The 57,281-nt window shown below is 66.3% G+C and carries 56 protein-coding genes (2 of these 56 only partly in view); 25 read left to right on the top strand and 31 right to left on the bottom strand.

Annotation, left to right across the window (positions count from 1 at the left end; all coding sequences use genetic code 11):
• The 5 genes from JOF56_RS55230 to JOF56_RS55210 all read right to left on the bottom strand — a co-directional run.
• A protein-coding gene (locus JOF56_RS55230; protein ID WP_209647516.1) for a hypothetical protein crosses the window boundary here: on the bottom strand, positions 1–250 show its start. Its footprint begins 1,211 nt before the window's first position; only the first 250 of its 1,461 coding nucleotides appear in the window; the start codon lies at positions 248–250; the stop codon falls past the left edge of the window.
• Between the two features lie 6 nt (positions 251–256).
• The gene (locus JOF56_RS55225) at positions 257–862 is read right to left on the bottom strand and encodes a DUF3558 family protein (RefSeq protein WP_209647515.1); all 606 of its coding nucleotides are present in this window, start codon (positions 860–862) and stop codon (positions 257–259) included.
• A complete protein-coding gene (locus JOF56_RS55220; protein ID WP_307855718.1) occupies positions 841–1,248 on the bottom strand; it encodes a hypothetical protein in 408 nt (135 codons plus the stop codon). Before JOF56_RS55220 ends, JOF56_RS55225 begins: the two co-directional genes overlap by 22 nt.
• A gap of 132 nt (positions 1,249–1,380) precedes the next feature.
• On the bottom strand, positions 1,381–2,370 hold the full coding sequence (locus JOF56_RS55215) for an LLM class flavin-dependent oxidoreductase (RefSeq protein WP_209647514.1): 990 nt from the start codon (positions 2,368–2,370) through the stop codon (positions 1,381–1,383).
• Positions 2,371–2,376: 6 nt separating this feature from the next.
• Positions 2,377–5,412, bottom strand: coding sequence for an AfsR/SARP family transcriptional regulator (locus tag JOF56_RS55210; RefSeq protein ID WP_209647513.1), 3,036 nt, complete (start codon positions 5,410–5,412; stop codon positions 2,377–2,379).
• A 99-nt stretch (positions 5,413–5,511) separates the two neighbouring features.
• Between JOF56_RS55210 and JOF56_RS55205 the strand changes: the two genes are divergently transcribed.
• On the top strand, positions 5,512–6,042 hold the full coding sequence (locus tag JOF56_RS55205; protein WP_209647512.1) for an NADPH-dependent FMN reductase: 531 nt from the start codon (positions 5,512–5,514) through the stop codon (positions 6,040–6,042).
• A 2-nt stretch (positions 6,043–6,044) separates the two neighbouring features.
• Here the strand turns inward: JOF56_RS55205 and JOF56_RS55200 are convergent, their stop codons facing one another.
• Entirely contained in the window at positions 6,045–7,121 is a 1,077-nt protein-coding gene (locus JOF56_RS55200) for an ATP-dependent DNA ligase (protein ID WP_307855717.1), read from the bottom strand.
• Between the two features lies 1 nt (position 7,122).
• The gene (locus tag JOF56_RS55195; RefSeq protein ID WP_307855716.1) at positions 7,123–7,860 is read right to left on the bottom strand and encodes a pyrimidine reductase family protein; all 738 of its coding nucleotides are present in this window, start codon (positions 7,858–7,860) and stop codon (positions 7,123–7,125) included.
• 24 nt (positions 7,861–7,884) lie between these two features.
• On the opposite strand from JOF56_RS55195, the gene zapE reads away from it, so the two are divergent.
• Together zapE and JOF56_RS55185 are read left to right on the top strand one after the other, a co-directional pair.
• Entirely contained in the window at positions 7,885–8,904 is a 1,020-nt protein-coding gene (gene zapE / locus JOF56_RS55190; RefSeq protein WP_209647510.1) for a cell division protein ZapE, read from the top strand.
• A gap of 453 nt (positions 8,905–9,357) precedes the next feature.
• Positions 9,358–10,362: an ABC transporter substrate-binding protein gene (locus JOF56_RS55185; protein WP_209647509.1), complete on the top strand. Its 1,005-nt coding sequence runs from the start codon at positions 9,358–9,360 to the stop codon at positions 10,360–10,362.
• On the opposite strand, the gene JOF56_RS55180 is transcribed toward JOF56_RS55185, so the two are convergent.
• Positions 10,359–10,574 (bottom strand): hypothetical protein, encoded by a 216-nt coding sequence (locus tag JOF56_RS55180; RefSeq protein WP_209647508.1) that lies wholly within the window; start codon positions 10,572–10,574, stop codon positions 10,359–10,361. The genes JOF56_RS55185 and JOF56_RS55180 overlap by 4 nt on opposite strands.
• 59 nt (positions 10,575–10,633) lie before the next feature.
• The gene (locus JOF56_RS55175; protein ID WP_209647507.1) at positions 10,634–11,317 is read right to left on the bottom strand and encodes a phosphatase PAP2 family protein; all 684 of its coding nucleotides are present in this window, start codon (positions 11,315–11,317) and stop codon (positions 10,634–10,636) included.
• 69 nt (positions 11,318–11,386) lie between these two features.
• Here JOF56_RS55175 and JOF56_RS55170 point away from each other — a divergent pair, with 69 nt between their 5' ends.
• Genes JOF56_RS55170 through JOF56_RS55150 form a run of 5 tightly spaced genes read left to right on the top strand, consistent with a single transcriptional unit; the run spans position 11,387 to position 16,324 of the window.
• A complete protein-coding gene (locus JOF56_RS55170) occupies positions 11,387–13,006 on the top strand; it encodes an ABC-F family ATP-binding cassette domain-containing protein (RefSeq protein ID WP_209647506.1) in 1,620 nt (539 codons plus the stop codon).
• Positions 13,003–14,529, top strand: coding sequence for a phytoene desaturase family protein (locus tag JOF56_RS55165; RefSeq protein ID WP_209647505.1), 1,527 nt, complete (start codon positions 13,003–13,005; stop codon positions 14,527–14,529). The genes JOF56_RS55170 and JOF56_RS55165 overlap by 4 nt, the downstream gene beginning before the upstream one ends.
• A gap of 43 nt (positions 14,530–14,572) precedes the next feature.
• Complete coding sequence (locus JOF56_RS55160; protein WP_209647504.1) at positions 14,573–15,259, top strand: ceramidase domain-containing protein; 687 nt, start codon at positions 14,573–14,575, stop codon at positions 15,257–15,259.
• A gap of 37 nt (positions 15,260–15,296) precedes the next feature.
• Positions 15,297–16,151, top strand: a complete 855-nt coding sequence (locus tag JOF56_RS55155; protein WP_307855715.1) for a helix-turn-helix domain-containing protein — start codon at positions 15,297–15,299, stop codon at positions 16,149–16,151.
• Positions 16,133–16,324: a DUF397 domain-containing protein gene (locus JOF56_RS55150; protein ID WP_209647503.1), complete on the top strand. Its 192-nt coding sequence runs from the start codon at positions 16,133–16,135 to the stop codon at positions 16,322–16,324. Before JOF56_RS55155 ends, JOF56_RS55150 begins: the two co-directional genes overlap by 19 nt.
• 154 nt (positions 16,325–16,478) lie before the next feature.
• Here JOF56_RS55150 and JOF56_RS55145 read toward each other — a convergent pair whose 3' ends face one another.
• Both JOF56_RS55145 and rocD read right to left on the bottom strand, forming a co-directional pair.
• The gene (locus JOF56_RS55145; protein ID WP_209647502.1) at positions 16,479–17,216 is read right to left on the bottom strand and encodes a hypothetical protein; all 738 of its coding nucleotides are present in this window, start codon (positions 17,214–17,216) and stop codon (positions 16,479–16,481) included.
• Positions 17,217–17,316: 100 nt separating this feature from the next.
• Positions 17,317–18,534, bottom strand: a complete 1,218-nt coding sequence (gene rocD / locus JOF56_RS55140; RefSeq protein WP_209647501.1) for an ornithine--oxo-acid transaminase — start codon at positions 18,532–18,534, stop codon at positions 17,317–17,319.
• A 140-nt stretch (positions 18,535–18,674) separates the two neighbouring features.
• On the opposite strand from rocD, the gene JOF56_RS55135 reads away from it, so the two are divergent.
• Complete coding sequence (locus JOF56_RS55135) at positions 18,675–19,508, top strand: PPK2 family polyphosphate kinase (RefSeq protein WP_209647500.1); 834 nt, start codon at positions 18,675–18,677, stop codon at positions 19,506–19,508.
• Between the two features lie 51 nt (positions 19,509–19,559).
• On the opposite strand, the gene JOF56_RS55130 is transcribed toward JOF56_RS55135, so the two are convergent.
• Both JOF56_RS55130 and JOF56_RS61085 read right to left on the bottom strand, forming a co-directional pair.
• Positions 19,560–20,066: a hypothetical protein gene (locus JOF56_RS55130; RefSeq protein ID WP_209647499.1), complete on the bottom strand. Its 507-nt coding sequence runs from the start codon at positions 20,064–20,066 to the stop codon at positions 19,560–19,562.
• A complete protein-coding gene (locus tag JOF56_RS61085) occupies positions 20,067–20,309 on the bottom strand; it encodes a type II toxin-antitoxin system TacA family antitoxin (protein ID WP_372448414.1) in 243 nt (80 codons plus the stop codon). It abuts the gene before it with no gap.
• A gap of 277 nt (positions 20,310–20,586) precedes the next feature.
• On the opposite strand from JOF56_RS61085, the gene JOF56_RS55120 reads away from it, so the two are divergent.
• Positions 20,587–21,096, top strand: coding sequence for a hypothetical protein (locus JOF56_RS55120; RefSeq protein WP_209647497.1), 510 nt, complete (start codon positions 20,587–20,589; stop codon positions 21,094–21,096).
• Here JOF56_RS55120 and JOF56_RS55115 read toward each other — a convergent pair.
• A complete protein-coding gene (locus tag JOF56_RS55115) occupies positions 21,084–24,179 on the bottom strand; it encodes an ATP-binding protein (protein WP_209647496.1) in 3,096 nt (1,031 codons plus the stop codon). The genes JOF56_RS55120 and JOF56_RS55115 overlap by 13 nt on opposite strands.
• A gap of 136 nt (positions 24,180–24,315) precedes the next feature.
• Between JOF56_RS55115 and JOF56_RS55110 the strand changes: the two genes are divergently transcribed.
• The gene (locus tag JOF56_RS55110) at positions 24,316–24,834 is read left to right on the top strand and encodes a hypothetical protein (protein WP_209647495.1); all 519 of its coding nucleotides are present in this window, start codon (positions 24,316–24,318) and stop codon (positions 24,832–24,834) included.
• Here JOF56_RS55110 and JOF56_RS55105 read toward each other — a convergent pair whose 3' ends face one another.
• The 6 genes from JOF56_RS55105 to JOF56_RS55080 all read right to left on the bottom strand — a co-directional run bounded on the left by JOF56_RS55105 (position 24,835) and on the right by JOF56_RS55080 (position 31,886).
• Positions 24,835–25,824: a TIGR03842 family LLM class F420-dependent oxidoreductase gene (locus JOF56_RS55105; protein ID WP_209647494.1), complete on the bottom strand. Its 990-nt coding sequence runs from the start codon at positions 25,822–25,824 to the stop codon at positions 24,835–24,837.
• 9 nt (positions 25,825–25,833) lie between these two features.
• A complete protein-coding gene (hydA, locus tag JOF56_RS55100; protein ID WP_209647493.1) occupies positions 25,834–27,222 on the bottom strand; it encodes a dihydropyrimidinase in 1,389 nt (462 codons plus the stop codon).
• Complete coding sequence (locus tag JOF56_RS55095) at positions 27,222–28,064, bottom strand: nitrilase-related carbon-nitrogen hydrolase (protein WP_209647492.1); 843 nt, start codon at positions 28,062–28,064, stop codon at positions 27,222–27,224. The genes hydA and JOF56_RS55095 overlap by 1 nt, the downstream gene beginning before the upstream one ends.
• Complete coding sequence (locus tag JOF56_RS55090) at positions 28,015–29,568, bottom strand: NCS1 family nucleobase:cation symporter-1 (protein ID WP_209647491.1); 1,554 nt, start codon at positions 29,566–29,568, stop codon at positions 28,015–28,017. The genes JOF56_RS55095 and JOF56_RS55090 overlap by 50 nt, the downstream gene beginning before the upstream one ends.
• Before the next feature lie 228 nt (positions 29,569–29,796).
• Positions 29,797–30,210 (bottom strand): SSI family serine proteinase inhibitor, encoded by a 414-nt coding sequence (locus JOF56_RS55085; protein WP_209647490.1) that lies wholly within the window; start codon positions 30,208–30,210, stop codon positions 29,797–29,799.
• A gap of 50 nt (positions 30,211–30,260) precedes the next feature.
• A complete protein-coding gene (locus tag JOF56_RS55080) occupies positions 30,261–31,886 on the bottom strand; it encodes a PucR family transcriptional regulator (RefSeq protein ID WP_209647489.1) in 1,626 nt (541 codons plus the stop codon).
• A 126-nt stretch (positions 31,887–32,012) separates the two neighbouring features.
• Between JOF56_RS55080 and JOF56_RS55075 the strand changes: the two genes are divergently transcribed.
• Together JOF56_RS55075 and JOF56_RS55070 are read left to right on the top strand one after the other, a co-directional pair.
• Positions 32,013–33,317 carry an aspartate aminotransferase family protein gene (locus tag JOF56_RS55075; RefSeq protein WP_209649070.1) on the top strand — a complete coding sequence of 435 codons (1,305 nt, stop codon included), beginning with the start codon at positions 32,013–32,015 and terminating at the stop codon, positions 33,315–33,317.
• Positions 33,314–34,807, top strand: coding sequence for a CoA-acylating methylmalonate-semialdehyde dehydrogenase (locus JOF56_RS55070; protein ID WP_209647488.1), 1,494 nt, complete (start codon positions 33,314–33,316; stop codon positions 34,805–34,807). The genes JOF56_RS55075 and JOF56_RS55070 overlap by 4 nt, the downstream gene beginning before the upstream one ends.
• Here JOF56_RS55070 and JOF56_RS55065 read toward each other — a convergent pair.
• The 3 genes from JOF56_RS55065 to JOF56_RS55055 form a co-directional block, all read right to left on the bottom strand.
• Positions 34,804–35,922: a M50 family metallopeptidase gene (locus JOF56_RS55065; protein WP_209647487.1), complete on the bottom strand. Its 1,119-nt coding sequence runs from the start codon at positions 35,920–35,922 to the stop codon at positions 34,804–34,806. The genes JOF56_RS55070 and JOF56_RS55065 overlap by 4 nt on opposite strands.
• Before the next feature lie 88 nt (positions 35,923–36,010).
• Complete coding sequence (locus tag JOF56_RS55060) at positions 36,011–37,411, bottom strand: glycoside hydrolase family 16 protein (protein ID WP_372448348.1); 1,401 nt, start codon at positions 37,409–37,411, stop codon at positions 36,011–36,013.
• A gap of 532 nt (positions 37,412–37,943) precedes the next feature.
• Entirely contained in the window at positions 37,944–38,909 is a 966-nt protein-coding gene (locus tag JOF56_RS55055) for a S1C family serine protease (protein ID WP_245378804.1), read from the bottom strand.
• A gap of 79 nt (positions 38,910–38,988) precedes the next feature.
• On the opposite strand from JOF56_RS55055, the gene JOF56_RS55050 reads away from it, so the two are divergent.
• The 9 genes from JOF56_RS55050 to JOF56_RS55015 all read left to right on the top strand — a co-directional run bounded on the left by JOF56_RS55050 (position 38,989) and on the right by JOF56_RS55015 (position 48,385).
• Positions 38,989–41,076, top strand: coding sequence for a S9 family peptidase (locus JOF56_RS55050; RefSeq protein ID WP_307855714.1), 2,088 nt, complete (start codon positions 38,989–38,991; stop codon positions 41,074–41,076).
• A gap of 26 nt (positions 41,077–41,102) precedes the next feature.
• A complete protein-coding gene (locus JOF56_RS55045; protein ID WP_209647486.1) occupies positions 41,103–42,053 on the top strand; it encodes an LLM class F420-dependent oxidoreductase in 951 nt (316 codons plus the stop codon).
• Positions 42,050–42,934, top strand: coding sequence for a pyridoxal-dependent decarboxylase (locus JOF56_RS55040; protein WP_209647485.1), 885 nt, complete (start codon positions 42,050–42,052; stop codon positions 42,932–42,934). The genes JOF56_RS55045 and JOF56_RS55040 overlap by 4 nt, the downstream gene beginning before the upstream one ends.
• A 78-nt stretch (positions 42,935–43,012) precedes the next feature.
• Entirely contained in the window at positions 43,013–43,138 is a 126-nt protein-coding gene (locus tag JOF56_RS59925; protein ID WP_255356715.1) for a hypothetical protein, read from the top strand.
• Positions 43,139–44,335 (top strand): cupin domain-containing protein, encoded by a 1,197-nt coding sequence (locus JOF56_RS55035; RefSeq protein WP_209647484.1) that lies wholly within the window; start codon positions 43,139–43,141, stop codon positions 44,333–44,335.
• Between the two features lie 87 nt (positions 44,336–44,422).
• The gene (locus tag JOF56_RS55030) at positions 44,423–45,376 is read left to right on the top strand and encodes a ferredoxin family protein (RefSeq protein ID WP_245378803.1); all 954 of its coding nucleotides are present in this window, start codon (positions 44,423–44,425) and stop codon (positions 45,374–45,376) included.
• A 98-nt stretch (positions 45,377–45,474) separates the two neighbouring features.
• Positions 45,475–46,626, top strand: a complete 1,152-nt coding sequence (locus JOF56_RS55025; RefSeq protein WP_209647482.1) for an acyl-CoA dehydrogenase family protein — start codon at positions 45,475–45,477, stop codon at positions 46,624–46,626.
• Positions 46,623–47,780: an acyl-CoA dehydrogenase family protein gene (locus tag JOF56_RS55020; RefSeq protein WP_209647481.1), complete on the top strand. Its 1,158-nt coding sequence runs from the start codon at positions 46,623–46,625 to the stop codon at positions 47,778–47,780. Before JOF56_RS55025 ends, JOF56_RS55020 begins: the two co-directional genes overlap by 4 nt.
• A gap of 8 nt (positions 47,781–47,788) precedes the next feature.
• Entirely contained in the window at positions 47,789–48,385 is a 597-nt protein-coding gene (locus JOF56_RS55015; RefSeq protein ID WP_209647480.1) for a TetR/AcrR family transcriptional regulator, read from the top strand.
• Positions 48,386–48,426: 41 nt separating this feature from the next.
• On the opposite strand, the gene JOF56_RS55010 is transcribed toward JOF56_RS55015, so the two are convergent.
• From JOF56_RS55010 to JOF56_RS54980, 7 genes are all read right to left on the bottom strand, one after another.
• Positions 48,427–48,645, bottom strand: a complete 219-nt coding sequence (locus JOF56_RS55010; RefSeq protein ID WP_209647479.1) for a S1 RNA-binding domain-containing protein — start codon at positions 48,643–48,645, stop codon at positions 48,427–48,429.
• Between the two features lie 152 nt (positions 48,646–48,797).
• Positions 48,798–49,109: a helix-turn-helix domain-containing protein gene (locus JOF56_RS55005; RefSeq protein ID WP_209647478.1), complete on the bottom strand. Its 312-nt coding sequence runs from the start codon at positions 49,107–49,109 to the stop codon at positions 48,798–48,800.
• Positions 49,110–49,148: 39 nt separating this feature from the next.
• Positions 49,149–49,472: a hypothetical protein gene (locus JOF56_RS55000; protein ID WP_209647477.1), complete on the bottom strand. Its 324-nt coding sequence runs from the start codon at positions 49,470–49,472 to the stop codon at positions 49,149–49,151.
• 29 nt (positions 49,473–49,501) lie between these two features.
• Positions 49,502–49,702 carry a hypothetical protein gene (locus tag JOF56_RS54995; protein ID WP_209647476.1) on the bottom strand — a complete coding sequence of 67 codons (201 nt, stop codon included), beginning with the start codon at positions 49,700–49,702 and terminating at the stop codon, positions 49,502–49,504.
• Positions 49,703–49,867: 165 nt separating this feature from the next.
• Positions 49,868–50,308 carry an NAD-dependent epimerase/dehydratase family protein gene (locus tag JOF56_RS61080; protein WP_372448347.1) on the bottom strand — a complete coding sequence of 147 codons (441 nt, stop codon included), beginning with the start codon at positions 50,306–50,308 and terminating at the stop codon, positions 49,868–49,870.
• 78 nt (positions 50,309–50,386) lie between these two features.
• A complete protein-coding gene (locus JOF56_RS54985; RefSeq protein WP_209647474.1) occupies positions 50,387–51,787 on the bottom strand; it encodes a cytochrome P450 in 1,401 nt (466 codons plus the stop codon).
• A gap of 23 nt (positions 51,788–51,810) precedes the next feature.
• Positions 51,811–52,977: a TetR/AcrR family transcriptional regulator gene (locus JOF56_RS54980; protein WP_307855713.1), complete on the bottom strand. Its 1,167-nt coding sequence runs from the start codon at positions 52,975–52,977 to the stop codon at positions 51,811–51,813.
• 131 nt (positions 52,978–53,108) lie between these two features.
• On the opposite strand from JOF56_RS54980, the gene JOF56_RS54975 reads away from it, so the two are divergent.
• The 3 genes from JOF56_RS54975 to JOF56_RS54965 all read left to right on the top strand — a co-directional run bounded on the left by JOF56_RS54975 (position 53,109) and on the right by JOF56_RS54965 (position 56,988).
• Entirely contained in the window at positions 53,109–54,323 is a 1,215-nt protein-coding gene (locus JOF56_RS54975) for an acetyl-CoA C-acetyltransferase (protein WP_209647472.1), read from the top strand.
• A 15-nt stretch (positions 54,324–54,338) separates the two neighbouring features.
• Positions 54,339–56,501, top strand: coding sequence for a 3-hydroxyacyl-CoA dehydrogenase NAD-binding domain-containing protein (locus tag JOF56_RS54970; protein ID WP_209647471.1), 2,163 nt, complete (start codon positions 54,339–54,341; stop codon positions 56,499–56,501).
• A gap of 184 nt (positions 56,502–56,685) precedes the next feature.
• Complete coding sequence (locus JOF56_RS54965; RefSeq protein WP_209647470.1) at positions 56,686–56,988, top strand: WhiB family transcriptional regulator; 303 nt, start codon at positions 56,686–56,688, stop codon at positions 56,986–56,988.
• On the opposite strand, the gene JOF56_RS54960 is transcribed toward JOF56_RS54965, so the two are convergent.
• A protein-coding gene (locus JOF56_RS54960; protein ID WP_209647469.1) for a PadR family transcriptional regulator crosses the window boundary here: on the bottom strand, positions 56,985–57,281 show its 3' portion. 234 nt of this gene lie beyond the right edge of the window; 297 of the gene's 531 nt are visible here — the last part of the coding sequence; its start codon lies off the right edge, out of view; it ends in the stop codon at positions 56,985–56,987. The genes JOF56_RS54965 and JOF56_RS54960 overlap by 4 nt on opposite strands.

Genomic DNA, 57,281 nt, shown 5'->3' with positions numbered 1-57,281 from the left:
GCAACTCGGAATGCGAACAGGCCTGATAGTTCGAACACCGCAAAGCCGGCCCAGGCCTGACTTCCACACCCTCCCGCAAGGCGCGCGCCTGATCCGCCATCTGATTGTCGACCCGCTCCCCAGCAGTGTGATCACGCGTGATCGTGGCGAAGATCTTCGCCCACGTCCCCTTGTTCTCGATCTCGCGGTCCACATCGTGCTCAACCTGCTGCTGCACCTCGCCGCGAGTATCCGACGTCCTCGGCGCCATGACGACTCAGCTCCCACCCGGCAATCTGGGCTCAACCAACTGAGCCACCTTCAGTGCTGTTTCACAGGACTTTTGAGCATCCCCGTGCGCTGCTGCGGAGGTGTCCACGCGTGAAGTTTCAGTGATCGCCATGCTGATCGCACACGAGTCGACACCGCCGAATGACTGGACTGCCTCATGCCGGCCGATTTTGGGGATTTGCTGGATCTGCCCACTGGCCACGACGTCCTTGATCCCGCGAATATCGAAAATCGCCACGTCCATGGTGAAGGAGCCGGCAGATGTCCACACGCATCGGCGCGATGTGCCGGAACTCGAATCCTCGCGGTTGCCCTGAGCCACGTTGAGCGAAGCAGTGTCGGCAGGGGTGAGCAGGTTGCAGGGGTCGATGTCCGTGGTCAGGCTGCTCGTGCCGTTGCCGGTGCTCTTGGCACCGGTAGTCGTGCTGCCGCCACCGCCAGGCAGGGTCGGCCGAGCGGCGGAGGACGTCGCGTCGGTGGCACTTGGCGAGCCATTTGTTTCACTGGAACATGACACTGAGCCCATTGTGAGGAGAGCCACCAGGAGGATCGTGTGATGGATGGTTCTCTTCATTGCGGCCCACCCTTGCACAGCGTCGATTCGTTCGCTTCTTCGGTGGCTTGATAGTTCGCCATGGCGGTCCGAATTCCCTGCTCCGCCTTGGTCAGCGATTCCCGGAACTGCCGGAGAACAGTCAGGAAACCCTGCTTGTCGGTCGCGACTTGCTGAACATAAGGCTTCATGATCTGTGCGGCATGGCTGGTTCCCAACGGCAGTTCCTGTTCCAGGTACCGCAGGTCGCCACTCTGGCCATCCACCCAGTCCTGCATTCTGCCGATCGCGCCGAGCAGGGCTTTGCCGCCGACGGCGTTCACCTCGAAGCTGCCGTCGGCGGCCATGCTGGCGAAGTTCGCCATGCTTTCGCCGATGGAGGCCCATGTGATCTCGCCACTGTCGCCGTCGTTGTCGATGTACACGTGGCCCCCTCGTCGAAGCCTCCCGGGGGCACGGTATCAAGGAGTGATCGGCCCAATCCTCACTGTGAGCGGATTTGGGTCAATTCGGTTCCAATTGGCACTGGGATCACTCGATCGGGCGATCTAATCGATCTAGTGGATGCCGCGGATCTTGGAGATGAGTTCGTAGGAACGTTGCCTGTCGGTGGCGTTGTGGACCATGGTGACGATCATCAGTTCGTCGGCCTCGGTTTCGGCGAGCAGTTTTTCCATGCCGCGTTCGACGGTTTCGGGGCTGCCGATGATTTGGGAGGCGAGGCGGTCGTCGACGATCTGGCGCTCCAATGGTGAGTACGGATAGGCGGCCGCTTCCTCTGGGGTGGCGATCAGGCCTGGGCGGCCGGAACGGAGTTTGAGGAAGGACAGTGCGCCTGGGCCGGCCAGGTATTGGGCCTGTTCGTCGGTTTCGGCGCAGATCACGGAGGCGGCGACCATGGCGTACGGCTTTTCCAGCGAGGCTGACGGGCGGAAGTTCTGGCGGTACAGGGCCAAGGCGGGCAACGTGTTCTGCGCGCTGAAGTGGTGGGCGAAGGCGAAGGGCATGCCGAGCATGCCGGAAAGCTGTGCGCTGTAACCACTTGAGCCCAAGAGCCAGATCGGGGGCTGGTTTCCGGCGGCGGGGATGGCCGCGATGCCTTGTGGGTCAACCGAAAAGTACGAGATGAGTTCGCTGAGCTGCTCGGGGAAGTCGTCGGCGGACAACGGCGCGGGGGAGCGGCGCAGGGCCTGCGCGGTCCGCGGGTCGGTGCCGGGTGCGCGGCCGAGACCGAGGTCGATTCGGCCGGGGTGCAAGGCTTCGAGCATGCCGAACTGCTCGGCGACCACCAGTGGGGCATGGTTGGGCAGCATTACGCCGCCTGAGCCGACCCGGATGCGGGACGTGGCGGCGGCGATGTGCGCGATCAGCACCGGCGGGGACGAGCTGGCGATGCCGGGCATGTTGTGGTGTTCGGCCACCCAGAACCGCGTGTAGCCCAGGTCCTCGGTGCGGCGGGCCAGGTCGATCGTGTCCTGCAGGGCTTGTGCCGACGTCGCGCCTTCGCCGACGGTGGCGAGGTCGAGCACGGAGTAAGGGATGGCCATACCGGGCTAAACGGCGGGTGGCTCCGCTTTATTCCCGGTGCCGAGCGCGGCACGTATCGAAGCTGTGATTCGGTCCACATCGCCGCGTTCGGCCGCGGGCAGCGGGAAGCCGACAGACTCGCGCGCCGCGGCAGCTGCGTCGAGCAGTTGCGCGGCACGAGTGTGGTCTCCGGTCAGGACATGCACGCCTGCCAAACCTTCCATCGCGTGCGCAATCGCTCGTGGGTCGCCGGTTGCCTGAGCGGTCGAGAGTGCTTCGCTGTGCAAGGCCAGTGCCGTGGACGCGTCACCTCGCTGCTCGGCGTTGAAGCCGAGTTCGGTCAGCCCGAAAGCGATGCCGGGTGCGTAGTTGATCCGGCGCTCCCACTCCAGCAGCAAACGGAGCAGCTCTTCCGCGGCTTCGAACCGGCCTTGCCGACGGGCCAGCATCGCCAGACCGCCTCGGGCGAGGTTGATGCCTGCTTCGTAGGAATGCGCCTCGGCCACGCGCAGTGCCCGTTCGAGGAATTCGCTGGCTGCCGCGTGATCCTCGACGAGCAGGGCGTGCCGGCCCATCCGGGACAGCTGTTGCGCGACGAACGGCCAGAGCTCCAACTCTTCGGCCAGGTGCAACGCCTCACGTTGCACCTGGCCGGACGTCTGCTGGTCCCCGGCGATCTCGGCCAGCTGTCCGAGGATCTCCGTGGTCTGGATCCGCCCCCACCGGTCACCCAGTTCGCCGAACAACTCCATGGCCGCGGTGGCGTCCCGCCTGGCCGCGGCGAGGTCACCGCGCATCAGTGCGATAGCGGCGAGCGTGCCCAGTCCAGCGGCGAGTCCCCATTGGTCGCCGAGTGACCGGAACACCGGCAGGGCTTGGGAAATCATCCGCGCCGCGGCGTCCGGTGAGCCGGAACGCCCGACGAAACCGAGCAACCACTGCGCACGAGCCAGCGCCGCCGGATCGTCGTGCAGACCGAGGACAGCGTGCTCCAAAGGCGCGTTCTCGCTGCCCTTCAGGAAAGCGATCACGATCTGCCAAGTCTGTGCGACGGCTCGCTCAGCGGCGGGCGCGTCGATCGACAAGACGTTCGTGATGGCCCGATGCGCTTCCTGGTACCTGCCTCGCAGGAACCAGTACCAGGACAAAGCATTGACCAGCCGCAGCCCGAGTCCGGCGGCGTTCTCACGGACCACTGTGGCCAGTGCGGCACGGAAGTTGCCTGCCTCCGCGTCGAGTCTCTCCAGCCACAGCCGCTGATCATGCCCACGCAACTGGCCATCGGCTTGTTCGGCGAGTTCCACGTAGTAACAGGCATGCGCGTGCCGCACGTCGGCCTCCTCGCCCGCCTCAACCAGGCGCTCACGGCAATAGGCGGCGACGGTCTCCAGCAGCCGATAGCGGACGCCTGCAGCGCTCTCGGTCGTGATCACGAGCGAGCGGTCCACCAGACGAGCCAACAAGTCGAGCACGTCACCCGCTCCGGCGCAGACGGCCTCAGCCGAGCTGAGAGTGCAGCCTTCGGCGTGCACCGCCAACCGTCGCAGCACCGCGCGTTCGTTGGGGGACAACAGATCCCAGCTCCAGTCGATCATCGCACGGAGCGTCTGCTGGCGTGCGGGCGCGGTCCGGTGCCCGCTGGTCAACACCCGGAATCTGTCCTCCAGCCGGAACGCGAGGTCGTGTACGCCCAGGACACGGACCCGAGTGGCGGCGATTTCGAGTGCCAACGGAAGGCCGTCAAGCCGTCGGCAGATGGCGGCGATGGCGAGCGCATTGTCGGGCGTGATCGTGAAGCTCGGCGTGAGCGCGGCGGCACGTGCGGCAAACAGTTGCACCGCTGGAGACTGATGAATGTCATCCTCGGGCAGGGCCAGCGGCGCGACTGGGCAGAGCTGTTCTCCTGCGATACCAAGCGGTTCACGACTTGTGGCAAGCACGGTCAAGGCGGGCGCGGACCTCAGCAGCAGCTCGGTCAGCTCGGCCACAGGTTCGATCAGATGCTCGCAGTTGTCCAGCACGAGCAGCATTTGCTTGGGCCGTAAGGCTTCCGCGAGCTGCTCAGCGGATCCGGCGTCGCCTGGCGACGTGGCGTCGTCGCGGATGCCGAGTGCCGAGCTCACGAGCTCCGCCAGCGAGTCGGGCGTCGCGCCGACGCGGTCGAACCCAGCCAGCTCGACCATGCGTGCGTTGTCCCGGTGACGCGCGGACTCAAGCGCGAGTTGGGTTTTGCCCACACCGCCAACGCCGGTGAGTGTCACCAACCGGGCTGTGCCAAGCAGGCGATGCACCTCGGCGACCGCCTCCGCCCGGCCGATCAGGTCGGCCACGGGCGCGGCCAGGTTCGATCCAACCGGCCCGCCGAGCGCTGAATCCTGACGCAGGATCGCCTGGTACAACCGGGCGAGGTCCGGACTGGGATCCACCCCGAGCTCCTCGGAGAGCCGTTCGCTGAGCACGCGGTAGTGCTCCAGCGCCTCGGCTTGCCTGCCAGATCGGTACAACGCTCGCATCAACGCGCCGGATAGCCGCTCCCGCAACGGGTTCTGCTCCACCAACCGGGCCAGCTCACCAACGAGCGCGCTGTGCTGGCCGAGCTCAAGCTGTGCTTCAGCATGATCCTCGAACGCGGACAGCCGTAGCTCGTTCAGTTGCATGATCGCCTCACGGGCGAACGGCTCGTCGGCGAAGTCCGCGAAGGCAGGCCCACGCCAGAGTTTCAGTGCCTCCGAAGGACGTTTGTCAGCGATCAGACGGGCGAACATGTCAGCGTCGACCGCCTCCGGACCGACTGCCAGCACATAGCCCGACGGCCGGGAGACGACAAGCTCCCGGCCACCCAGTGCTTTGCGCAGTTGCGACACCTTGACCTGCAACGCGCCCGGAGCGTTACGCGGTGGGTCGTCTCCCCACAGTTCGTCGATCAGCTTGTCCGCGGAGACCGGTTCACCACGGTGTACGAGCAGGACAGCCAGCAGGGCACGCACCTTGACCCCAGGGACGGTGACAGGTGCCCCGGCCTCAGTCCGCACCGTGAGCGGACCGAGCACATCGAACCGCATTTCCGCAGCCTATCCGTGCGGCGGTAAGCGGATGGGAAGAACACCGTAAGCGGTGTTCCGCACGGTGAGTGCATCACCGAGAGCGAGAGGACATCGATCATGAAGATTCTGGCGATCTCCGGCAGCCTGCGCGCCGGTTCGTACAGCACCCAGCTGCTGCGCACGGCGGCTGGACTGACCGATATCCAGCTGTGGACCGGGCTGGCCGGCGTGCCACCGTTCAGCGAGGACCACGAGGACGAGCCGCCGCAGGCTGTGCAGGCCATGAAGGCTGAGGTGTCGAGTGCGGACGCCCTGCTGATCGCCACTCCGGAGTACAACGCCTCGATCCCAGGTCAGTTGAAGAACGCACTGGACTGGCTGTCACGCCCGCACCGCGAATGCGCCCTGACCGGGAAGCCGGTCGCGGTCGTGGGAGTGAGCCCGAGCGACTACGGCGCCGACTGGTCCCAGCAGGACCTGCGCAAGGTGCTGGGCGTCTGCGGGGCGCAGGTTGTCGAGCGACGCCTGTGCGTTCCACGCGCCGACACGGCTTTCGACGCGACCGGGCAGTTGCGTGACCCAGCAGTCCAGGTGACGCTCACTCTCCTGCTGGACGACCTCAGCGCAATGGCCCGGGTGCCGGTCTGATCTCAGTCCCGGGTCCGGACCTCGCCTTTCAGCACAGCGTCGAGGTCGTAGCGGGCAGGTTCGTCGAGCTGGGTGTAGTCGCACGATGAAGGCTCACGGTCGGGCCGCCACCGCTGGAACTGGGCGGTGTGCCGGAACCGGCCGGGATAGCCGCCTTCGGTGTGTTCGTACGACACCTCGACGACCCGTTCGAGGCGCAGCGGCACCCAACTGGCCTGGGCGCTGCGCCACCGGTTGATCTCGCCTGGCACGCGGGTGCCCTCCGCGATCTCACCGAGCCACGGGTGCCCCTCGGCGCCGCCTTCCATCAGCGAGGCCAGTTCGGAGGCGAGCTCCACACGCCGTTCCTTGGGAAACGACCCCACGACACCAACGCTGTGCAGAGTGCCGTTGTGGTCGTGCAGCCCGAGTAGCAACGACCCGACCGATGTGCCTGGTTCAGTGTCCTTGTACCAGCGCAGGCCTGCGACAACACAGTCCGCGGTCCTGGAGTGCTTGAACTTCAGCATGGTCCGTTTGTCCGGTGTGTACGGACCGTCCGCAGGTTTGCCGATCACGCCGTCCAGGCCTGCGCCTTCGAACAACGTGAACCACTGCCGTGCGACGTCCGCATCCCGAGTGGCCGGGGTGAGACTGACCGCGTCGGTGCCGGACACCAGATCCACCAGCAGGTCACGGCGTTTGGCGCCTGGCTCGTCGAGAACCGGCCCGGACGGCAGTTGCAGCACGTCGAAGGCCACGAACGTGGCGGGCGTCGTCTCGGCGAGCATGTTCACGCGGCTTACAGCCGGGTGGATGCGTTCGGACAAGGCGTCGAAGTCCAGCCGTCCGTTGCGGCCGACGACCAGTTCGCCGTCCAGCACGACACCGGACGGCAGGCCCGCTGTCAGCCGCTCGACCATTTCGGGGAAGTACCTGTTCAGCGGCTTGGACGAGCGGGACTGCAGCACCACTTCGTCGCCGTCGCGGAACACCAGGCAGCGGAACCCGTCCCATTTCGGCTCGAAGATCAACTCCGAGCCGTCCGGGATGCTGCCCGCCGGTTTGGCGAGCATCGGTTTGACCGGGGGAGTCAGCACTTCAGCGACGATAGGTCAGCATCAGGAAGTCGTCATCCCGCAACGCCGCCACCATGCGCATCCGGCGTGCCTCGGCAAGCACCGGACCGTTGGCGATACGGCCCGCGTCGCCTGCGGTGAGCAACGGCGACATCGTCAGGCACAGCTGGTCGACCAGATCGGTCGCGATCATGCCGCCGAACAGCCGCGGCCCGCCCTCACAGTTGACCCGGTACAGCCCGCGCTGGCCCAGCGCGGCGAGTGCCGCGGTCAGGTCGACGTGCTCGTCGCCGGCCACCACCACGTCCGCACCGGCCTTGGCCAGCTCGTCCCGGCCGGGCGCGGCCTCGCAGGTCAGCACGATCGGCGGCACGATGGCGTCGCTGATCAGCAGTGAATCCGGGGTGATCGAGCACTTGCCGGTGACCACGGCGACCGGCGGCAGTGGCGCGAGTCCGAGCCGTGCCCGGCGCTCGGCGCGCACCTCGTTGTGTTTGAGGCCACGGTAGCGCTCGATCAGCGCGGTCGTGGCGCCGACGAGGATGACATCAGCGAGGTCACGCTGGATGTGGAAGACCTTCTGGTCACCCGGGCCGGACAGACCCGACGAGCGCCCGGCCACCGTGACTGCGCCGTCCAGGCTGGTCACGAAGTTGACCTGGACCCAGGGCCGGTCGAGCTGGGCCGGGTAGGCGTAGATCTCCTCGAGCGCTTGGTCGGTCAGTTCGCCAGGGTCGGGGTCCGGCCAGAGGGTCTGCACGGGTGCAATGAGAACATGCCCGGCATGTCCGCTCCACGCCTGGTAGACCGCCATCCGGAGATCGCGGCGCAGGAGCTGGTGGCCGCCCTCACACCGCCGCCGAGGTTCGCCGAAGTCCGGTTCGACACGTACGTGCCCAACCCGGACGAGCCGTCGCAGGCAGCGGCGGTCGCAGCCGGACGGGCGTTCGCCGCGCGGGTCGGCGCGGAGCGGAACACCGGGTTCTTCGGGCGGATGTTCGGCAAGAAGGCCCCGGCCGAACCGCTGGGGCTCTACCTGGACGGCGGGTTCGGGGTCGGCAAGACGCACCTGCTGGCGTCGATCTGGCATGCCGTTCCGTCGACAGCCAAGGCGTACGGCACGTTTGTGGAGATCACGCACCTTGTCGGCGCGCTCGGCTTCGCGGAGGCCGTACGCCGGTTGTCCGAGCATCGCCTGCTGGCCATCGACGAGTTCGAGCTGGACGACCCAGGCGATACGACACTCGTCTCCAGGCTGCTGACCGAGCTGACCGACGCGGGCGTGCACGTGGCCACGACCTCGAACACCCTGCCGGACAAGCTGGGGGAGGGCCGCTTCGCCGCCGACGACTTCATCCGCGAGATCCGGTCGCTCTCAGCGCGGTTCACCGTGGTGCGGGTGGACGGCCCGGACTACCGGCACAGGGGCCTGCCGGACGCGCCCGATCCCATGTCGGACGCTGAGATCGACGCCCACGCCGCCACCATTCCGGGGGCCACAGTGGACGACTTCACGGACCTGTGTGCGCACTTGGCGAAGCTGCACCCGTCGCGGTACGGCAAGCTCGTCGCGGGTGTTCCGGCCGTGCACATCAAGGGCCTGACCGCCGTGCCGGACGAGAACGTGGCTCTGCGCGTGGTCGCGCTGGCCGACCGGCTGTACGACCGCGCTGTGCCGGTGGCCGTGTCCGGCAAGCCGCTGTCGGCCTTGTTCACCGAGCAGATGCTGCGGGGCGGGTACCGCAAGAAGTACCTGCGGTCGATCAGCCGGCTGACCGCGCTGGCCCGCGACGCCTCGCGGTAGGTACGGCCAAAGACGCGGTTGCTGGTAAAGGTTCAATAAAAACGGCACGTCAGAGGCCTCGGCCCGGCCGGGTGGACAATTGTTACGTGGCGGTAGAACTACCTACTTCACAGTTCCTGTGCTGTGGTTTTCGTCGCATTCCACAATTGATCACAGATATGTTCTCAGCGTGTTCGATCGGTTACGCGCCCAAGCGGGCCAGTTGATCTATTTCGTCATGTACCATTTAAATGGTAATTTTCCAACGAAGATCATCTTATGGCGCTGACATGCGAAGATCGGTTTCTGTTGCTTCCGTCGGTGATACTGTGTTAGTACCTACGGGCCAGCATGAGTGGACTGCATGGGCCCGATCGATAGTAGGTTACGGCGAGTTAGCCTGTCGTTTAAGGTGCCGACCACACACGCAGTGGTGCGTATTCGAGGGGGCAGAAGAAAATTGAGGAACGAGTGTTGAGACGCCCTGTGGAAACGCTCCGGGAATCGGGGTCGCTGAGCCGCCGCACGTTGCTTGCGGGGATGGCAGGTATGGGCGCGTTCGCGTTGGGCGCGTGTAGTGACAACGCGGGATCCTCGATCGGCACACCCGAGGTTCCGGAGATCCGGCTGGGTGTTCTCAAAGTCACTGACACCGCTCCGCTGTTCGTCGCCGAGCGTGAGGGCATCTTCGCCAAGTACGGCCTGAAGCCCAGGTTCGTCACCATGGAGCTGACCGGTGACCAGCGGCCTGACCTGGAGAACGGCCAGGCCGACGTGACCTTCGACAGCTGGGTGACGATCTTTCTCAACATCGCCGACAACGCCGACTGGGTGGTGCTCGGCGAGGCCTACCAGGCCGGCCCGCGGACCACCGGGCTGGTCACCAACTCCGCTGTGACGTCGCTGAAGACTGTCAACAACCTCAGGGGCAAGCGGATCGGCGTCAACAACCTCAAAGGTCTCGGCGTGCTGCTGACCAACAGCGTGCTGGCCACCAACAACATGAAGCCCACCGACGTGATCTACGAGGAGATCCCGTTCGACGACCTGGCCGGTGCCGTTGCCGGTGGCCGGGTCTCGGCGGCGTGGATGGTGGAGCCCTACCTGACGCGTTCGCAGCTTGACAACGGCTGTGTGCTGTTCGCGGACACGGCGTCCGGACCGACTGCCGACTTCCCGCAGTCCGGCTACGCCTGTGCTCGCAGCTTCGCGCGCAAGAACCCGAACACGGTTCGCGCGTTCCAGGCCGCGCTGGCCGAGGCGCAGCAGCGGGCGCTGGACCGTTCCTCGGTCGAGAACGTCCTGCCGGAGTACATCTCGGTCAGCCGCAACGTCGCCCAGCTGATGAGCCTGGGCGCGTTCCCCAGCTCGACCCTGGCCATCCGGCCGCAGCGCGTCGCCGACCTGATGCTCGAGCAGCAGTTCCTCAAGACCAGGCTGAACGTCACCGAGCGGATGGCCGCCACCTCGACGCCTTAGTTCTTGCGGTTGGCGTTGACCAGAGTCCACACCGAGACGGGCTTGCGCGTCTCGGTGTCGGCCACGACCGGCTTCACAGCGGGTTTCGCGGGGGCGACGGGTTTCGCGGGCGCCCGCTCGGTCTGGGCCCGCGGTTTGGGCGGACTGTCAGGCACGGAACGTCGTGAGCTGAGTTCGAGGCGGAGTTGGTCGTAGATCGGTGTGTCGGTCACCGCCGTCCTTCCGTCGCCGTGGTCGATGACGTCACATTACGCGCGGTGTGCATACGCGCTCACAGCGCCACCCCGGAAGTAGCCGTTCGCTCGCGTTCTGCCGTCATCCGCGTCCGCCGGGACGCCGCCCAGTCGATCGCCAGCGCGACCAGAAGCACGGTCCCCGCAGCCGTGCATGCCCCTCCGACGGTGTCGGTGACGTAGTGGTACTTCATGCCGATCAACGCGGTCGCGCCCACGACGGTCATGACAGTCGCGCTGACGATCACGAGCGTGGCCAACGACTTCCGCCACGGCGGCCCCACCGTGCTGACCACCGCGATCACAAGCACCGTCAGCACCGCGACGAGCCCGCTTGTGTGACCGCTGGGGAAGGCCAGCGAGCCGTTGTTGATGGTGCGGTCGAACAATGGCTTGAGCACGCCACTGGTGAGCGTGACCGTGGCGAGCGGACCGACGACCGCGAGAATGGCCAGCCGTGGCCGGCGCCGGGCCACCGCGACCATCACGATCAGGCCGATCACGACGACCAGAAGGACCGGCTCGGTGGGTACCAGCATCGCGCGCAGCAACTCGTCCTCACCGACGAACTGCTTGTACACCGCCCAGTAGACCGTCTGGTCGAACGCCGTGCCCACCCGCTGTCCGCCCAGCAACAGGCCCATTGTGACGGCGATCAGCAGACAGATGACCGCCATCGCGACGGTCGAACGGACCAGTCCGGTCGGCACTAGTCTCCTCACGGGCACACCTCCACTATGCCGAGGTAAACCGTTCGCGATCAAACACGCACAGCGGGCACCATTCGCCAAATGGGATTCCTCGAGGCGAGCGCGCTCGCGTACCGGCTGCCCGACGGGCGTGAACTCTTCCGTGACGTCGGGTTCCGTGCGAGCGCGGGCACGGTCGTCGCGCTTGTCGGAGCCAACGGTGTCGGGAAGACCACACTGCTGCGAATCCTCGGTGGCGAGCTTGCGCCAGCTGACGGCGGCGTACGCGTCGAGGGCGGTCTCGCCGTCATGCCGCAGTTCGTAGGGTCGGTACGGGACGACCGCACAGTGCGCGATTTGCTCCTGGCCGCAGCGCCGTTGGCGTTGCGTGCTGCGGCGACCGAGCTGGACGACGTCGAGCTGGTGCTCATGGAGGACGACAGCGACGCGGTGCAGATGCGGTACGCGGAAGCGCTTGCCGCGTGGGGTGAGGCAGGCGGCTACGACGCCGAAGTCCTGTGGGACACGGTCACCGTGGCGGCGTTGGGCGTGCCGTATGACCGTGCGAAGTACCGCGGCGTGAAGACGCTGTCGGGCGGTGAGCAGAAGCGGCTTGTACTCGAGGCGTTGCTGCGTGGGCCTGAACAGGTGCTGCTGCTCGACGAGCCGGACAACTACCTGGACGTACCCGGCAAACTCTGGCTGGAACAGCAGCTTTCCGACTCGGGCAAGGCCGTGCTGCTGGTCAGTCACGACCGTGAACTGATGGCCAGCGCGGCGACGCACGTCGTCACGGTCGAGGCGGGGACAGCGTGGGTGCACAGTGGCAGCTTCGGCACGTGGCACGACGCCCGGGAAGCCCGCTGGGAGAAGATCGCTGACCAGCGCAAACGCTGGGACGAGAAGCATGAGCAGCTTCGTCAGCTCGTGATCACCCTGCGGCAGCAGGCCGCGTACAACGACGGGATGGCGTCGCGCTACCAGGCGGCTCAGACGAGGCTGCGCAAGTTCGAGGAATCGGGACCGCCGCCGTTGCCGCCCAAGCAGGAGCGGCTCAAGCCCCGGCTGTCCGGAGGGCGCACCGGCATCCGGGCGATCACGTGCACCGAGCTTGAGCTGACGGGTCTGATGAAACCGTTCGACCTGGAGATCTTCTTCGCCGACCGGGTCGCGGTGCTCGGCTCGAACGGCTCCGGCAAGAGCCACTTCCTGCGGCTGCTCGCCGGTGAGGACGTGGCCCATACCGGCGTGTGCAAGCTGGGTGCACGGGTGGTGCCGGGCCTGTTCGCCCAGACGCACCAGCATCCGGAGTGGGTCGGCCGCACCCTCGTGGACATCCTGTGGCATGGCGACGCCGGACGGCCAGGCATCGACCGTGACCAGGCGATATCCGCGTTGTCCCGGTACGGCCTCGCGGCCGCCAACGACCAGCGGTTCGAGACGTTGTCCGGCGGTCAGCAGGCCCGGCTGCAGGTGCTGTTGCTGGAGCTGTCCGGCGCGACGCTGCTGCTGCTCGACGAGCCCACCGACAACCTGGACCTGAACTCCGCGGAGGCTTTGCAGACTGCTTTGACCCAGTTCACCGGTACCGTCGTGGCGGTGACGCACGACCGGTGGTTCGCGCGGTCGTTCGACCGGTTCGTGGTGTTCCGGTCGGACGGAGTCGTGTCCGAAGTGGACGCGCCGGTCTGGGACGAGGAAAGGGTTCGGCGCGCGCGATGAACTACGATGCCGTGATTGTCGGTGGCGGGCACAACGGTCTGGTCGCGGCGGCGTACCTGGCCCGAGCCGGGCGTTCGGTGCTGGTGCTGGAGCGGCGCGGGGAGCCCGGCGGCGCGGCGGTGTCGTTCCGGGCCTTCGACGGCGTGGACGTCCGGCTGTCGCGGTACTCGTACCTGGTCAGCCTGCTGCCCCGCAAGATCGTCGCGGACCTCGGGCTGGCGGTCGACGTGCGGCGCAGGCGGATCTCGTCGTATACCCCAGTTGGTGCCGACGGCCTGCTCGTCGACACAAGCGATACGGAAGCCACCCGGGACTGCTTCGGCCGGATCACCGGCTCGTCTTCGGACTTTGAGGCGTGGCAACGGTTCTACTCGATGACCACGGCCGTGGCCGAGCGCGTGTTCCCGACTTTGACCGAGCCCTTGCTCAGTAAAGCCGAGTTGCGTGCGAGAGCCGGCGACGGCCACGCCTGGAATGTCCTCTTTGAACAGCCGCTGAGCGTTGCCGTGGAAGAGAATTTCGCCGACGACACGGTTCGGGGCGTGGTGCTGACCGACGCGTTGATCGGCACGTTCGCCGCGGCTGACGACGCTGAACTGCGGCAGAACCGGTGTTTCCTGTACCACGTGATCGGCAACGAGACCGGCGACTGGGACGTGCCGGTCGGCGGAATGGGCGTGGTGACGGGAGAGCTGGCCAGGGCCGCGCGGGATGCGGGCGCGACGATCGTGACCGGCGCCGAGGTGACGTCCATCGACCCGGATGGCCTTGTGCAGTACCGGATCGGCGACGACTCAAGGTCTGTGTCGGGTGGGCACATCCTGGCCAACGTGTCGCCGTCCACGCTGGCTGCGCTGCTTGGCGAGTCCCCGGCCGGCACGCCGGAAGGCGCCCAGCTCAAGGTGAACATGGTGCTGCGCAGGCTGCCCCGGCTGCGTGACAGCCGGGTCGATCCACGCTCAGCCTTCGCCGGAACATTTCATGTGAACGAGACCTACTCGCAGCTGGCGACCGCCTACGCCGAGGCAGCTCGCGGCCAGATTCCGAGCTTGCCGCCGTGCGAGATCTACTGCCACTCGCTGACCGACCCGTCGATCCTCGGGTCTGCCGAGCAGGCGGCCGGTGTGCAGACGCTCACGCTCTTCGGTTTGCACATGCCCGCGCGCCTTTTCCGTGCCGACAACTCGAAGGCCCGCGCCGAGGCTCTCGCGGCGACCTTGGCTTCGGTCAACAGTGTGCTTGACGAGTCCATTGAGGATTGTCTGTGGCACGACCCGGCCGGGCGGCCCTGCATCGAGGCCAAGACCCCGCTCGACCTGGAGAACGAGCTGGGTCTGCCGGCCGGGCACATCTTCCACCGGGACCTGTCCTGGCCGTATGCGGAAGATGAACATCAGGGAACGTGGGGAGTGGAGACAGCACACGATCGGGTGCTTTTGTGCGGGGCGGGCGCTCGTCGGGGCGGGGGCGTCAGCGGGATCCCTGGTCACAACGCGGCGATGGCCGTGCTGAGAGCTCACTGAGACTTCACTGGTCACGGCCTGGTGTGCGTGGTACTCGTGAGCCATGCAGCGGGACTACATCGACAACTACTGCGAGCGGACCGACGGCTCATTCTGGAGCGAGCCGCTCAACGCCGTGAGCAACGTGTCGTTCCTGATCGCCTCGATCGCCGCATGGCTGTTCATCCGCCGCGTCGCCGTCGCCAAGCCCGCAGGTGAGCTGTACGTCCTGCCCGCCCTGATCTTCCTGATCTTCTTCGGCAGCAGCGCGTTCCACACGACCGCGACCCGCTGGGGCGTTGCCTTGGACAGCGGCTCGATCGCGCTCTACATGCTGTATTTCATTGCGCTGTGGGCCCGGTTGTACTGGGACCTGCCGTGGTCCCGAGCCTGGATCGCCGCGCCCGCCTTCCTGGCGTTCACCGCATTGGTGGCATTGCTCCCGCTCCGCCTGTCCGGCATGTACCTGGCCGCCGTGCTCGGATTGCTGGTGCTCGCAGGTTTGCTGTTCTTCTCGAAACATCCCGACCGCAAGCAACATTGGCACTGGTACCTGATCACGGCGCTCGTATTCGCCGTATCGCTGACAGCCCGTACGCTTGACGGTCCCCTGTGCGGCGACATACCGATTGGCACCCACTACATCTGGCACACACTCAACGGTCTGGTCCTATACCTCGTCACGTACGCCGCAGTAGTTCGCTGGCAACAGAAGCTGGCCGGAAATCCCGGTTCTGCGGGTCCCAGGTAGATGATGTTCGTTCTGGGTGAGCATCAGGGGAGTATCCGTGACCGAACCGAGCCGTCCCACCTTCCTGCGGCGGAAACTGGGCGCCAAACTGCGCAGGCTGCGCGAACAAGCCGGCATGACGCTCGACGACGCCGCCCCAAAACTGGACAAGGCCCGAAGCTCCCTGCACAGAATCGAGACAGGAGAAACGAGAGCGAATGTCCACATAGTCCGCTCGATGATGGATCTCTACGACTGTTATTCGGAGGGCTTGCTGGCGGAGACAAGGCAAGCGCTCAAGCCGCGCTGGTACACGGCCTATGGACTGAAGGACCTGGGGTATCTCGATGTCGAGACTGAGGCGGCGGAAGTCCGCCAGTTCTCTGCGCAGGTGATACCAGGCTTGTTGCAGGCACCCGGATACATCCGTGCCCTGTTTCAGGGCCATCACCGCTCGAATCCGCTGGTGGTGGACAGGAGCGTCGAGATCAGAGGGATCCGCCAGCAACGGCTGACCAGCGAGGAGCGGCCGTTGAAGCTGGTTGCAGTCATTGATGAAGCTGTGCTGCGCAGGGTGGTTGGCGGTCCGAAGGTGATGTGGCAGCAGTTGACTGCTCTCGCCTCGATGACCAAGCTGCCGACAGTCACCTTGCAGGTGCTGCCGTTGAACGCGGGATCACACAGTGCGATGCAAGGCGGGTTCAATGTGCTGACCTTCCCCGACCCTGAAGATCCGCCCATGCTTTACGTCGAATATCAGACAGGCGCTCTGCACATCGAGAATCTCGAACAGGTGAATGAAGCTAGACTGTCATTCGACCATGTGCAGGCGAGGGCAATGAGCCCCGCTGAGTCATGTGCGCTGATCGAGCGATTGGCTGCGGAGGCTGACCCGTGGAGAATTCCCGACTGACCTGGCGGAAGAGCAGCTACAGCGGCAACGCGGGCGACAAGGGCGACTGTGTTGAAGTTGCTGGTATGCCTGAGATTGCTGCTGTCCGGGATTCCAAGAACCCCACCGGCGATGTCCTGACCTTCCCCGCCGATGCCTGGACCGGTTTCCTTCAGGCCAATCAGACCGGGTGACCTGTTCGCCTTCTGTACCCTCGGTTCTGGGCGACCTGGGTACAGCCTCCGGCCCAAGACCCGCCGTGTAGCGCCTATGCCCGGAAAACCCAGGTCAGACCTCGTGAGTGGTCAACACGTACCACCCTGACCACTCACGAGGCTTGACCAGGACTCAGGCGCTGCAGACCGACACGCCCACCAGGAACTCGTAGACCTTCGCCGGGGAGTCCGGCGTCACCCGCTGCTCGATGGTCAGCCGGTAGCCGATGACGCCCCTGGAAGGTGCGGTGTGACCGGCGAACTGCGGATACGCGGCCAGGTCAGCGAACCTCTGCGGCTTGCTGAGGGTCACGGTGGTGAGCCGGAAGTCGTTCTGGTCCGGGAAGTACACGTCGCCGGGGTGCACGCGGTCGAGCGTGTACGTCCGGCCGTACTCGATCACGGTCTCTTGCGGCTGACCGTTGTGGCGCAAGAAGAACTTCAGGTTGACGCTGCCACCGATGTATACCGGGCCGCCTGTCAGGCAGCCTGCACCGGTGTTGACACCGTTGAGTCGGACGATCGGTTCTTGCTGGCGGTCGTAAAGCGCGAAGTTGGTCTGTGATGATGCGTCTGACGACCCGTTGGTCTGGTCGGCAAGTACTTGCGCGCGGACGTTCGCGAGGTTGGCTGTCCATCCTGGGTGCAGCGCGGAAGGCTTGGCGTATGAAGGCGACTGGTAGTTGGTGGATGGGTTGGCTTGGTCAGCTTGGAACACCAAGCCGTCTGTCTGGCCATCCACCTTGGCCAGGTAAGGCGCTGCAGTGGCCGCTACCGCCGTGGTTGCCGCCGAGGCAGGTGCGACAGCCAAACCGAGTAAGGCTGTGGTTGTGGCCGCAGCAGCGAACAGACGTGTGAGGACGCGCGACATCTGACCCCCTTGTTCTGCGTTTGACATACGTAGAAACAGATACCGCGCCGTGACCTGTCCACGCGATCGGTTTCAAGCACAGCTGAAACCGGTCACATGCTTATGGGTGCAGCACCGTGGCGATGGCGTCGACGCCCATGTCGATCTCCTCCCGGGTGATGACCAGAGGAGGGGCTACTCGAAGTGTGGTGTCCTGGGTTTCCTTGCACAGGACGCCGCGTTCCGCCAACGCTTCGGAGGCGACGCGGCCGGTCGGGCCGCCTGGGGCGATCTGGACTCCGGCCCACAGGCCACGGCCACGAACCTCGGCGACGCCTGGGAGTTCACGCAGCCGGGAGTGCAGGTAGGCACCGAGCGTGCGGGACCGTTCCTGGAATTCTCCGGTGGCAAGGAGTTTGACCACGGCCCGGCCGATCGCGCAGGCGAGCGGGTTTCCGCCGAAGGTGGAGCCGTGTTCGCCGGGTTGCAGCAAACCGAGCACGTCGCGGCGGCCGATCACGGCGGATACCGGCATGATGCCGCCGCCAAGTGCCTTGCCCAACGTGTAAAGGTCCGCGCGGACGCCGGAGTGGTCCAGCGCGAGCAGGTCGCCGGTGCGGGCGAGGCCGGACTGGATCTCGTCGGCGATGAACAGCACGGAGTGCTCGTCGCAGATCCGGCGAACCTCGGGAAGATAGTCCGCAGGCGGAACGATCACGCCCGCCTCACCCTGGATCGGCTCGATGAGCACAGCCGCGGTGCGGTCGGTGACAGCGGCGCGCAGAGCTTCGGCGTCGCCGTACGGGACCACCTTGAACCCCGGGGTGAACGGGCCGAAGTCGTTGCGCGCCACGGTGTCTGTCGAGAACGAGATGATGGTCGTCGTGCGGCCGTGGAAGTTCGACCCGGCCACGATGATCTCGGCTGTCCCGGCCGGGACGCCCTTGACCTGGTAGGCCCACTTGCGGGCGATCTTCACCGCGGACTCCACCGCCTCGGCGCCGGAGTTGGCGGGCAGCACCATGTCGGTGCCGGTCAGCTCGGCCAGCTCACGGCAGAACAACCCGAACTGATCGTGGTGGAACGCCCGGCTGGTCAGCGTCAGCCGGCCGAGCTGCTCATGGGCGGCCGCGATCAGATCGGGGTGCCGGTGGCCGAAGTTCAGCGCCGAGTAACCGGCCAGGAAGTCCAGATATCGGCGGCCGTCCACATCGGTCACCCAGGCGCCTTCCGCCTCGGCGAGCACCACCGGCAACGGGTGGTAGTTGTGCGTGCTCCAGCGCTCGTCGAGCGCGATGTGGTCACGCGCGGTGGTGGTGGCGTCGGCGGTCAGCGTCATACCGACAGGTTAAGCGCTCACCTGCGTCGATTTCATCCATCGGGCGTTGCGTATAGCGATGATTCGTTGCGTGATCTGGCTGAACGGCTTTCGATTATTGTCCAACTGCGTAGTTGATCAGCTGGCGCTATTCTGCCTGGATGGGTATCGATCGGGTGCGGGACGCCCTGCGGGTGCGCTCCGGCAGCAAGCCGTCCAAGGTCCTCGGCAAACCAGGTGACTTCCCGGTCGGCCCAACCTCCAAGTCCAACGCGGCCAAACAGTTGGTCAGCACCGGCGAGAAGCTCGACAAGCTGCAGGAGGCCCTCTACGCAGGCGCCGAGAAGAGCGTCCTGCTCGTCCTGCAGGGCATGGACACGTCAGGAAAAGGCGGAACAATCAGGCACGCCTGCGGCCTGATCAACCCCCAGGGCCTGCACATCAAATCCTTCAAGAAGCCAACCCGGGCAGAGCTGAGGCACGACTTCCTCTGGCGAATCCGCCGGGCGCTGCCCACCCCCGGCCAGATCGGCGTCTTCGACAGATCGCACTACGAGGACGTCCTCATCGCCCGCGTCGACAGTCTCGTGGCCGAAGACATCTGGCAGGCCCGCTACGACCAGATCAACACCTTCGAACAGGAACTCGCCGACAGCGGAATCACACTAATCAAGTGCTTCCTGCACATCTCCCCGGAAGAGCAGCGCAAGCGCCTCGAAGCCCGCCTGCTGCGCCCGGAGAAACACTGGAAGTACAACCCAGCCGACCTCGACGCCCGCTCAAAATGGCCCGCCTACCAACAGGCCTACCTCGAAGCCCTCCAACGCTGCGACACAGACACCGCCCCCTGGTACGTAGTCCCGTCAGACCACAAGTGGTACCGAAACTGGGCAGTCTCCCAGCTACTGCTGGAAACCCTGGAGCAACTGGACCCCCAGTACCCCGAACCGGACTTCGACGTGGAGACAGAGCTGGAAAGAGTCCGCGCCAGCTGACCCAGACCCGGAGCTTCAGTCCCAACGCGGTGAAGCTCCGGGCAGAGCCGGCTACTGGTCCAGCCCCATGGCTTTTCGGGCCGTCGAAATCTTGAGAACCAACTGCCTCTCGGTGATTTTTACTGGTTGAAAGTTGTGCTTGGAGTAGAACGCGACGGTCGCATCGTCAATTGCGTCCACGACGATAAGCCTTCCGGCGGAGACCTGGGCGGCTCCCACGAGACGTCCAATTGCATCTACGAGCACCTGAGTACCTAATCCCTGGCCGTGCAGGCGCAGGTCCAGAGCGAGGCGGGCGAGCAGATACGCGGGAATGTGACCCGACTGCCCGCCGGCCTGCCCTGATGTCAACTCTTCACGGGCGACACGCGTCGGCGCAAACGAGAAGTACGCCAGAACATCCAGGGTGTCCAGCCTTTCGGTCCAGACGTATGTTCTCGCTGTATCCGCCCGCTGCGCCCGCATCGCATCGCTGCGAAGCCAGTTGTTGAGACTCTCGACTCCGCAGTCAAATGAGTCTGTGTTGTGGTCGTCCGTCAGGCTCGTAGAGTGATACATCTACCCTCGCTCAAACCGCCGAGGACGTTCAAACGCCCTCTGTAGTGCGGGCGCGTCATCTGCGATATCGAGCGAATCCAGGAGTGCATCGAACTGTTCTGCCGGCATCAACGTGACTTTTGTTCGCGCAAGAACCTTCTCCGCTCGCCGTAGAGCGGCATTGCGTGTGAAGTCCGAGACGCTCTCATTCAGATGTTCGGCTGCGTCCTCGATGAGCTGTCTATCAGGTCTGCTGACGCGCATCTCCAAACGTTCGTCTTTTGTTGCCATGGTTTACAAAGTCCTCTGGGTTGCCGTTGTGGTAGCTCCAGCGTCCGGTGGTGCGAGTGAGTGGAGCTCCCGTCCATCATTGTACGGGCATTGTCCGTACAACGCTAGCTTGATGCTTCTGTCGACGTTGTGACCTGCGATGTTGCTGGTGATGCCTGCCTCGGGCGGTGCCCCTAAGACGGCTTTAAGACCTTGCTTCAGGCTGGGTGGGACCTGAAGGGAGATTTTCATGGGGCCACGTGCAGCCGCCTTGATCGCGGGACTGATTCTTGTTGTGGGTGGGCAGGTGGCGGAGGCCGGGCCGCCGAGTCTGGTGCGGGTGTCGGATGGGGGAAATGGCACAGCGACCGCGAGCTGTCCGAACAACACGGTTCTGTATGGGGTCGGAGGGGATGTCACCAGTGGAGGGGCTGAGCCGGAAATCGAGTTGACTGAGGATCGGGTGGCGGGGACGGCGACGGCTGAAGTCAACGGCAATGACAGCCTGACGGCGTACGCGATCTGTGGGCCGGTGGGGAGTCCGGTGCTGACGGAGGACAACGAGCTCGGCGGTGTGCGCCAGACGAGTATGCAGATTGGGTGTGATCCGGGCAGTCATGTGTACGGCGCGCAGGCTGAGATTGTGCCGTCTGGTACTGGGGTTGTGGTGACGGGGATTGTGCCGGGGCCTGGGTTGAAGGTGGTTACGTTCAACGCGGATGACTCGCAGGCTGTCGGCAATGCGCGGTGGAATATCTCGGCGACGATTCAGTGTGGGTAGGGGGCCGGCTCGACGTCGATCTCGCGCATTCTCAGTACGTAGCCGCGATATCGGCGTCGGGCCTCGCCGTGGCTGCCCAAGGCGATCAGGGCACGCACCAAGGCCAAATGTGCTGTCTCGTCGTATCGATCTCGCTCCAGGATTCGTAGGCAGTAGCGGCTTGCTGTGACGTGTTCGCCTACGTCGGCTGAATGGGTGGCGAGGGCAGCGGTCACTTGCAGGTAGGTCAGGCGGGCTTCCTCGCGGAGTTCGGCTGCCCAGTCTTCGTACGGGTCCTCTTCGAGGAAGTCGCCGGTGTAGGCGGCTTCGGCGGTGGCGAGCAGGGCGATGTCACCGCGCTGCAGGCCGGCGGAGGCGTCACGCAGGAATGCGGTCACGTCAACGGAAACCAAGGCTGGGTCGAGTCGGACGGCGTCATTTTCCGTGATCAGGCCGCCGGGTCTGAGCATGGTGCGGGCGGTGGACAGCGCGACGGACATTCGGTTGCCGAGGACTCGTGGTGACGAATCGGGCCACAGCAGGCTCATCAGGGTCTCCCGGGGCACCGGCCGGCCTCGGTGGGAGACAACGATTTTGACCAGGTCACGGGACTTGCGTGACGGCCACTTGGCCACCGGGACCGGCGAACCGTCGTGCAGGACCCGGAATCCGCCGAGGGATTCGATGCGGACCGCTGCCGTGCCGGATCGCCGGGCGCGGGCGGCCAGGGTGTGTGCGCCGATCTGGCGGGCCTCACGTTCGGCGGATATGGCGATTCGCTCGCCCGCGGGGCCGCCGACCAGCCGGGCCTCCTCGATCGCGGTACGGACCTGCCCCACGCGGTTGCCGAGTTCACGCCAGACTGAGGCTGCCTGGCGCACCATGTCCACGTCCTGCGTCAGCTGTGCCTTGAGTTCCAGCAGGTCGCCGAGGGCCACCCGGTCGGCACGGTCGATCGCGACCCGCTCCGCGTCGGGAATCGAGGCTGGGTCGGTCATCGCGAGTGTGACAAGTGCGGCGGGGTAACCGAAGCCGTCGCCGCAGTCCACTGCCCGCCGCGCGTACTGGGCCGCCAGCACGGGTTCGTCGGAAGCGAGCAGCCGTGCCATCCCGACCAGTGCCGGAACCAGTTGCGGCACAGTGCCGTTGAGCTCCGCGAGCTTGATCGCCTCCTGGTACGCCGCGCTCGCCAGGACACGATCCCCGCGTAATCGGTACACGTCGCCGAGCATGGATATCGGTACCGCCGCCAGCGGGGACGCCAGGCCGGTGAGGATTGCCTTGGCCGCGTTGAAATCCGCCGCGGCCTCGTCGAGCAGGCCCAGCCCGAGTCGCGCCTCACCACGATTGTTCACGCACAGAGCCCGATAGATCGCGTACCCGGTCAGATCCGCCTGCGGCAGAGCGATTTCCAGCTCGTCGATCGCCGACCGGTAGTCCCCGGCCTCGACGTGGTGTGACGCCCGGTTCGAACGGACCCTGATCTGGCTGAACACATCGCCCGCGCGTTCGGCGTACTCCAGCGCGTGCCGGTTGTGCTGGGCGAGCTTGGCATGGTCGCCTTCGGCGGCGCTCAGCATGGCCATCACGGTGTGCGCTTCGGCCAGTGCGAGGTCGTGCCCGGACGCCATCTCCATCGCTGCCGAACAGGTCGTACGGCAGGCGGCCAGATCACCGTGAGCCCAGTGGATCGCGGCGAGACAGCTCAGCAGTCTGGACTCCTTGCCGGGATCATGGCCGTCAAGGCGGCAATCCCGATACACCGCAAGGGATTCGTCAGTCGACCCGCTGACGTAATGCATCCACATCAGGGGCAACGCGACCGCAGCCGGGATAGGCCCCTCGAGCTGCCCGGCGGACCGGTTGAGGCACTCCACCGCCTTGCCCCAGTCGCCGCGGACCTGGTGCGCCTCGCCGAGCAGCCGCCACGTCGCCGAGCTGCGCCGGTCGGCGGGGATCAAGGCAGCGGCCGCGAGCACGGCGTCAGCGCCTCTGGTCTGCCACAACTGAGCGGCGTGCGCGTTGAGAACGCGTTCGACTTGGTCGTGCTCACCGCATTCGGCGAACGACGAACACGCTTCGCTGAAGAACCCGTTGTCCTCGAACCACCCCGCTGCCCGTTCGTGCACGCGGAAGCGCTCGGGCTGGTCCATCGGGAAGTGGTTCTCGGTGAACGTCCGGGCCAGCGGCATCAACGCCAGCCAGCCGGGCGCCGCCCGCAGCCGTTCCAGGAAAAGCCCTTTGGCCAGCAGGTCTTCCATGACTTCCGCAGCGGCATGGTGGCCGAGCGCGTCCAGCAGCGCCGGGCAGAACCGGTCGAACTGGGCTGCGACCCGCATGATCGCCCGGACCTGTTCCGGCTCGCCGTCGAAGATCTCGCTCGCCAGGTAGTGGAACAGCTGGTTGGGGCGAAGTGCCGCGTCCAGATCGGTGACGTAACCGCTGCGAGTCGCTTCAGCGGCGAGCCGGACCGCGACCGGCCACCCACCGGTGGCCCGGTGAATGCCCGGTGCCAGGGCTTGCCTGCCGCCTAACAGCTGGGCGGTTTCCGCTTCGGTGAAGGCCAATCGAGCGGCGTCGACCTCGGCCAGCTCGCCGCCGTATCGCAGGCGTTGCACGGCGAACGGCGGCGGCTGCCTGCTGGACAGGATCAGATGGACACCGCGTGGCAGTTGCCGGCACAGCGCCTCGAGCAGCTTCGCCGAGTGCGTGCCGGTGTCGACGTGGTGCACATCGTCCAGCACGAGCAGGAGCCTTCCTCTGACTACAGTGGACAGAGCAGCGCACAGCGACTCCGCGAGCGCGTGTGTGCGCTCGTCGCGTGCGCTGTCCACCACTTTCGCCGGGTTGCCGGCCTCGTCCGGTGCCGAGAACGCAAGCGTAGGAAGGACTTCCCGGATCGAGGCCAGTATCCCGTCGAGTAAAGAGCCGGGTTCCGCGTCTGAGATACAACACGTGTGCCACGCGGTCGGTGTTCGTCTGGCCCATTCGGTCAGCAATGTCGTTTTCCCATAGCCCGCAGGCGCTACGAGCGTCGTCAGCCGTGCTTCGGTCTGCTGTGAGTCCAGTCGTGGCCGGGAAATCCGGCCGGGCACAGTGGTCACGTGGTCCTCCCCTGCCGTGGGCGTCCCCAGGATCGGTCAGGCAACCGACTGTGTTAGCTCCACGTTAAGACCACTCAAAGACGCGCTCGGACGCTATGGGCTGTCGGGGAACCACGAATCCCTAGGAGCAGAGCCCATGAAGAAGTTCATCAAACGCGCGGGTGTCGCGGTAGCGGTGTTACTGACGGCGGTACTGGCGACGGTTGGCGTCGCGCACGCTGTCCTTGCCGTGTTCGTCGGCACGACGACCAGCTTTCAACGGGATCACACCGAGAACGCGCCGTGGGTCACGCCGGTCGGCGCCGGGTGGTGGAACGTCACGTCCACCAACATGCCGATCAGCCTCAACGATGACAAGATCGTCGAGTCGACGTTCGGTGCCTCGTCGGTGTGCGCCGCGGCCGCCTACTGTTCAGTGCGGGTCGTGGCGATCGGCGCGGGTGGTGTCATCGAGTTCAACCCGGTGGCGGGTGCCGGCTTCGTGTTCGACAGCCCGGCCGGTGGCCCTCGGGAACAGCACAGCATGCACCGGGTGCAGCGGCTGCCCGAGGGCAACTACACGATCGTCGTGCAGGCACAGATCGTCGGGCCGATGGCCGGGGCGGCCTTCGTGCTCGACGACTACACCCACTTCATCGACGTCGTCGACCCGTGATCACACCTTCTGGATGATCTTGCTGTAGGCATTGAGGGTCTCATCGCGCTGGTCGTGCATCAGGTAGAGCGAGAACTGGTGCACGCCCAGCTCTTTGAGTTCCTGCAGCCGTTCGATGTGCGCGGACTCCGGGCCCACCAGGCAGAACCGGTCCACGATCTGGTCGGGCACGAAATCGGTCGACGGGTTGCCGGCCCGGCCGTGGTGCGAATAGTCGTACGCCTGACGCCCTTTGATGTAGTCGGTCAGCTCGTGCGGCACCGGCCCGGAGTCGCCGTACCGCGAGACCAGGTCCGCGACGTGGTTGCCGACCATCCCGCCGAACCAACGCAGCTGCTCACGCTGATGCGGAATGTCGTCTCCCACGTAGGCGGGCGCCGCGACACACATCGTGATCGCGTCCGGGTCCCGGCCCGCGGCCGAAGCGGCTTCCCGCACAGCACCGATGGTCCAACGAGTGATCGCCGGATCAGCGGTCTGCAGGATGAAACCGTCGGCCTGTTCTCCGACGAGTTTCAGCGCTTTCGGCCCGTACGCGGCCATCCACATCTCGAGTTTGCCGTCCCGGACCCACGGGATCCGCACCGGGGTATCGTGGTGCAGCACCTCCCGGCCCTCGGCCAGCTCCTTGATCACGTGCATCGCGTCGCGCAACGTGGCCAGGTTCGCCGGTGGCTGGCCGATCACCCGCCGGGCCGAGTCGCCCCGGCCGATCCCGCACACGGTCCGGTTGCCGAACATGTCGTTCAGCGTCGCGAACAAGGACGCGGTCACCGACCAGTCCCGTGTGGACGGATTGGTCACCATCGGGCCGACGGTCAGGTGCCTGGTGGCCGACAGGATCTGCGAGAAGATCACGAACGGTTCCTGCCACAGCACCACGGAGTCGAACGTCCACCCGTAGGTGAATCCCCGGTCATCCGCGGCCTTCATCAGCCGCACGACCTCGCTCGCGGGCGGGTCGGTCTGCAGTACGACGCCGAAGTCCATGTAACGCTCCTAGTTCAGGTACTGGCAGAGGTCGCGGGACAGGAACTGGCCGTGCCCGGTCGCACCGTGGAAGGCGTTGCCCTCCACCACGATCCGGCCACGGGACAGCACGGTGTCCACTTTGCCAGTGATCTGCATGCCCTCGTAGGCGGAGTAGTCCACGTTCATGTGGTGCGTCTCGACCGAAAGGGTCTGCGTCGCCGCCGGGTCGTACACCACGATGTCCGCGTCCGATCCCGGGGAGATCGTGCCCTTGCGCGGGTAGAGCCCGAACATCCGGGCCGGTGTGGTCGAGGTGATCTCGACCCAGCGGGCCAGCGAGATCTCCCCGGCGACCACCCCTTGGTGCAGCAGGTCCATCCGGTGCTCGACACCGGGGATACCGTTGGGGATCTTGGAGAAGTCGCCGCGGCCGAGCTCTTTCTGCTCGTTGAAGCAGAACGGGCAGTGATCCGTCGACACCACTGAGAGGTCGTTGGTCCGTAGCCCGTTCCATAGCGACGCCTGATGCTCCTTGGGACGCAACGGGGGAGAGGCGACGTACTTCGAGCCTTCGAAGTCCGGCTTGGCGAGGTCCTCAATGGACAGGTACAGGTACTGCGGGCACGTCTCGGCGAAGACGTTCTGCCCGGTGTTGCGGGCCGCGGCGACCGCGTTGAGCGCCTCGGCGGCCGACAGGTGCACGATGTACAGCGGCGAGCGCGTGACCTTGGCCAGGGTGATCGCCCGGGAGGTGGCCTCACCCTCCAGTTCGGACGGACGCGTGTACCCGTGCTGCACGGGATCGGTCTTGCCCTGCTGCAAGGCCTGCGCCACCAGCTCGTCGATCGCGATGCCGTTCTCGGCGTGCATCATGATCAGGCCGCCGATGTCGGCGGCCCGCTGCATCGCCCGCAGGATCTCGCCGTCGGTCGCGTAGAACACGCCCGGGTAGGCCATGAACATCTTGAAGCTGTTCACGCCCTGGTCGATGCAGGTCTGCATCTCCTTGAGCGATGTCTCGTTGACGTCCGAGACGATCATGTGGAAGGCGTAGTCGATCGCGCAGTTGCCGTCCGCCTTGCTGTGCCACTTGTCCAGAGTGGACTGCAACGTGGTGCCCTTGGCCTGTACGGCGAAGTCCACGATGGTCGTGGTCCCGCCCCAGGCGGCCGCGGTCGTACCGGTCTCGAACGTGTCGTGCGACGACGTCCCGCCGAACGGCATCTCCATGTGCGTGTGGGCGTCGATTCCGCCGGGCAGAACGTATTTGCCCGTGGCGTCGATGGTCTTGTCCACGTCCGGCCAGTCGATGCCCGGCGCGCTGAGTGCCGCGATGTGCTCGCTGTCGACCAGGACGTCGGCCAGGATGGCGCCCGTCGAGCTCAGGACGGTCCCGCCCTTGATCAGGGTACGCATCAGGGCTTCACCAGGCTCTCGTACGTGTCCGGGCGACGGTCGCGGTAGAACGCCCACAGGTCACGGACCTCGGCGAGCCTGCCCATGTCCAGGTCCCGCACGACAATTTCTTCCTCGGTGTCCGACGCGGCCTCGCCGACCAACTGGCCACGAGGGTCCACAAAGTACGACTGGCCGTAGAAGTCGTTGTCACCCAACGGCTCCACGCCGACCCGGTTGATCGTGCCGACGTAGTACTCGTTCGCCACGGCCGCGGCGGGCTGCTCCAGGCGCCACAGGTACTCCGAGAGCCCACGGCTGGTGGCCGACGGGTTGAACACGATCTGCGCACCGGCCAGGCCGAGCGCGCGCCAGCCTTCGGGGAAGTGCCGTTCGTAGCAGATATAGACGCCGATCCGGCCCACCGCGGTGTCGAACACCGGGTACCCGAGGTTGCCGGGCTTGAAGTAGAACTTCTCCCAGAACCCCTTCACCTGGGGGATGTGGTTCTTGCGGTGCATGCCGAGGTACTTGCCGTCGGCGTCGATCACCGCGGCGGTGTTGAAGTAGACCCCGGGCTGCTCCTCCTCGTACATCGGCACGACGAGCACGACCCCGTGGGTCTTGGCCACCTCCTGCATCAGCTTGGTGGTCGGCCCGTCCGGGATCCGCTCGGTGTAGGAGTAGTAGTCCGCGTCCTGCACCTGGCAGAAGTACGGGCCGTAGAACAACTCCTGCAGGCAGACCACCTGGGCGCCCTGTGAGGCGGCTTTCGCGATCGCGTCCACCGCGTTCGCGATCATCGACTCCTTGTCACCCGTCCACCGCTGCTGGATCAACCCGGCTCGAACGATCTGCGGCACTGGCTTCCTCCTCGTGCGTTGTGTTCATGGATAGCAGCAGGTAGATGACGTAACCCACGACGGCGCCGACCACCCAGCTGTAGTCGTAAAGGGGCTTCAGGAACGGGATCAGGCCATCGGCGGGGAACGGCCCGCCGTACGCACCGCCGACCGCCAGCAGCCCGGCCACGACGGTCGCGACCACCGCGCGCCAGTTCCAGCCGGCGTTGAACCAGTAGGCGCCGTCGCGGCCTTCCATGTACAGGTCGACGAGCTTGAGCCGGGTCTTGCGGATCGTCCAGTAGCCGGCCACGAACACGCCCGCGACCGCACCCAGCACACCGCCGTAGAAGCCCAGCCACGCGAAGATGTAGATGCTCGGGTCGGAGATCAGCTTCCACGGCATGATCACCACGCCGATCACACCGGTGATCAGGCCGCCCATCGCGAACGTGATCTTGCGCGGGAACGCGTTGGAGAAGTCGTAGGACGGGCTGACCACGTTGGCCGCCAGGTTCGCCGACACGGTGGCCAGCACCAGCGCGATCAGGGCGACGACCACCAGGATCGGGCTGTCGAACCGGGCCGCGAGCTGCGCCGGGTCCCAGATAGCCTCGCCGTAGAGCGCCACCGCGCCGGACGTGGTCAGGATCGCCACCAGCGCGATGAACGACATCGTGGTCGGCAGGCCGAGGATCTGCCCGGTGACCTGCTTTTTCTGGCTGCCGCCGAACCGGGTGAAGTCCGGCATGTTCAGCGACAGCGTCGACCAGAACGCGATCATGCCCATCAGCGACGGCGCGAAGACCTGCCAGAAGTCCGCGCCCCAGCCCAGCTTGGACGGCTCGGACAGGATCGGGCCGAACCCGCCCGCCTTGATCACCACGTACGCCAGCAGGATCAGGAATCCGACCGACACCAGCGGCGCGGTCCAGTTCTCGAACCGGCGGATCGCCTCCATCCCGCGCCAGATGATGAGCATCTGCACGACCCAGAACAACACGAAACACAGCCACAGCGTCCACGGCTGGCCACCGATCCCGGCCGCCTTGGCCCAGCCGTCGCCGGCGAGCTTGCCGATGATCACGAACAGCGCCTCGCCGCCGACCCAGGTCTGGATGCCGAACCAGGCGCACGCGATGAGGCCACGCATGATCGCGGCCAGGTTCGCGCCGCGCACGCCGTAGAACGCGCGGGCGAAGACCGGGAAGGGAATGCCGTATTTGGTACCCGCGTGACTGTTGAGCAACATGGGGATGAGCACGATCAGGTTGCCCAGGGTGATCGTCATGAACGCCTGGACCCAGTCCATGCCCAGCGCGATCAGCGAGGCGGCCAGGGTGTAGCTGGGGATGTTGTGGGCCATGCCCATCCACAGCGCGAAGTAGTTGTACGTGGTCCAGTGCCTGCGCTCGATCGGGACGGGCGCGAGCTCGGGGTTGTAGTAGCGGCTGGCCGCGATTGCCGAGGCGTCGACCAGGTCGACCCGGCCGTCAGGATGAGTTACTTGCGACGATCCGGCCATAGCTCACTCCGCACGCGTCGTGGGGTCCATCCGGGAATCCTCATCGTCGCCCCGTTGACCACGGCAGAGTCACTGTGTTCACCGTTGCGTCAGTCGATGAACAGTATGTCGCTTGCGTGCCGATCTTTCGACCGCACCGAATTCTGCTTTGCCCCCAATGTGGCATTGGTGGCATGCGATGCCACCAATGCCACATTGGGGACACAATCCGACATCACCGGGTGGCGGTCACCAGCGGAAGATGTCGGCGCTCTCGGCTGCCGCGACGCACTGGTTGGCGTAGACGGCCTCGAAGTCGATCCGCATGCCCTTGTAGCGGCCCTTCGCCGTGGCGGTGACCGGGTCGTAGATCATCGGGCAGGCGCCGCCGGTGGTCTGCAGGTTCTCGAAGTTGCCGCCGGCCGCGTCCAGCGTGGCACAGGCCCGCTCCCGGCGCGGGTGCGAGCCGGTCACGTTCTCCGGGTCGTCGCAGCCGAGGGTGCGGGTGTCCGGGACCAGCAGGGTGTGCTCGTCCTTCAGGGACAGCACGAGGGTGGGCAACGCCGGGCTGACGGTGCTGGCCGCGGCCGGTCCGGCCAGGAACGACGCCGCGAGCGCCGCGACACACGCGCCGACTGCGAGGGGTTTGAGGGAAGACTGCATGAACCGGACATCGGCATCGGGCGAACAACACTGTTTTACCTGAACGAGGGTTACTCGGCCGAGTGATGCGCCTGGACATCCAGGGTCAGCAGCGCGACGTAGAGCGACAGCATCGATTCAGGGTCCTCCAGCGACACACCGAGGACCTGCTCGATCCGGGAAAGCTGTTGGTAGTAGGCGGTTCTGGACATGTGCGCGGCAGCGGCGGCGGCGGACTTGTTGCCGCCCTGCTCGCAGTAGTGCCGCAGGGTGTCCACCAGGCGGCTGCCCTGGGCGGCGTCGCGGGTCAGCAGCGGGCCCAGCTCGCGGTCGGTGAAGGCGGTGATGCGCTCGTCGTTGGCCAGCAAGTGCAGCAGGCCGCGCAGTCGGACGTCGTCCAGCCGATGGTAGAGACGGTCCGAAGTGGACCTCAGGGCCGCGTCGGCGACATGTGCGGCCTCGACCATGCTGCGGCGTGCGCCGATCACCCGGTCGACTGTCGTCCCGACGGCCAGCACGACGGGCAAAGCACGTTGTGTCGCCCCGGCCGCGTGGTGGACTTCCTTGGCCAGCTTGCGCAGGACATTGGCCACTTCGGCTTGTGGTGGCAGGGAAAGCAGCACTCGCACGCTCGTGTCGTCCACAACGCCGACCAGTGCGGCCGTCTGGGCACGGCGTGCGGCGAGTGCCGTGGCCTCGGCGAGGTCCCGTAGCACCTCCTGTGTGGCCATGGCGGGCGCGGGGTTGACGCTGGTGCGCGGCCGGACGGCGATTCCGACAAGCCTGCGGTGTTCTAAGGGGACGCCCAGCGCGGCGGCCCGTGCGTTGATGTCAGCGCCAGGTGAGGACAGGATTTCGGTGAGGAGCGTGCGGTGCGCGTGCCGCTCGAGTCCTTCACGGTCGCGTGCGACGAGCCGGTGTACGGCCAGCGCGGATGCCGCGCGTTCGGCGACCACGACGTGCCTGTGCGGGGGCGTTGCCGGGCAGATCAGCACCAGCCGGCCCCAGTCGTTACCGCGAGCGCCGACGACCGTGACCAGCCAGCCCGCCTCGGCGTCGTAGCTCGTCCGCTCGGTCACGTGCACCGCGCGTGAGCGACGCGCCCAGTCGCGCAGCAGCTCGTTGGGGTTGGCGCCTGCTGTGTCGTACGCGAGGACGTCGTGTGCCAGCGTCTCCAGGACCACCGGCAGCCCTGCTGTCCGAGCGACCTCACGCAGCACCTCGGCCGGTTCGGCTCCAGCGACCGTCAGCGCTGTGAACGTCTCGTGGACCTGCTCAGCGGCCTTCAGCTCGGCCACCTGGGCGTCCACGATGAGCCCGACAACCGCCTCCGTCACGGTCACGAACCGCGTCTCCTCGGAGAGCGTCACCAACGGCATGCCGCGTCGCTCCGCGGCGGCGACGAACGCCTGCGGCAGACGGTCACTCCAGTGCCGCAGCAACTCGACGATGATGCCCGCTACACCCACATCCGCGAGCTCATCGACGTAGCGCGCGAGCCCGTCCGGGTCGTCAGGCAGCGCTATGCCCGTCGTGAGGACGAGCTCACCACCGCGCAGCAGATGCGCGAGGTCCGCCACCTCCGCGACATGCACCCACCGGACGGGACGATCCAGTGCACCGTGCCCGGCGACGACCCGCGGCCGGCCCTCGCGGATCACTGGCAGGGTGAGCGCGTCGGCGACCGTCGGGTACATGCACACAATGTAAGCGGTTTGCCGGATTTCCGGTACACGTTGTCGATGGTGGCCGCCCGCGCCGCACACCACACTCGAACCCAAGGGACCCCCGCGTCATGGAGGCTTGCTGTGCCTGTGGACGACCTGCCTGAGGACGACCTGCTCAACCGTCACCGTGCCGTGCTGCCCAGCTGGCTGGCGCTGTACTACTCGGAGCCGATCGAGATCATCAGCGGCGACGGCCGCCGGGTCACCGACTCGCGAGGCCGGACCTACCTGGACTTCTTCGCCGGCATCCTGACCAACGCGATCGGCTACGACATCGCCGAGATCAGCGACGCCGTCCGCGAGCAGGTCGATTCGGGCGTGCTGCACACCTCGACGCTGTACCTGATCCGCAAGCAGGTCGAGCTGGCCGAGAAGATCTCGGAGCTGTCGGGCATCCCGGACGCCAAGGTCTTCTTCACCAACTCCGGCACCGAGGCCAACGAGACCGCGCTGCTGCTCGCGACCCAGTACCGGCGCAGCGACCAGGTGCTCGCGCTGCGCAACTCGTACCACGGCCGGGCGTTCGCCACGATGGGCATCACCGGCAACCGCGGCTGGTCGGCCAGTTCGTTGTCACCGGTCAAGGTCAGCTACGTGCACGGCGGCTACCGGATGCGCGGGCCGTTCGCGAACTTCTCCGACTCGGAATACGTCGCCGCCTGCGTCGACGACCTGCGCGACATCGTCGAAGTGACCACGGCAGGGGACGTGGCCTGCATGATCGCCGAGCCGATCCAGGGTGTCGGCGGGTTCAACGTGCCGCCGGACGGGATGTTCGGCGCGATGAAGGAAGTCCTCGACGAGCACGGGATCCTGTTCATCGCCGACGAGGTGCAGACCGGCTGGGGCCGTACCGGCGAGCACTTCTGGGGGATCCAGGCGCATGGGGTGGTGCCGGACGCGATGACGTTCGCCAAGGGCCTCGGCAACGGTCTCGCGATCGGCGGCGTGGTCGCCCGCGGCGACCTGATGGACTGCCTCAAGGCCAACTCGATCTCCACCTTCGGCGGCAACCCGATCTCCACCGCGGGCGCCAAGGCCGCGCTGGACTACCTGCTGGACAACGACTTGCAGGCCAACGCGGCCAAACTCGGCAGCCAGCTGATCAACGGCCTGCGGGACGTCTCCGTGGAGAGCCCGGTGATCGGTGACGTGCGCGGCAAGGGCCTGATGGTGGGCATCGAGATGGTCGGCCCGGACGGCCGCACACCGAGCCCGGCCGCTGCGGCCCGGCTGCTTGAGGAGACCAAGTCGCGCGGGCTGCTCGTCGGCAAGGGCGGGTTGTACAACAACGTGATCCGGCTGGCGCCGCCGTTGACGCTGACCGAGGAGGAGACCCAGGAAGGCCTGGCGATCCTCACCGAGTCGATCACTGTCGTGGACAAGGAGAACAAAGCGTGACACGCATTACCCACTGGATCAACGGGAAGCCTTGGGACGGCGTGGCTTCGCGCACAGGCGAGGTGTACGACCCGGCGACCGGGAACGTCAGTGGCACTGTCGACTTCGCCGCGCAGTCCGAAGTGGATGCTGCTGTTTCCGCTGCCGCGGCGGCCTTCCCGGCCTGGCGGGACAGTTCGCTGGCCAAGCGGTCGAACGTGCTGTTCAAGTTCCGGGAGCTGCTGGCCGCTCGCAAGGGTGACCTCGCGGCGATCGTGACCGCCGAGCACGGCAAGGTCCTCGACGACGCAGGCGGTGAGGTGCAGCGTGCCCTGGAGGCTGTCGAATTCGCTTGTGGAATCCCGCATCTGCTGAAGGGCGGATTCAGCGAGAACGTGTCCACCAAGGTGGATGTGTACTCCATTCAGCAGCCGCTCGGTGTGGTCGCGGTGATCTCGCCGTTCAACTTCCCGGCAATGGTTCCGTTGTGGTTTGTTCCCAATGCGATCGCCTGCGGCAACACAGTGGTGCTCAAACCCTCGGAAAAGGACCCGTCGGCGGCCAATTTCATCGCCGAACTGCTGGCTGAGGCCGGTTTGCCCGATGGCGTGCTCAACGTTCTGCACGGCGACAAAGTCGCGGTCGACGGCCTTCTGGAACACAAGACAGTCAAGGCCGTGTCGTTTGTCGGATCGACACCGATCGCGCGGTACGTCTACGAGACCGGGACCTCGCACGGCAAACGCGTGCAAGCGCTTGGTGGGGCCAAGAACCACATGGTCGTGCTGCCGGACGCGGATCTCGACCTGGCCGCGGACGCCGCCGTGTCAGCCGGTTTCGGCTCGGCGGGGGAGCGGTGCATGGCCATCTCCGTGGTCGTGGCGGTCGACCCGGTCGGCGACGAGCTGGTGGACAAGATCTCCTCGCGGATGTCGGGCCTGCACGTCGGCGACGGCCGCCGGGCGGGCTGCGAAATGGGGCCTCTGGTGACTCGCGCGCACCGCGATCGCGTCGAGTCCTATGTGGAGGCCGGTGTGGCATCGGGGGCCACACTGGCCGTGGATGGCCGTGGTCACCCGGTCGACGGCGCCGCCGGGGGCTTCTGGCTCGGCCCCACGCTGTTCGACCGGGTGCGCACGGACATGTCGATCTACACCGACGAGATCTTCGGACCGGTGCTGTCGGTCGTCCGCGTGCCCACCTACGACGCCGCCATGGAATTGGTCAACAGCAACCAGTACGGCAACGGCACCGCGATCTTCACCAATGACGGCGGCGCCGCCCGGCGTTTCCAGAACGAGGTCGAAGTCGGGATGGTCGGCGTGAACGTGCCCATCCCGGTCCCGGTCGGCTATTACTCCTTCGGGGGATGGAAAGATTCACTTTTCGGTGACACACACGCTTATGGGCCGCACGGAATTCATTTCTTCACACGGTCCAAAGTGGTCACCAACCGGTGGCTCGACCCATCGCACGGTGGAGTGAACCTCGGATTCCCCCAGAATATCTAGGTCAGCCGGACCGGATTGACGATGTCGGCGGTGATGGTCAGCGTGACCAGCGCGCCGCCGATCATCACCAGGACGAGCGTGACCGTGGCGAGACGTTCGTAGTCGACGGGCCCCAGCGCCGCCCGTCCACGCAGTTTGCGAATCGAGTCACGGACACGCTCGTACCAGTTGACCACGATGTGGCCGCCGTCCAATGGCAGCAGCGGCAACAGGTTGAACACGCCGAGGAAGAAGTTCAGGCCCGCCAGCATCAGCAGGAACACCGACCACAGCCCGGCTGCGACCGCCTCGCCGCCGAGCCGGCTCGCGCCGACCACACTGATCGGCGTGTTCGGGTCGCGTTCGCCGCCGAAAATGGCGCTGACCAGGGCCGGGACCCGCTGCGGGAACTCCACCAGCTTCTGCCAGGTCTGCGCGAACATCTGCCCGGTGAACGCGCCGGCACCGCTGATCGCCTCGATCGGGCCGTAGGAGAAGTTCGTGGTGACGGTCGCGCCGATCGTGCCGACCTGACCGAGGCCCTCCCGGTTGACCTGCGGAATGTTCACCGAGAAGAGCAGCGTCTCGTCGCCGCGCCGGACCTCGATCGCAGTCGGGCCCGACTGCTTGCGGACCGTGCCGACGACCTCCGACCAGGTCGGCGTCTGTGTGCCGCCGACGGACAAAACGGTGTCACCGGGCCGGATTCCCGCTGTTTCGGCGGCGCCACCGGCCACTGAGCCGAGAACCGGCTTCCCAGTGGTGTTCGGCAGGCCCATGGTCGCGGCCATCGTGTACAGGATCAGGAAGCCAAGCACGAAATGCGTGAGCGGGCCGGTGGCCATCACCACGGTCCGTTGCCATGTCTTGAACCGGAACATCGGCCGCTCACCAGGCCGGTCGTCGAGCGTGGTCATCCCGGCGATGTCGCAGAACCCGCCGACCGGGATCGCCTTCAGGCCGTACTCGGTGCCGTTGCGCTTGAACGAGAACAGTTTCGGCCCGTAGCCGACGAAGAACCGGCGCACCTTCATGCCGAAGGCACGCGCGGTGAGCATGTGCCCGGCCTCGTGCAACGCCAGAGACAGACAAACGCCCAGCGCGAACAGCACGATCCCGAAGATGTATGCGATCACCGGCAGACTGTCCCACTGCCGGGGTGAAGCTTCTGTGGGCTCGGCTTGTGTGCAGCCGAGCCCACAGTCACGTCCTCAGTGACCTTCCTCAGTGACCGAACGTGAACCAGTTGACGTTCACGAAGTCGGCGGGCTGGCCGCTGGTGAACGTGAGGTACACGTCGTGGGTACCGGTCACGGCGCTGATGTTGGCCGGGACCGTGCGCCACGACTGCCATCCGCCCGTGTTGGCGAGGGCAAAGCTGCCGACCGGCGCACTCGTCGGACTGTCGAGCCGCACTTCGACCAAGCCGCTCACCCCACCTCCGGCACCGGACGCAACACGGGCGACGAACTGCCGCGCCGGGTTGCTGCCGAAGTTGATGCCCCGGTACAGCGTCCAGTCGCCGTTGCTCACCGCACCGATGTTCTGGCCGCCGCCCGAGTCAGTCGTGCCCTCGACGATCACACCGTTCTGGGCCTGGAACGCCTCGGCCTGCAAAGTGCCGTAGGCGTCCCCACCGCCGCCCGGAGGTGGCTCTGTGCCACCGCCGCCGCGAGACCACACCGCCACATAGTCGGCCACCAACGGCCGGCCGGGCACAGTCTCTGCTGTGGGAGTGCCGAACCCCGCGACACCGTTCGGGAAAGCACCGCCCATCGCGACATTCAGCAGAATGAAGTAGCCGGCGTGGCTGGTCATGTTGTCCCACGAGCCGGCGTCCATCTGGTTCTGGCTCACGCCGTGGAACTGCTGGCCGTCGACGTACCACCGCAACTGGTTGGGACTGACACTGCGATCCCACTCGAACCGGTACGTGTGGAACGCCGACTGGCAGCTGGAACCAGGACAGGCCCGGCTCGCACCGATGCCAGTGGTCTCGTTGCACGGGCCGCCCGGGTTCACTCCACAATGGAGCACACCCCAGACGGAGTTGATCCCGTTGACGTTCTCCATGATGTCGAACTCGCCGATGCCCGGCCAGTTCCAGTAGTTCCCGCGATAGGGCGCGCCCAGTGTCCAGAACGCCGGCCAGTACCCGAGCGCGGCCTGCCCGGTGACATTCGGCATCTGAATCCGGGCCTCGATCCGTAGAACGCCGTTGGCCGGAGCCTTGAAGTCCGACCGCCGCGTCTCAATGCGACCTGAGGTCCAGTTGCCCGCGCCGTCCCGCAGCGGAGTGATCCGCAGGTTCCCGGCGCCATCAAGGGAAAGATTCGACGTGTTGCGCGTGTAGTCCTGGATCTCGCCGGTACCCCAGTTGTCGGGGCCGCCGGGATAGGAATGCCCGGTGTCGATGATCCAGTTCGACTCACTGGGCAGCGTGTTGGCGCCGCCGTCGAAGTCATCCGCCCAGACCAGGTTCCACCCGGCAGGCGGCGGCGGTACCGCCCCGGACGCAGTATCGGCAAGAACAGCCGCCGCAACAAGCAGCCCAACACCGCCAGCCGCGACAAAAGACAACCTCCGCCGTTTGATCCTCGGCGGTCGCAGGGTTTCAACCGGCACAGGCGACCTCCTTGTCACACCGGTTTGTGTGATTATGAGAGCGCTCTCACGCGCTTGTGTCAACCCTGCGGAAGGTTCTTGTCACGGTTCAGGGTCAGGCGGAAGCGGTTTCGGCCCGGATCGGTGGGCGCTCAGGCCTCGGTCGGGGCCTGTCCGCCGTCTCGACTGCGGCTCGCGGCCCGACTTGACGCCTCGGCCCAAGCTGTGACCTGATGCGTCCACCGCCAAAGCCGTGACCAGCAGCTGTCAGTGCGAACGGTCCACTCGCAAATCCAGTTGTCCACAGCCCACCGCAAACCCCTTCTCGATCACGCTCCCCCGATAGACTGGACCAGGGACGCCCCCCTGGGAGTGGCGGGGGCTGTTCTCTTGGGGTGGGGCGGTTTGATGATGCTCGGGTTGTGGTTTTCTGGTGTGGCTGTGGTGGTTGTCTGAGGATTGTGCTCTTGCGGGGCGGCGGGCTTCCCACAGATGGTGGGAAGCGTCGTGCGCCCGTTGGGGAACGGGCGCACGCTTGGTGGGATTTCTGGGTTCAGTTGCCGACTATGTTGGCGATTACGGTTTTGGCGTCGTTGATGGGGATGGCGAAGCCGATGCCGACGCTGCCCGCGCGTCCATCCGATGTGGACACTGGGGAGTAGATCGCGGAGTTGATGCCGATCACTTCGCCGTTGGCGTTGACCAGGGGGCCGCCGGAGTTGCCCTGGTTGATCGAGGCGTCGGTCTGGATTGCCTTGTAGGTTGTCTGGGCGCCGCCGCGGCTGTTGCTGGCGAAGGGGTTCTGCTGGCCTTCGTCGGCTGGGACGTTCACGTCTCGGTTCAAGGCGCTGACGATGCCGGAGGTCACAGTTCCCTGCAGGCCGCCGGGTGAGCCGAAGGCCACCACCTCGTCACCGATCTTCACCGAGCTTGAGTCGCCGAGTGTTGCCGGGATCAGGCCGGAGGCTCCTTGCAGTTGCAGCACGGCGAGGTCGCTGGCGGCGTCTGTGCCCACGACTGTGGCTGGGAAGTTGCGGCCGTCGTTGAGGGTCACGGTTACCTGGGACGCGCCTGACACCACATGGTTGTTGGTCAGGATTCGGCCGTCGGCGGTCAGGATCACGCCGGAGCCGATGCCCTCGGCGTTCGCTGTGCGCACGTTCACCTGGACCACGCTGGGGAGCACCTTGCTGGCGACCGCGCTTACGTCGGAAGGCGTGTTTGTGCCGACGTTCTGGACTATCGGTGTCGACGCTGTGGGGGTGGTCGCGTTGCCGGAGTCGATGAGGGCGCCGGTCACGCCACCTACCGCGCCTGCCCCGATCACCGCGGCGATGGTGAGGGCGACGGCTCCGCGGCGGAAGCGGCGGGGCTTGCCGGGGTTCGCCAGCGCAGGCGGCACCGGCCCGCCCGTCGGTGGTAGGCCGCCACCGTTGTTGTACGCCGGGGGCGGCGTCATCGGCGGGTACTGGGCCGGGCCGTAGTGCTGGGGCGGAGTCATCTGCGGTGTCGTGGTCATGGCACCAACTCTGCGACCAAGAAATGAGAACACCCTGAGGATCGCCAATGGGCTTCCCAAGAAACGTTAGGGTCGCCCTGTGACCCGTGAGACATCGTTCCTCCGCATGCAGGCCCGCACCCAGCGGTTCACGCTGGGCACCCCGAAGGAGATCCGGGTCGCACCGGACGGCAGCCGCGTGTTGTTCCTGCGTTCCCCGTCCGGCCAGGAGCGCCGGCACAGCCTCTGGCAGCTGGACCTGGCCACCGGCAAGGAGTCCGTGCTGGCAGATCCGGCCGTGCTGCTGTCGGACGGCGATGAGGAACTGTCCGCTGAGGAACGCGCTCGCCGTGAGCGCGCCCGGCAGCAGGCCAGCGGGATTGTGGGTAATGCTGCCGACAGCGCCGTACGGATTGTCGCTTTCGCATTGTCGGGCAGGTTGTACGTCACCGACACGGCCACCGGCGAGACCAGGCAGTTGGACACGGCGTCTCCTGTGGTCGACCCGCGGCCGAACCCGACGGGTACGCACGTCGCATACGTGTCGAACAACGCGCTGCGTGTGGTCAATGTGGACGGTACGGGTGACCGTGCGTTGGCTGTGCCCGCGGGCGACGACCGGGCGTACGGTCTCGCGGAGTTCATCGCGGCCGAGGAGATGAACAGGTCGCGCGGCTATTGGTGGTCGCCGGACGGGCAGCGCCTGGTCGTGGCCCATACGGATCGCTCTGACGTGCTGCGCTGGCACATCTCCGACCCGGCGAACCCGGCCGCCGAGGCACACACCGTGCACTACCCGGCTGCGGGCACGCCGAACGTGAAGGTCAACCTGCTGGTGATCGGCCTGGACGGCAGCCGGGTCCAGGTCGACTGGACCGGAACCGAGTACCTGGCGAACGTGCACTGGTCGGCGGGCGGCCCGCCGTTGCTGGCGGTGGAGACGCGTGACCAACGGACCATGCAGATCCGCACGCTCAACCCGGACAACGGCGCGACGGAGCTGCTACACGAGGAAACGGACCCGCATTGGGTTGACATCGTGACGGGCGTCCCCGCGTGGACGGCGGACGGCAGGCTCGTACGGGTCGCGGTCTCCGACGGCGCGTACCGCTTGGTGATCGACGGTAAGGAGGTCACTGACGCGAGCCTGCAGGTGCGTTCCGTGCTCGACACGGCGGACGACGTCATCTTCACCGCGTCGGCCGACGACCCGAGGCAGGTACACGTCTACCGTGCGGGCGCGGACGGTGTGACGCAGTTGTCCTCAGTGGACGGTGTGCACTCGGCGACCCGGTCGGGCGAGATCACGGTCCTCACCTCGTGGCGGATGAGTGAAGCCGGTCCGGATGTCACAGTCCTGCGCGGCCGGGAACAGATCGGCAAAGTCGAGTCGCTGGCGGTGAAGCCGCCGCTGGAGCCGAAGGTCATCGACCTCAAACTAGGGGCCCGCGAGCTGCGTGCCGCGCTGCTGTTCCCAGCTGGTCACGAGCCCGGCAGCGGCAAGCTGCCTGTGCTGCTCGACCCGTACGGCGGCCCGCACGCGCAGCGTGTCCTGGCCTCCCGGAACGCCTACCTGACGTCGCAATGGCTGGCGGATCAGGGCTTCGCGGTGCTGGTGATCGACGGCCGGGGCACGCCTGGCCGGGGGCCGGACTGGGAGCGTGAGATCGCGTTCGACCTCGCCGACGTGACCTTGATCGACCAGGTGGACGGCCTGCACGCGGCTGCCGAGCTGTATCCGGACCTGGATCTGGCCAGGGTCGGGATTCGGGGTTGGTCGTACGGCGGGTACCTGGCCGCGCTGGCGGTCCTGCGCCGGCCGGACGTGTTCCACGCGGCGATCGCGGGCGCGCCTGTGACCGACTGGCGGCTCTATGACACGCACTACACCGAGCGTTACCTCGGCCATCCCGACACTCACCCAGAGGTGTACGAGCGCAACTCTTTGCCGGTTGACGCGCCCAATCTGGAGCGTCCGCTGATGATCATCCACGGGCTGGCCGATGACAACGTCGTCGTGGCCCACTCGCTGCGGCTCTCGTCCGCGCTCGTGGCCGCCGGACGCCCGCACACACTGTTGCCGTTGCCGGGCGTGACGCACATGACGCCGCAGGACGAGGCGACTTCGGAGAATTTCCTTCTGTTGCAGACGACCTGGCTGCATGAGGCACTCGGTAAGGTCCGGTAGCAACTGTGAAAGAAGGGAATATGTGAATGGGACGCTGGGGCATCACGCTGCCGCTGACCGGAGTTCCGCTCGCTGAGCACCGCGAGCTGGTCAAGGAGTTGCCCGACGCCGGATACACCGACGTGTGGACGGCCGAGACCGCGGGCACCGACGCGTTCACCCCGCTCGCCCTTGCCGCCGAGTGGGCGCCGAGACTGCGGCTGGGCACCGCGATCGCCCCGGTCTACACGCGCGGTCCCGGTCTGCTGGCGATGACCGCGGCCACCATCGCCGAGCTCGCGCCGGATCGTTTCGTGCTGGGTATCGGCACGTCGTCGCCGGTGATCGTGACCAACTGGAACTCCCAGGAGTTCACCGAGCCCTTCGCCCGCACAAGGGACACGGTGCGGTTCCTGCGTTCGGCCCTGGCCGGCGAGAAGGTGTCGCAGAAGTATCCGACCTTCGAGATCTCGAAGTTCAAGCTGGAGCGCCCGCCGCAGCCACCGCCGAAGATCATGCTCGCGGCGCTGCGGCCGGGCATGCTCAAGCTGGCCCGCAAGCAGGCCGACGGCGCGATCACGAACTGGCTGGCGCCATCCGACGTGCCGAAGATCAGGGCCGAGGTCGGCCCGGACTTCGAGCTCGTGGCGCGGATCTTCGTCTGCCCGACCGAGGACGTGGCCGCCGCCCGGGGCCTCGGCCGGCTGCTGATCAGCAGCTATCTCACGGTTCCGGTGTACGCGGCGTTCCACGACTGGCTGGGCCGGGGCGAGATCCTCAAACCGATGCACGACGCGTGGGCGGCCGGTGACCGCGCAACGGCCAACCAGGTGATCCCGGACGAGGTCGTGGACGACTTGATCGTCCACGGCAGTCCGCAACAGTGCCGCGAGCGGGTCGCCGAGTACGTCGCGGCGGGTCTCGACACCCCGGTGATCAACGTGCTGCCCACCGGTGACGATCCACGCGAGGCGGTCAGGGCGCTGGCTCCGGAATGACCGAACCGTCGATGGAGGCCAGCGTCGCGCGGTTGTGCTTCCCGCGAGGGGTACCCGGCGCCGTGATCACCAACGGCGGTTCTGAATCCGACCTGCTCGGGTTGTTGCTCGCTAAGAAGGACGCGGCGGGCGCACCCGTTCAGGTCGTATGTGCACGTAGCGCACGGTCCAGCGTGGCCCGTGCGACCGAGCAGCTGGGGATGCCCCCGCCGCTCGTGCTCGACTCGGTCGGCCAGATCCCAGCCAAACTCGGCGAACTGGCCGCCGCGAGCGTGGTCGTGGTGTCCGCGGGCACGGCCGGCACCGGAACGATCGACCCGCTGCGGGAGATCGGCCGGCTGTGCCGGTTGCGTGGTTCGTGGTTACACGTCGATGCCGCAGGCGGGGGATCGGCATTGTTCAGCGAGCGGTTGCGGCCGTTACTGGACGGGATCGAAATGGCCGATTCGGTGACGGTGGAATTGCCCGAACTAGGGGTTTCGACGGGATTACTTGCTGTCCGGGACGTCGGTTCGCTGACCGGTGTGCGGATGATCGGGCATCCGGAGATGGCGGCGGTCTTCCGGGCATGCCGCACACAGATCGGGCCGTCGGCCGAGCGCCGCTGCGACGTCGCCACGGCCCTCGCCGCCGAGATCCGGGCCCGCCCAGGGCTGCGGCTGTGGGCCGAACCCGCCCTGGCCACAGTGGTCTTCCGGCCCGGGACCGCGACCGACGAAGCCGTGGCGGACCTTGCCTGCGACGGCCTGGAACTGACCACAGTGGACGATCAGACCTGGCTGCGGATCGCGGTCACCGGCCGTCGCCCCCTGGATGACTACGTGCGATTGCTCACCACGGATCAGGTCCGGGTACTGGGAACAACCCCGAATGACCGATGAATCCCCCCAGTTGATCACGTAATCTGACATGGCATTACGGAATGTTCGGTTCCATCTAACACTCTGTGAGGTCGCCAGATGGCTCAGGAACAAGCAAACACCCCGCCCGCCAGTGGCCTGCTGATCGGCGTGGAGCCGCTCACCACCGCGGTCGACCGCGGCAAGGCCAACGGTGCCGTGACCGACAACGACGGCAACGACTGAGTGGCCACACCGCTCACCCTGGCTGACCTCGTGGCACCGCTCGAGGTCAGCCAGTTTCTCGGCTCGGTGCAGGGCCAGGCCCACCACCGGTTCCCCGGAACCGCCGGCCGGTTCGCCTCTTTGATGCCGTGGTCGACGCTCAACACTGTGTTGCGTCAGCACCGCCTGGACTTCCCACGGCTGCGTCTCGCTCAGGACGGCGAGGTCGTGCCAACCCACACGTACACCGAGATGGTCACGCCCAAGCGCGGGGCACCCATCCCGAAGCTGCTTTCCGCGCCCCTGACCGAGCATCTGCGTAACGGCGCCACGCTCGTGCTCGACGCCGTCCAGGAGCTTGTCGACCCGGTCGCCGATCTGACCGCCCAGCTGGAGCATGACCTGCGGGAACGTATCCAGGTCAACCTGTACGCCGGCTGGGGCAAGACCCACGGCTTCGACGTGCACTGGGACGATCACGACGCCTTCATCCTGCAGATCTTCGGCCGCAAGCGGTGGCGTATCCACGGCCCGACGCGCCCGGCGCCGTTGCATCGCGATGTCGAGCCACCCGCGCAGCCACCGGCCGAGCCCATCGCCGACTTCATGCTGGAGGACGGCGACGCGCTGTACGTCCCACGCGGGCACTGGCACGACGTTTCCGCGGTCGGCGAGCAGTCGCTGCACCTGACGATCGGCTTCAACCCGGCCACCGGCATCGACCTGGTCGCCTGGCTGGCCGACCAGTTGCGAGTCGACGAGCGATTCCGCCGTGACCTGCCCAGGTTCGCCCCCGCGGAACAGCGTGAGGCGCATGCCGCCCAACTGCGGGCCGGGATCGAGGCACTGCTGACGCCGGACGTGGTCGACCGGTTCCTGAAGGACCGGGACGCCCACGGACCTGCGCTGACGCGGATCGGCCTGCCCTGGGCCGCGACGTCGGACCTGCTGCCCGCCGAGGACGACACCGAAGTCCGACTGCTGACCCCGCGTGCGGTTCTGGAATATGGCGAGGACAACAGGACCGTGACGCTGCTCGCATCCGGCAGCCGCTTCACCTTTGCCGGGGCAGCCGGGCCGGTGCTGTCCGCCCTGGTCACAGGCTCGACAGTGGCGATATCGGAGCTGGCCGGGATTGCCGCGCCGACGCTCGATCGGGCGACTGTAAGGGCTCTGCTCGGTGAGTTGATCACCCAGGGCCTGCTGGCTGTCGGCTAGCTGTGTAAGATTAGGTATGCCTAACGTAAGTCGCTGCGTGGATGGGTGCAGCGTCAGTTCTGGGTATCCGGTCTCATGACCGCCCAGATGTCTGACGCCTCAGCGCCCAGCGGACAGCTGCCGGGCTGCGCAGTGGTCGTGCGCATGCTCGGCGGTAGTCCAGCCGGGACCGCGGCGCACATGCGTTCCTGGATGTTGATCGAATATCCGGGTCCATGGGCGGGCGACGCACTGGAGCAGGCGCTTGCCGAGGCATTTCCCGACCCTGGGCAGCGTGAACACGTCGAACAGTTGCGTGCCGAGGGTCTGCGCACGTTGCTGATCCGTCAGCCGGGCCGGCACGCCCGCGAGCCCCATCTGCCCGGCCGCCGGGTGTTCGTCGGCGGCACCGGCCCGCAGGGCCGCTGGATGGAATGCTTTCGGATCGACGAACTCAGCGAACTCTCCGAGGTGGACCTCGACGCCATCGTCGCAGGCCGCGGCGGCCTGGGCGTGCCGCACCCCGGCCCGATGTTCCTGGTCTGCACCCATGGCACCAAAGACATGTGCTGTGCCCTGCTCGGCCGGCCGCTGGCCGCGTCCCTCGGCGCCAAGTACCCCGGCCGCGCCTGGGAAGTCAGCCACGTCGGCGGCGACCGCTGGGCCGGCAACCTCCTCGTGGTCCCAGACGGTTTCCTGCACGGCCAACTCGACGCCAACGAGGCCGACCAGGTGGTCAAAGCCGCGCTCAACGGCGAAGTCGAGCCCGAAAACCTGCGCGGCCGGACCGCCGCCGCAACCCCGTGGTCCCAATACGCCGAGATAGCCGTCCGCAAACACACAGGCCTGCGCGGCCTCGACGACGTGATCGCCCACACCGAACGTCCAATCGAGACAGACCTCGAGTCCGAGGCCCGCGTCGTAACCGTGTCCGCGGGCCCAGAAACCTTCGACGTGACCATCTCCCGCCGCGCCGAGATAGGCCAGGGCGCCACCCGCTGCAACGGCATGGTCAAGCCCTCCGGCTACATCACCGAGAACATCCAGCTGATAACCGGCTGACTGTCTGTCACCCCCGGCAGGCCTGCTGGAAGACTACTTGCGGTCAGAAACAAGCATGCGTGCTTGATTTTGGCGGGGGTTCGTGCCACGGTGTGGGGGTGAGCGCCGATCCTTTCCGGACGCCTGAGCGGGATGCGCTGAGGCGGACTGTGCGGCGGTTCGTGGCGGGGGAGGTCGCGCCGCATCTTGATGAGTGGGAGCGGGCTGGGGAGTTGCCGCGTGAGCTGCACCGCAAAGCTGGTGAGCTTGGGTTGTTGGGGGTTGCGTTCCCGTCGTCCGTTGGTGGGGGAGACGGTGACTATCTTGACGCGTTGACGGTGGCTGAGGAGATGTTGTACGCGGGGGCGTCCGGTGGTCTGATGGCGTCGTTGTTCACGTGTGGGATTGCGGTGCCGCATATAGCTGAGGCGGGGGACGCGGAGCAGGTTGAGCGGTGGGTCAAGCCGACGTTGGCGGGCGAGCTGATCGGGTCGCTCGCGGTGACGGAGCCGGACGGTGGCTCGGATGTGGCGTCGGTCAGGACGTCTGCCAAGCGCGACGGTGACCACTACATCGTCAACGGTGCCAAGACTTTCATCACTTCCGGTTGCCGGGCGGACTTTGTCACGACTGTTGTGCGGACGGGGGATCCTGGCGCGCACGGGATTTCCTTGTTGGTCATCGAACGTGGCACGCCCGGCTTCACTGTCTCGCGCAAGCTTGACAAGATGGGGTGGCTTTGTTCGGACACCGCTGAACTATCCTTTGTGGATTGTCGCGTTCCGGTGGGCAATCTTGTCGGTGCGGAGAACTCGGGGTTCATCCAGGTCGCGCAGCAGTTCATGACTGAGCGGCTTTCGTTGGCTGTGCAGGCTTATGCGTCCGCGCAGCGTGCGTTGGATGTGACGCTGGAATGGTGCCGGATGCGGGAGACCTTCGGGCGTCCGCTCATCTCCAGACAGCTGGTTCAGCACACCTTGACCGACATGGCTCGCAAGATTGATGTGGCCAGGACGTACACGCGCAGCGTCGCGGTCAAGTACCTGGCCGGCGAGGACGTGATCGCCGAGGCGTGTTTCGCCAAGAACACCGCCGTCGAGACCGGCGAATGGGTTGTGGACAAAGCGGTTCAGCTGCATGGCGGCCTTGGCTACATGCGGGAGGCCGAGGTCGAACGGCAGTATCGGGACATGCGGATCCTGGGGATCGGTGGCGGCACCTCGGAGATCCTGACCGGCTTGGCCGCGAAGCGATTGGGGTTTACGGCATGAACTTCGTTGAATCCGAGGAGCGGCTGGCGCTGCGCAAGGCAGTCTCCGACCTGGGCAAGCGTTACGGCCACGACTACTACGTCAAGGTCGCCCGCGAAGGTGGTCACACCACTGAGCTTTGGCAGGAGGCCGGCAAGCTCGGGTACCTGGGCGTCAACGTGCCGGAGGAGTACGGCGGCGGTGGCGGCGGGATCGGTGATCTGGCCGCGGTGTGCGAGGAACTCTCGGCCGCGGGTTGCCCGTTGCTGATGATGGTTGTGTCGCCGGCTATCTGCGCGACGATCATCGCGAGGTTCGGCACGGACGGCCAGAAGCAGCAGTGGCTGCCGAAGTTCGCCGACGGCACGGTGACCATGGCGTTCGGCATCACCGAGCCGGACGCGGGCTCCAACTCGCACAAGATCACCACCACTGCCCGGCGGGACGGCGGCGACTGGGTGCTCAGCGGCCAGAAGGTGTTCATCTCCGGGGTCGACGGCGCCGACGCGGTGCTGATCGTGGGCCGCACCGAGGACGCGAAGACCGGCAAGCTCAAGCCCGCCCTGTTCATCGTGCCGACCGACGCGCCCGGCTTCACGTACCAGAAGATCGACATGGACATGGTCTCGCCGGACCGCCAGTTCACGCTCTTCTTCGACGATGTGCGCCTGCCCGCTGAGGCACTTGTCGGCTCGGAGGACGCCGCGCTGGCGCAGCTGTTCGCGGGCCTGAACCCAGAACGGATCATGGCGGCGTCGTTCGCCACCGGCATCGGGCGGCTGGCGCTGGGCAAGGGCGTCGACTACGCCAAGACCCGCAGTGTCTGGGGCGCGCCAATTGGTGCGCATCAGGGCCTTTCGCATCCGTTGGCCGACGCGCACATCAACATCGAACTGGCGCGGCTGATGACGCAGAAAGCCGCCGCGCTCTACGACTCCGGCAACGACATGGCCGCAGGTGAGGCCGCCAACATGGCCAAGTACGCGGCCGGTGAAGCTGCCGCGAAGGCCGCTGACCAGGCGCTGCAGGTGCACGGCGGCAACGGGATGGCCAGCGAGTACGGCCTCGGCGCGTTGGTGCTCGCCGCGCGCGTCGGCCGGATCGCCCCGGTCAGCCGTGAGATGATCCTGAACTTCGTCGCCCAGCACTCACTGGGCCTGCCGAAGTCCTATTAGGAGTGTCCGTGCGCCAGCCGCAGCAGGACCGGAGCCGTGCGACCAGGCAACGGCTGCTGGAGTCCGCCATCGAGGCCCTCGCCGAACTCGGCTGGGCCGGCAGCACAGTGGCCGTGGTCGCCGAACGCGCCGGGGTGTCCCGAGGCGCGGCGCAGCACCATTTCCCGACGCGAGAGGACCTTTTCGCGGCGGCGGTGGACTATGTGACCAACGTCCGGACGGACTGGATCCGCGAGCACAGCGCGGATCTGCCGTCCGGGCGTGAACGGACGCGTGCGGTCGTGGACCTGGTGGTGCGGATGTACACCGGCCAGATCTTCCGTGCGGCGCTGCATCTGTGGGTCGCGGCCACGTCGGACGAGCAGCTGCGCGATCTTGTTGTGCCGCTGGAGGCACACGTCGGCCGCGAAGCGCACAAACTCGCCGTCGAGTTGCTGGGCGTGGACGAAACAGCGCCTGGCGTAAGGGAAACCGTGCAGGCGACGCTGGACATGGCGCGGGGCCTGGGTTTGGCGAACCTGCTCACCGACGACAGCAAGCGACGCGCCGGGATCATCGACCGCTGGGCCGAAATCCTGGACACCACTCTGCACGCCAGGGCATAGCGGGGTTCCAGGCAAGGCGCCTTGCCTGGAGCGCACCCGTTTTAGGCCTGTGTCAGGCTCATCCGGTTCTTCTCCACGTCGATGTCCAGGATCTTGACCCGGACCTCGGTGCCCTCGCTCAGCTTGGCGCCGACCAGCAGACCGTGCACGCCTTCGGCCATCTCGACGAAAACGCCGAACGGCATCTCGCTGACAACGCGTCCAGTCAGGACATCACCGGCGTCACGCGCGGCAATGAACGATGCGAAGGTTTCTGTCATGATTCACCTCCTCTCCTCCGCGAGCTCTTCAGAAGAACCCGGAGGAACGGCGGGCCGCGGGCCCGTGAGGTGTTCAAGACAGAACCGGGAAACCCGTCTGTGAATGGCTTATGGCCGACCCGGTAGTCACAGACAGGACAGTATCAGAGAACTCAGAGGCGCTCCAAGGTCACTGGCAGTCCTCTGGCGGCCTGTCTGTGCTTCGGCTGTACATCGGACGGGCTGTCGAGCAGGTCGGCGAGTTCGAAAGGTGCCAGGTGATCACCGAGTGCGGCGGCCAGTCCTCGCACGAGTGGTCTGAGCGAGCCGGGTTCTGGCTTGGCGTCGCCCGTCTCCCAACGGGAGATCTGGAATCGAGACAGGCCGCAGCGCTCGGCGAGGGCTTGCTGAATCAGTCCGGCTCGTTCGCGCCAGTGGCGGAGTCTGCTGCCACTGAATGGAAGACTGAGGCTGGTTCTGGCCAATCTTGGCTCCAGTGATACCGCGCGGTGTCGTTGGTGGTTCTACTGGTTGTTCGTGAGAGGGGCTGCCCATACGAGGTGTGGGGTGGTGTCGGGGTGGCTGGGGAGATACTTCAGGGCGTTTTCCGGTTCGGCCAGGAGGTATTGGTTCTTGCCGTCGACGGTGGTGACGTAGGCGCTCTCATCGAGTGCCATACCCCGACCAATGATTTGGGCATCGATCTGTTCGCCGTATTCCAGCACGATTGCGAACACGCGGGGCGCCTGGTCGGCGACCATCTCCGCCACCAGAGTCGTGAAGTCCGTATCGTCGGCTTGCGGCTGGGAACTGCTGCGGGTGGTGGAGATGTCAGTCGTGTGGACCATGGTGGAGCTCCAGGTGTGAGAGATTTGTTTCACGGTGTCGCAGGCGAGGGAAGGTTCCATCCGATCCGCAACCACTCAGCAGCGCGGACCCACTGGTCGTCGCCGTGGTCGCGGTCATCCGGGTAGGCCTCGGTGGAGATCTCGGCCCATTTCGTCGCACGGAACAGCGCGATGCGGCGGAGCTTGACCGTGCCAACAGCAGCCAGAATTTCCGCCGCACTGTCGCGCACTTCACGTACAGTCCTTTCACGTTTGAGCTCATGACGTGACCGAGTGCGGGAAGCGCAAATCTTGCTGTCCACTGTGCCGCTCCCTTCCCCGACTGGCCGAACGTTGTGATCATCGCCAATGGAAGGTGAGCACCTGGAGTGCATGCTGAGATCACTTTGGCTCTTTCAGGGTGCATTCGCTCGTCGTCCCTCATTTTTCTCGCGGCAGCGCTTACCGTGATGACAGCTGCAGAGAGGTGGGAACCAGATGGCTCGGTCGGTGCCACGAACGCGACTGGAACAGCTCGCGCAAGAGGCGAACCTGTCCGTGCTGGATTTCGTCAAGGGATACAAGGCAGCTGCGGGAGACTGCGGAGAGGGCACCGCTGACGTCTCACATGCCCAGGTGAAGCGGTGGCTGTCCGGGATGTCGGGCAGGCCTCGCGATCCGAGTCGTGCCAGGTCGTCGGAGTTGGTGCGGTCGCCCCGGACAGTCTCGGCTCCGTCGGCGTCCTGGCCGGACTGACCTCGCCGGAAAGTCGTTACATGCCAGCCTCGTGCCAGCGCATCGTCAACTATGGCCCGGCCAAGAAACCATGAGCCACCAAGTACAAGTAGACGCGTCACAAGAACCCATCTTGTCGGAACCACTGCGAACCAGCATGGTACGGGCCGACAACCGTCCGCGTACGCGGCAATGGCGTATTACAACCGTTTCAGGGCAACAGGAAGGCCGTCGGAGGGTGCGGGCAGCGACGTGGAATCCCAGCGGACGCGGTAGTCCTGCGGCACGGACCACTCGTATGTGGTCAGCATCCGGTGCAGCAACGTCTTCACTTCGAGCATTCCGAAGTGCATGCCGATGCACTTGTGGGCGCCGCCGCCGAACGGCATCCAGGCGTAGCGGTGCGACTTGTCCTCGCGGCGTTCCTCGCCGAAACGGTCGGGGTCGAAGTCGTCGGGATTTGTCCAGTAGTCCGGCAGCATGTGGTTGACCCAGGGACCGAGGCCGATCATGGTGTCCGCCGGGATGTAGTGGCCGAGGACCTCGGTGTCCTTGACGGTCTTGCGGGCCATCGTGGGGACCGGGGCCACCAGCCGCAGTGACTCCTTGATCACCAGTTCCAGGTCGCGCAGGCCTTCCAGGGCGTCGATGTCGAGCGGTCCCGGCCCGGCGGCGAAGCACTCCTTGCGCGCCCGGTCCTGCCAGTCCCGGTCCTTGCCCAGGAAATAGGCGGCCGCGGTGGTGGTGATGGTGGACGTGTCGTGTGCGGCCATCATCAGGAAGATCATGTGACTGACGACGTCGTCGTCGGTGAACGCCTCGCCGTCGTCGTCGCGTGCGTGGCACAGGCCTGCGAACAGGTCGTTGGAGTCGCTCGCACGTTTGGCGGGAACGTTGCGGCGGAAGAAGTCCTCAAGCACCTTGCGGCCCTGTAGCCCGGCGTTCCACCGGCTGCCGGGCACCGCGTAGCGGACCAGTGATGTGCCTGCCCGGACTGTGGCCACGAATGCCTTGTTCAGCGCGTCCTTCTCGGCGCCCAGTTCGGAGGCCATGAACACGCTGCCCGCGATGTCCAGGGTCAGCTGTTTCATCGCCGGGTAGACGTGGAACGTGCCCGGCTGCCACGCGTCCACGCCCCGGGCCGCCTCCTCGGCGACGTGTTCGAGGTAGCCCATGATCCGCGGCCGGGTGAACGCCTGCTGCATCAGGCGCCGGTGGAACATGTGCTCCTCGAAGTCGAGCAACATCAGGCCGCGCTTGAAGAACGGGCCGATGAAGTACGTCCAGCCCTGCTGGGAGAAGGCTTTGTCCTTGTTGGTCAGCACGACCTGGATCGCGTCCCCGCCCGCGATGCCGACGAGGTTGATGCCGAACGCCTTCATCCACGACACCGGCCCGTAGGTCTCGTACCGCTTGAGCCCGAAGTCCAGGCCCAGCCGCAGCGCCTCCAGCGAGTGCCCGAGCAGCGGGAGACCACTGTCGCCGGGGATCGGTTTGAGGCCCGAGCCTGCCGGGACCGCGCCGAAGTCCTTTCTGCGCCAGGTGTTCTCGAGCAGCCATTCGTCGAACTTGGTGGCTCCGGGCATGTGCGTCGCTGACATTGCGCCTGCCTCCCGCTATCCATCTAGATATGTGCTGCTTCGTCCAGTACGGCTACCGCCAGGCCGGTGAGTTCGGCCACCAGCCCCGGTCTGGCGGTGACCCGGGGCGTACGGGTCAGGTCGTTGACGATGGTCAACGCGGCGTGCACCGCGATCCGGGCTTCCGGCTCGGGCAATTGCGGTGCGACGGTTCTCAGCAGTGTCACCCATTCGGCGACGTAGCCGCGCTGCACGCGGACCAGTTCCTTGCGGTCGCGTTCCGGCACGTGCCCGACTTCGCTGGCGAACACCGACAGCAGGTCGTCCGACCGGGACACGATGTCCACATAGGATCGGACGAGCGCGGTGAGCGCGTCGTGTGGCGAGCTCGCGGTCTCGATCGCCTGCCGGGCGGCCATCTTGAGCCGGTCGGCCATCCGGTAGCCGGCCGCCATCAGCAGCTCGGCCTTGCCGGCGAAATGCCGGTAGACGCTCGGCCCGGCGATCCCGGCGGCCGCGCCGATGTCCTCCATGCTCACATCGCGATAGCCGTGTTCCCGGAACAACTTGGTCGCGATGGTCAGCAGCTCCTCGCGCCGGGACGGCTGGACCTGGGGCCGCTGCCAGTCCTGGACCGACGGCTGAAAGGAGGCCGCGGGCGTGCTGCGCAGGACCGTGCACGCCAGTTGGCCAAGCAATTGCTCGAACCGGCGCTTGGGCAGGCTCACGTGGTGGTCGGCGACGCTGCCGAAGACGCTCAACGCCGCCCAGGACAGCAGTTCGGCGTCCGGTGGCGGCAGGTCCGGCCGCGTGTCGCGCAGCGCGGTGATCCAGTCGCCCATCAGCTCTGCGCCGCGCTTGCGGATCTTGATCTGGTCGGCTTTGTCCAGGTGACGGCCCTGCCAGCGCCAGAGCGCGGTGACCTCGCGGCGCTCGACGGCCAGTGCGGACACCGCCTCGACCAGCGAGTGCAGTGGCTTTTCGCGGGCCAGTGCCTCGTCGGTGACCAGGCCGAACTTGTCGAGCCCGGAGAGCAGCACATGTGCCAGGACGTCCTGCTTACCGCGGAAGTGCCGGTACACCGCTGGCCCGGTCACGCCTGCGGCCGCAGCGATGTCGTTGACGCTGACACCGTGATAGCCGTGCCTGCGGAACAGCTCGGCAGCAGCGTCCGTCAGCTGCTCCTTGCGGTTGCGCGGCCGGGTGTTCACGGGTCTTGTGACCTCCGTCTCGTAATCGGTCCATAACAAAGCTAGATCAGCTTGTTCTGCTTGACAAGCTGCGGATTCGTTCCATTATGTGAATGAGCATTAGCACCAGCGCGGGTGAGAGGAACGACGGCGTGAGCACAGAAGCGTTCATCTACGAGGCCATCCGGACGCCTCGCGGCCGGGGCAAGAAAAACGGCTCACTGCACGGCATCAAGCCGATCTCCCTGGTCACCGGACTGGTCGACGAGCTGCGCACGCGGCACCCGAACCTGGACACCGACCGGGTCAGCGACCTGATCCTCGGTGTGGTCTCCCCGGTCGGCGACCAGGGCGCGGTGATCGCCCGGACCGCGGCCGTCGCGGCGGGCCTGCCGGACACGGTGGCCGGCCTGCAGGTCAACCGGTTCTGCGCGTCCGGCTTGGAGGCGGTCAACCAGGCCGCGCAGAAGGTCCGGGCCGGCTGGGACGAGCTGGTCATCGCCGGTGGCGTCGAGTCGATGTCCCGGGTGCCGATGGGCTCCGACGGCGGCGCGTGGGCGATGGACCCGGAGACCAACTACGAGACCTACTTCGTGCCGCAGGGCGTCGGCGCGGACCTGATCGCCACCATCGAGGGCTTCTCCCGTGAGGACGTGGACGCGTACGCCGTCCGCTCGCAGGAGCGTGCCGCGAAGGCGTGGGCCGGCGGTTACTTCGCCAAGTCCGTTGTCCCGGTGAGGGACCGCAACGGCGTTGTCGTGCTGGACCACGACGAGCACATGCGGCCGGACACCACTGTGGAGGGTCTGGCCAAGCTCGGCCCGTCCTTCGAGGGCATCGGTGAGATGGGCGGCTTCGACGCGGTGGCGCTGCAGAAGTACCACTGGGTCGAGAAGATCAACCACGTGCACCACGCGGGCAACTCGTCGGGCATCGTGGACGGCGCGGCGATCCTGCTGATCGGCAACGAGGAAGTGGGCCGGCAGCTCGGCCTGACTCCGCGTGCGCGGATCGTGGCCACCGCGGTCACCGGATCCGACCCGACGATCATGCTGACCGGCCCGACCCCCGCCACCCAGAAGCTGCTGAAGACCGCGGGCCTGGGTATCGAGGACATCGACCTGTTCGAGCTGAACGAGGCCTTCGCGTCCGTGGTGATGAAGTTCCAGAAGGACCTCGGTATCCCCGACGAGAAGCTGAACGTCAACGGTGGCGCCATCGCGATGGGCCACCCGCTGGGCGCCACCGGCGCCATGATCACCGGAACGATGGTCGACGAGCTCGAACGCCGCGAAGCCCGCCGGGCCGTGGTGACCCTGTGCATCGGTGGCGGCATGGGCCTGGCCACCCTGATCGAGCGCGTCTGAGGAGAACGGCGAACCATGACCGAGAACATGATCCGCTGGGAGCAGGACGCGGACGGCATCGTCACCCTGACGATGGACGACCCGGACCAGTCGGCCAACACGATGAACGAGACCTACTCGACGTCGATGCACGAGACCGTCGAGCGGCTGTACGCCGAGCAGGACAGCATCACCGGTGTGGTGCTCACCTCGGCGAAGAAGACCTTCTTCGCCGGCGGCGACCTGAAGCTGATGAGCAAGACCGGCAAGGCCGACGCGGCGGCGATCACCGATCGCGCCAACGGGATGAAGGCCGACCTGCGCAAGCTGGAACTGCTGCCGAAGCCGGTCGTCGCGGCCATCAACGGTGCCGCGCTGGGCGGCGGCCTGGAGATCGCGCTCGCCTGCAAGTACCGGATCGCCTTGGACGCCAAGGGAAGCCAGATCGGCCTGCCCGAGGTCACCCTCGGCCTGCTGCCCGGCGGCGCGGGCGTCGTGCGGACCGTGCGCCTGCTCGGTATCCAGAACGCGCTGCTGAACGTGCTGCTGCAGGGCCAGCGCCACAAGCCCGCCAAGGCCAAGGAAATCGGCCTGGTGCATGAGGTCGTGGCCACGCCGGAAGAGATGATCGCGAACGCCAAGGCGTGGATCAAAGCCAACCCGGACGCGGTGCAGCCGTGGGAGGTCAAGGGCTACAAGATCCCCGGTGGCACGCCGTCGAACCCGTCGTTCGCCGCGAACCTGCCCGCGTTCCCCTCGAACCTGCGCAAGCAGCTCAAGGGCGCGAACATGCCCGCGCCGCGCAACATCATGGCGGCCGCGGTCGAGGGCTCCCAGGTCGACTTCGACACCGCCTCGCTGATCGAGACGCGCTACTTCGTCGACCTGCTGACCAGCCAGGTCGCCAAGAACATGATCAAGGCGTTCTTCTTCGACCTGCAGCACATCAACTCCGGCGGCTCCCGTCCGGACGGCTACGAGAAGTACACCGCGCGGAAAGCGCTCGTGCTGGGCGCCGGGATGATGGGCGCGGGCATCGCGTACTCGTGTGCCCGTGCGGGTATCGAGGTCGTGCTCAAGGACGTCACGCTGGAGGCGGCCGAGAAGGGCAGGAACTACTCGGTCAAGCTGCTGGGGAAGGCCGTCTCCCGCGGCAAGATCTCCCAGGAGAAGGCCGACGAGGTGCTGGCCCGGATCCACCCGACCGAGAAGCCTGAGGACGCGGCCGGTTGCGACCTGGTCATCGAGGCCGTCTTCGAGGACCCGTCGCTCAAGCACAAGGTGTTCCAGGAGATCGAGGGCTTCGTCAACCCGGACGCGCTGCTCGGCTCGAACACCTCCACGCTGCCGATCACGGGCCTGGCCGAGGGCGTGCAGCGCCAGGAGGACTTCATCGGCCTGCACTTCTTCTCGCCGGTGGACAAGATGCCGCTGCTGGAGATCATCCGCGGCGCTCGCACCAGCGACGCCACGCTGGCCAAGGCGATCGACGTGGCGCAGCAGATCCGCAAGACGCCGATCGTCGTCAACGACAGCCGCGGTTTCTTCACCAGCCGCGTCATCGGCACGTTCCTCAACGAGGCCGTGGCCATGGTCGGCGAGGGCCTGCCGGTGCCGTCCATCGAGCAGGCCGGCAGCCAGGCCGGATACCCGGCGCCGCCGCTGCAGCTGATGGACGAGCTGACCCTGACCCTGCCGCGCAAGATCCGTGAGGAGACCAAGGCAGGCGTCGAGGCAGCGGGCGGCACCTGGGTCGCGCACCCGTCCGAGGCCGTCATCGACAAGCTCGTGGTCGACCACGATCGCAAGGGCCGCTCCGGCGGCGCCGGGTTCTACGAGTACGTCGACGGCAAGCGCACAGGCCTGTGGCCTGGCCTGAAGGACGCCTTCGGCTCCGGGGCGAAGACGATCCCGTTCGAGGACATGAAGGAGCGGATGCTCTTCGCCGAGGCCCTGGAAACAGTGAAATGTTTCGACGAGGGCGTGCTGACCTCGATCCCGGACGCCAACATCGGCTCGATCATGGGCATCGGCTTCCCGCCGTGGACCGGAGGCGTGATCCAGTACATCAACGGCTACGAAGGCGGCCTCGCCGGCTTTGTCGCACGTGCCCGTGAGCTGGCCGAACGCTACGGCTCCCACTTCGAGCCGCCGGCCTCACTGGTGGAAAAGGCCGAAAAGGGCGAGATCTACAAGTAGCCGAGGTTTTCACCGGGCGGGTGGCCGACATGGCCACCCGCCCGGTGCTGTGACCAGGGAAAACGCGGTGTCATCCACAGAGTGGCGCAAACCGCAAATTCAGGCCCGGCCGAGTGTGATTCATCTGAGATCTCCTGGGGTACCCGAGCCGCGGAAGCGGATGACGGGTGGGGAGACAAACACCATGACTTACACGAAGCGACTGCCCAAGCCAGTGGTCGAGCAGTGGGACTGGCAGTTGCATGGCGCGTGCCGTGGCCAGGAGTCGGCGGTCTTCTTCCACCCCGACAACGAGCGCGGCCCGGCCCGTCGTAGCCGCCAGGCCAGGGCGAAAGCGGTATGCCAGGCCTGCCCGGTGATCGCGCAGTGCCGTCAGCACGCCCTGAGCGCCCGTGAACCATTCGGTGTCTGGGGTGGCCTCGACGAGGACGAACGCCGAGCCATCTTCGCCAAGCGTTCCCGCCAGGAACACCGACGCGCAGCCTAACCCCGAGCAGTGGGGGCGGTCCGGAAACGCCGGGCCGCCTCCACTGTCCATTTGAGCATCGCGTCGAGCATGCCGGCGCGCAGTTCCAGGCCCAGCATCATGGGATCGGTGGGTTTCTCCACAGTGGACTGCTGAGCCAGGAACGCCCGAAGGCCGGTCAGTTCCGTGCGTAGCGCTGTCTCTTCGCGTTCCAGCACGAAAAGCGCGTCCTCGGGGTCCAGTGTGGAGACCAGTAGCGCGCGCAGCATTGTCTCGTCGCGTACGGTCCGGTCGGGTTCGGTTTCCACCAGCCA

It is taken from the genome of Kibdelosporangium banguiense (assembly GCF_017876405.1).
GTDB classification, from domain to species: Bacteria; Actinomycetota; Actinomycetes; order Mycobacteriales; family Pseudonocardiaceae; genus Kibdelosporangium; species Kibdelosporangium banguiense.
This window is presented reverse-complemented; position numbering and strand designations above follow the sequence as displayed.

Excerpts from the sequence above, each read along its gene's own strand:
- JOF56_RS55215 (WP_209647514.1), bottom strand. The coding sequence starts at position 2,370 with ATGGCCATCCCTTACTCCGTGCTCGACCTCGCCACCGTCGGCGAAGGC.
- JOF56_RS55210 (WP_209647513.1), bottom strand. The coding sequence starts at position 5,412 with ATGCGGTTCGATGTGCTCGGTCCGCTCACGGTGCGGACTGAGGCCGGG.
- JOF56_RS55205 (WP_209647512.1), top strand. The coding sequence starts at position 5,512 with ATGAAGATTCTGGCGATCTCCGGCAGCCTGCGCGCCGGTTCGTACAGC.
- zapE (WP_209647510.1), top strand. The coding sequence starts at position 7,885 with ATGTCCGCTCCACGCCTGGTAGACCGCCATCCGGAGATCGCGGCGCAG.
- JOF56_RS55170 (WP_209647506.1), top strand. The coding sequence starts at position 11,387 with ATGGGATTCCTCGAGGCGAGCGCGCTCGCGTACCGGCTGCCCGACGGG.
- JOF56_RS55165 (WP_209647505.1), top strand. The coding sequence starts at position 13,003 with ATGAACTACGATGCCGTGATTGTCGGTGGCGGGCACAACGGTCTGGTC.
- JOF56_RS55160 (WP_209647504.1), top strand. The coding sequence starts at position 14,573 with ATGCAGCGGGACTACATCGACAACTACTGCGAGCGGACCGACGGCTCA.
- JOF56_RS55145 (WP_209647502.1), bottom strand. The coding sequence starts at position 17,216 with ATGTCGCGCGTCCTCACACGTCTGTTCGCTGCTGCGGCCACAACCACA.
- rocD (WP_209647501.1), bottom strand. The coding sequence starts at position 18,534 with ATGACGCTGACCGCCGACGCCACCACCACCGCGCGTGACCACATCGCG.
- JOF56_RS55135 (WP_209647500.1), top strand. The coding sequence starts at position 18,675 with ATGGGTATCGATCGGGTGCGGGACGCCCTGCGGGTGCGCTCCGGCAGC.
- JOF56_RS55130 (WP_209647499.1), bottom strand. The coding sequence starts at position 20,066 with ATGTATCACTCTACGAGCCTGACGGACGACCACAACACAGACTCATTT.
- JOF56_RS61085 (WP_372448414.1), bottom strand. The coding sequence starts at position 20,309 with ATGCGCGTCAGCAGACCTGATAGACAGCTCATCGAGGACGCAGCCGAA.
- JOF56_RS55110 (WP_209647495.1), top strand. The coding sequence starts at position 24,316 with ATGAAGAAGTTCATCAAACGCGCGGGTGTCGCGGTAGCGGTGTTACTG.
- JOF56_RS55105 (WP_209647494.1), bottom strand. The coding sequence starts at position 25,824 with ATGGACTTCGGCGTCGTACTGCAGACCGACCCGCCCGCGAGCGAGGTC.
- hydA (WP_209647493.1), bottom strand. The coding sequence starts at position 27,222 with ATGCGTACCCTGATCAAGGGCGGGACCGTCCTGAGCTCGACGGGCGCC.
- JOF56_RS55090 (WP_209647491.1), bottom strand. The coding sequence starts at position 29,568 with ATGGCCGGATCGTCGCAAGTAACTCATCCTGACGGCCGGGTCGACCTG.
- JOF56_RS55085 (WP_209647490.1), bottom strand. The coding sequence starts at position 30,210 with ATGCAGTCTTCCCTCAAACCCCTCGCAGTCGGCGCGTGTGTCGCGGCG.
- JOF56_RS55080 (WP_209647489.1), bottom strand. The coding sequence starts at position 31,886 with ATGTACCCGACGGTCGCCGACGCGCTCACCCTGCCAGTGATCCGCGAG.
- JOF56_RS55055 (WP_245378804.1), bottom strand. The coding sequence starts at position 38,909 with ATGACCACGACACCGCAGATGACTCCGCCCCAGCACTACGGCCCGGCC.
- JOF56_RS55045 (WP_209647486.1), top strand. The coding sequence starts at position 41,103 with ATGGGACGCTGGGGCATCACGCTGCCGCTGACCGGAGTTCCGCTCGCT.
- JOF56_RS55040 (WP_209647485.1), top strand. The coding sequence starts at position 42,050 with ATGACCGAACCGTCGATGGAGGCCAGCGTCGCGCGGTTGTGCTTCCCG.
- JOF56_RS59925 (WP_255356715.1), top strand. The coding sequence starts at position 43,013 with ATGGCTCAGGAACAAGCAAACACCCCGCCCGCCAGTGGCCTGCTGATC.
- JOF56_RS55030 (WP_245378803.1), top strand. The coding sequence starts at position 44,423 with ATGTCTGACGCCTCAGCGCCCAGCGGACAGCTGCCGGGCTGCGCAGTG.
- JOF56_RS55020 (WP_209647481.1), top strand. The coding sequence starts at position 46,623 with ATGAACTTCGTTGAATCCGAGGAGCGGCTGGCGCTGCGCAAGGCAGTC.
- JOF56_RS55010 (WP_209647479.1), bottom strand. The coding sequence starts at position 48,645 with ATGACAGAAACCTTCGCATCGTTCATTGCCGCGCGTGACGCCGGTGAT.
- JOF56_RS55000 (WP_209647477.1), bottom strand. The coding sequence starts at position 49,472 with ATGGTCCACACGACTGACATCTCCACCACCCGCAGCAGTTCCCAGCCG.
- JOF56_RS54985 (WP_209647474.1), bottom strand. The coding sequence starts at position 51,787 with ATGTCAGCGACGCACATGCCCGGAGCCACCAAGTTCGACGAATGGCTG.
- JOF56_RS54970 (WP_209647471.1), top strand. The coding sequence starts at position 54,339 with ATGACCGAGAACATGATCCGCTGGGAGCAGGACGCGGACGGCATCGTC.
- JOF56_RS54965 (WP_209647470.1), top strand. The coding sequence starts at position 56,686 with ATGACTTACACGAAGCGACTGCCCAAGCCAGTGGTCGAGCAGTGGGAC.